Annotated in this window: 58 protein-coding genes; 2 read left to right on the top strand and 56 right to left on the bottom strand. The window is 39.5% G+C overall.

Translation table 11 applies throughout. From position 1 onward, the window contains the following. Nucleotides 1–175: 175 nt before the first annotated feature. The 3 genes from RYM16_RS03270 to tyrS form a co-directional block, all read right to left on the bottom strand. Nucleotides 176–418 carry a Zn-dependent protease with chaperone function gene (locus RYM16_RS03270; protein WP_296003775.1) on the bottom strand — a complete coding sequence of 81 codons (243 nt, stop codon included), beginning with the start codon at nucleotides 416–418 and terminating at the stop codon, nucleotides 176–178. After that, nucleotides 415–1,032, bottom strand: a complete 618-nt coding sequence (locus RYM16_RS03265; RefSeq protein WP_314982288.1) for a CoA pyrophosphatase — start codon at nucleotides 1,030–1,032, stop codon at nucleotides 415–417. Before RYM16_RS03265 ends, RYM16_RS03270 begins: the two co-directional genes overlap by 4 nt. Nucleotides 1,033–1,250: 218 nt before the next feature. After that, complete coding sequence (gene tyrS, locus RYM16_RS03260; protein WP_314982286.1) at nucleotides 1,251–2,459, bottom strand: tyrosine--tRNA ligase; 1,209 nt, start codon at nucleotides 2,457–2,459, stop codon at nucleotides 1,251–1,253. 159 nt (nucleotides 2,460–2,618) lie between these two features. Between tyrS and RYM16_RS03255 the strand changes: the two genes are divergently transcribed. Beyond that, nucleotides 2,619–4,709: a penicillin-binding protein 1A gene (locus RYM16_RS03255; RefSeq protein WP_314982284.1), complete on the top strand. Its 2,091-nt coding sequence runs from the start codon at nucleotides 2,619–2,621 to the stop codon at nucleotides 4,707–4,709. A gap of 121 nt (nucleotides 4,710–4,830) precedes the next feature. Here RYM16_RS03255 and RYM16_RS03250 read toward each other — a convergent pair whose 3' ends face one another. The 40 genes from RYM16_RS03250 to nth all read right to left on the bottom strand — a co-directional run bounded on the left by RYM16_RS03250 (nucleotide 4,831) and on the right by nth (nucleotide 44,153). Further along, nucleotides 4,831–7,269 carry an endonuclease MutS2 gene (locus RYM16_RS03250; RefSeq protein WP_314982282.1) on the bottom strand — a complete coding sequence of 813 codons (2,439 nt, stop codon included), beginning with the start codon at nucleotides 7,267–7,269 and terminating at the stop codon, nucleotides 4,831–4,833. Further along, nucleotides 7,223–9,646, bottom strand: coding sequence for a DUF3656 domain-containing protein (locus RYM16_RS03245; RefSeq protein WP_314982280.1), 2,424 nt, complete (start codon nucleotides 9,644–9,646; stop codon nucleotides 7,223–7,225). Before RYM16_RS03245 ends, RYM16_RS03250 begins: the two co-directional genes overlap by 47 nt. An 88-nt stretch (nucleotides 9,647–9,734) precedes the next feature. Next, nucleotides 9,735–12,179: a phenylalanine--tRNA ligase subunit beta gene (gene pheT / locus RYM16_RS03240; protein WP_314982278.1), complete on the bottom strand. Its 2,445-nt coding sequence runs from the start codon at nucleotides 12,177–12,179 to the stop codon at nucleotides 9,735–9,737. Between the two features lie 9 nt (nucleotides 12,180–12,188). Next, nucleotides 12,189–13,211 carry a phenylalanine--tRNA ligase subunit alpha gene (gene pheS / locus RYM16_RS03235; RefSeq protein WP_287525633.1) on the bottom strand — a complete coding sequence of 341 codons (1,023 nt, stop codon included), beginning with the start codon at nucleotides 13,209–13,211 and terminating at the stop codon, nucleotides 12,189–12,191. A 36-nt stretch (nucleotides 13,212–13,247) separates the two neighbouring features. After that, nucleotides 13,248–13,712, bottom strand: a complete 465-nt coding sequence (locus RYM16_RS03230) for a PaaI family thioesterase (RefSeq protein WP_314982276.1) — start codon at nucleotides 13,710–13,712, stop codon at nucleotides 13,248–13,250. 165 nt (nucleotides 13,713–13,877) lie between these two features. Next, a complete protein-coding gene (locus RYM16_RS03225; protein ID WP_009351697.1) occupies nucleotides 13,878–15,089 on the bottom strand; it encodes an ABC transporter permease in 1,212 nt (403 codons plus the stop codon). Next, a complete protein-coding gene (locus RYM16_RS03220; protein ID WP_009351652.1) occupies nucleotides 15,082–15,804 on the bottom strand; it encodes an ABC transporter ATP-binding protein in 723 nt (240 codons plus the stop codon). The genes RYM16_RS03225 and RYM16_RS03220 overlap by 8 nt, the downstream gene beginning before the upstream one ends. 12 nt (nucleotides 15,805–15,816) lie before the next feature. Continuing rightward, complete coding sequence (locus tag RYM16_RS03215) at nucleotides 15,817–16,899, bottom strand: efflux RND transporter periplasmic adaptor subunit (RefSeq protein WP_265138926.1); 1,083 nt, start codon at nucleotides 16,897–16,899, stop codon at nucleotides 15,817–15,819. Between the two features lie 176 nt (nucleotides 16,900–17,075). Continuing rightward, nucleotides 17,076–17,990 carry an ATP-dependent 6-phosphofructokinase gene (locus RYM16_RS03210; RefSeq protein ID WP_265139110.1) on the bottom strand — a complete coding sequence of 305 codons (915 nt, stop codon included), beginning with the start codon at nucleotides 17,988–17,990 and terminating at the stop codon, nucleotides 17,076–17,078. Then, complete coding sequence (locus RYM16_RS03205; protein ID WP_314982274.1) at nucleotides 17,962–18,849, bottom strand: shikimate kinase; 888 nt, start codon at nucleotides 18,847–18,849, stop codon at nucleotides 17,962–17,964. Before RYM16_RS03205 ends, RYM16_RS03210 begins: the two co-directional genes overlap by 29 nt. 125 nt (nucleotides 18,850–18,974) lie before the next feature. Continuing rightward, on the bottom strand, nucleotides 18,975–19,337 hold the full coding sequence (locus RYM16_RS03200) for a hypothetical protein (protein ID WP_314982272.1): 363 nt from the start codon (nucleotides 19,335–19,337) through the stop codon (nucleotides 18,975–18,977). A 25-nt stretch (nucleotides 19,338–19,362) separates the two neighbouring features. After that, entirely contained in the window at nucleotides 19,363–19,821 is a 459-nt protein-coding gene (locus RYM16_RS03195) for a fimbrial assembly protein (protein ID WP_314982270.1), read from the bottom strand. Nucleotides 19,822–19,942: 121 nt separating this feature from the next. Further along, a complete protein-coding gene (locus RYM16_RS03190; protein ID WP_314982268.1) occupies nucleotides 19,943–20,797 on the bottom strand; it encodes a hypothetical protein in 855 nt (284 codons plus the stop codon). Nucleotides 20,798–20,806: 9 nt separating this feature from the next. Continuing rightward, a complete protein-coding gene (locus tag RYM16_RS03185) occupies nucleotides 20,807–21,214 on the bottom strand; it encodes a hypothetical protein (RefSeq protein ID WP_009351685.1) in 408 nt (135 codons plus the stop codon). Next, nucleotides 21,195–21,770, bottom strand: a complete 576-nt coding sequence (locus tag RYM16_RS03180) for a hypothetical protein (protein WP_265138916.1) — start codon at nucleotides 21,768–21,770, stop codon at nucleotides 21,195–21,197. The genes RYM16_RS03185 and RYM16_RS03180 overlap by 20 nt, the downstream gene beginning before the upstream one ends. Beyond that, entirely contained in the window at nucleotides 21,767–22,081 is a 315-nt protein-coding gene (locus RYM16_RS03175; protein WP_314982266.1) for a hypothetical protein, read from the bottom strand. Before RYM16_RS03175 ends, RYM16_RS03180 begins: the two co-directional genes overlap by 4 nt. A gap of 49 nt (nucleotides 22,082–22,130) precedes the next feature. Further along, nucleotides 22,131–22,592, bottom strand: a complete 462-nt coding sequence (locus RYM16_RS03170; protein WP_314982265.1) for a hypothetical protein — start codon at nucleotides 22,590–22,592, stop codon at nucleotides 22,131–22,133. Then, complete coding sequence (locus tag RYM16_RS03165) at nucleotides 22,571–23,128, bottom strand: A24 family peptidase (protein WP_314982263.1); 558 nt, start codon at nucleotides 23,126–23,128, stop codon at nucleotides 22,571–22,573. The genes RYM16_RS03170 and RYM16_RS03165 overlap by 22 nt, the downstream gene beginning before the upstream one ends. 159 nt (nucleotides 23,129–23,287) lie before the next feature. Beyond that, a complete protein-coding gene (locus RYM16_RS03160; protein WP_314982262.1) occupies nucleotides 23,288–23,734 on the bottom strand; it encodes a prepilin-type N-terminal cleavage/methylation domain-containing protein in 447 nt (148 codons plus the stop codon). Nucleotides 23,735–23,796: 62 nt separating this feature from the next. Continuing rightward, on the bottom strand, nucleotides 23,797–24,972 hold the full coding sequence (locus tag RYM16_RS03155) for a type II secretion system F family protein (RefSeq protein WP_009351661.1): 1,176 nt from the start codon (nucleotides 24,970–24,972) through the stop codon (nucleotides 23,797–23,799). A gap of 8 nt (nucleotides 24,973–24,980) precedes the next feature. Next, complete coding sequence (locus RYM16_RS03150) at nucleotides 24,981–26,000, bottom strand: ATPase, T2SS/T4P/T4SS family (protein ID WP_314982260.1); 1,020 nt, start codon at nucleotides 25,998–26,000, stop codon at nucleotides 24,981–24,983. Further along, on the bottom strand, nucleotides 25,984–26,994 hold the full coding sequence (locus RYM16_RS03145; RefSeq protein WP_314982259.1) for a GspE/PulE family protein: 1,011 nt from the start codon (nucleotides 26,992–26,994) through the stop codon (nucleotides 25,984–25,986). Before RYM16_RS03145 ends, RYM16_RS03150 begins: the two co-directional genes overlap by 17 nt. Nucleotides 26,995–27,183: 189 nt before the next feature. After that, nucleotides 27,184–28,467 (bottom strand): phosphopyruvate hydratase, encoded by a 1,284-nt coding sequence (gene eno / locus RYM16_RS03140; protein WP_314982257.1) that lies wholly within the window; start codon nucleotides 28,465–28,467, stop codon nucleotides 27,184–27,186. Between the two features lie 94 nt (nucleotides 28,468–28,561). After that, nucleotides 28,562–30,088, bottom strand: a complete 1,527-nt coding sequence (gene gpmI, locus RYM16_RS03135) for a 2,3-bisphosphoglycerate-independent phosphoglycerate mutase (RefSeq protein WP_314982255.1) — start codon at nucleotides 30,086–30,088, stop codon at nucleotides 28,562–28,564. A 13-nt stretch (nucleotides 30,089–30,101) separates the two neighbouring features. Continuing rightward, nucleotides 30,102–30,872 (bottom strand): triose-phosphate isomerase, encoded by a 771-nt coding sequence (tpiA, locus tag RYM16_RS03130; RefSeq protein WP_314982253.1) that lies wholly within the window; start codon nucleotides 30,870–30,872, stop codon nucleotides 30,102–30,104. A gap of 1 nt (nucleotide 30,873) precedes the next feature. Continuing rightward, a complete protein-coding gene (locus tag RYM16_RS03125) occupies nucleotides 30,874–32,052 on the bottom strand; it encodes a phosphoglycerate kinase (protein WP_314982251.1) in 1,179 nt (392 codons plus the stop codon). A gap of 13 nt (nucleotides 32,053–32,065) precedes the next feature. Beyond that, a complete protein-coding gene (gene gap / locus RYM16_RS03120) occupies nucleotides 32,066–33,076 on the bottom strand; it encodes a type I glyceraldehyde-3-phosphate dehydrogenase (RefSeq protein ID WP_288187307.1) in 1,011 nt (336 codons plus the stop codon). A 67-nt stretch (nucleotides 33,077–33,143) separates the two neighbouring features. Continuing rightward, nucleotides 33,144–34,169 carry a sugar-binding domain-containing protein gene (locus RYM16_RS03115; RefSeq protein WP_314982249.1) on the bottom strand — a complete coding sequence of 342 codons (1,026 nt, stop codon included), beginning with the start codon at nucleotides 34,167–34,169 and terminating at the stop codon, nucleotides 33,144–33,146. Between the two features lie 207 nt (nucleotides 34,170–34,376). Then, nucleotides 34,377–35,003: a uracil phosphoribosyltransferase gene (upp, locus tag RYM16_RS03110; RefSeq protein ID WP_009351648.1), complete on the bottom strand. Its 627-nt coding sequence runs from the start codon at nucleotides 35,001–35,003 to the stop codon at nucleotides 34,377–34,379. Between the two features lie 186 nt (nucleotides 35,004–35,189). Then, nucleotides 35,190–36,422 carry a serine hydroxymethyltransferase gene (gene glyA / locus RYM16_RS03105; RefSeq protein WP_314982247.1) on the bottom strand — a complete coding sequence of 411 codons (1,233 nt, stop codon included), beginning with the start codon at nucleotides 36,420–36,422 and terminating at the stop codon, nucleotides 35,190–35,192. 45 nt (nucleotides 36,423–36,467) lie between these two features. After that, nucleotides 36,468–36,905 carry a ribose 5-phosphate isomerase B gene (gene rpiB / locus RYM16_RS03100; RefSeq protein ID WP_298707591.1) on the bottom strand — a complete coding sequence of 146 codons (438 nt, stop codon included), beginning with the start codon at nucleotides 36,903–36,905 and terminating at the stop codon, nucleotides 36,468–36,470. A gap of 11 nt (nucleotides 36,906–36,916) precedes the next feature. Further along, entirely contained in the window at nucleotides 36,917–37,363 is a 447-nt protein-coding gene (locus tag RYM16_RS03095; protein ID WP_314982245.1) for a low molecular weight protein arginine phosphatase, read from the bottom strand. 113 nt (nucleotides 37,364–37,476) lie between these two features. Next, nucleotides 37,477–38,508, bottom strand: a complete 1,032-nt coding sequence (locus RYM16_RS03090) for an L-threonylcarbamoyladenylate synthase (protein WP_265138895.1) — start codon at nucleotides 38,506–38,508, stop codon at nucleotides 37,477–37,479. Between the two features lies 1 nt (nucleotide 38,509). Next, nucleotides 38,510–39,379, bottom strand: coding sequence for a peptide chain release factor N(5)-glutamine methyltransferase (gene prmC / locus RYM16_RS03085; protein ID WP_265138893.1), 870 nt, complete (start codon nucleotides 39,377–39,379; stop codon nucleotides 38,510–38,512). Then, the gene (gene prfA / locus RYM16_RS03080; protein ID WP_314982243.1) at nucleotides 39,372–40,454 is read right to left on the bottom strand and encodes a peptide chain release factor 1; all 1,083 of its coding nucleotides are present in this window, start codon (nucleotides 40,452–40,454) and stop codon (nucleotides 39,372–39,374) included. Before prfA ends, prmC begins: the two co-directional genes overlap by 8 nt. A 2-nt stretch (nucleotides 40,455–40,456) precedes the next feature. Next, complete coding sequence (locus RYM16_RS03075; RefSeq protein WP_287521389.1) at nucleotides 40,457–41,362, bottom strand: DUF1385 domain-containing protein; 906 nt, start codon at nucleotides 41,360–41,362, stop codon at nucleotides 40,457–40,459. A 57-nt stretch (nucleotides 41,363–41,419) separates the two neighbouring features. Beyond that, on the bottom strand, nucleotides 41,420–41,617 hold the full coding sequence (rpmE, locus tag RYM16_RS03070; protein WP_004696185.1) for a 50S ribosomal protein L31: 198 nt from the start codon (nucleotides 41,615–41,617) through the stop codon (nucleotides 41,420–41,422). A gap of 79 nt (nucleotides 41,618–41,696) precedes the next feature. Beyond that, entirely contained in the window at nucleotides 41,697–41,966 is a 270-nt protein-coding gene (locus RYM16_RS03065; protein ID WP_005386267.1) for a YdbC family protein, read from the bottom strand. Nucleotides 41,967–42,076: 110 nt separating this feature from the next. Next, a complete protein-coding gene (locus RYM16_RS03060; RefSeq protein WP_314982241.1) occupies nucleotides 42,077–43,516 on the bottom strand; it encodes a hypothetical protein in 1,440 nt (479 codons plus the stop codon). 1 nt (nucleotide 43,517) lies between these two features. Further along, entirely contained in the window at nucleotides 43,518–44,153 is a 636-nt protein-coding gene (gene nth / locus RYM16_RS03055) for an endonuclease III (RefSeq protein WP_314982239.1), read from the bottom strand. A 123-nt stretch (nucleotides 44,154–44,276) separates the two neighbouring features. On the opposite strand from nth, the gene RYM16_RS03050 reads away from it, so the two are divergent. Beyond that, nucleotides 44,277–44,546: a DUF896 domain-containing protein gene (locus RYM16_RS03050; RefSeq protein ID WP_314982237.1), complete on the top strand. Its 270-nt coding sequence runs from the start codon at nucleotides 44,277–44,279 to the stop codon at nucleotides 44,544–44,546. 62 nt (nucleotides 44,547–44,608) lie between these two features. Here RYM16_RS03050 and RYM16_RS03045 read toward each other — a convergent pair whose 3' ends face one another. The 13 genes from RYM16_RS03045 to RYM16_RS02985 all read right to left on the bottom strand — a co-directional run. Then, nucleotides 44,609–45,856 (bottom strand): aminotransferase class I/II-fold pyridoxal phosphate-dependent enzyme, encoded by a 1,248-nt coding sequence (locus RYM16_RS03045; RefSeq protein ID WP_314982236.1) that lies wholly within the window; start codon nucleotides 45,854–45,856, stop codon nucleotides 44,609–44,611. 253 nt (nucleotides 45,857–46,109) lie between these two features. Further along, nucleotides 46,110–46,679, bottom strand: a complete 570-nt coding sequence (locus RYM16_RS03040) for an outer membrane beta-barrel protein (RefSeq protein WP_314982234.1) — start codon at nucleotides 46,677–46,679, stop codon at nucleotides 46,110–46,112. An 80-nt stretch (nucleotides 46,680–46,759) separates the two neighbouring features. After that, nucleotides 46,760–47,800 (bottom strand): cell division protein FtsZ, encoded by a 1,041-nt coding sequence (ftsZ, locus tag RYM16_RS03035; RefSeq protein WP_314982232.1) that lies wholly within the window; start codon nucleotides 47,798–47,800, stop codon nucleotides 46,760–46,762. A gap of 138 nt (nucleotides 47,801–47,938) precedes the next feature. Further along, entirely contained in the window at nucleotides 47,939–48,283 is a 345-nt protein-coding gene (locus RYM16_RS03030; protein WP_314982230.1) for a small basic family protein, read from the bottom strand. Next, nucleotides 48,280–48,975, bottom strand: a complete 696-nt coding sequence (locus RYM16_RS03025; RefSeq protein ID WP_314982228.1) for a DUF881 domain-containing protein — start codon at nucleotides 48,973–48,975, stop codon at nucleotides 48,280–48,282. Before RYM16_RS03025 ends, RYM16_RS03030 begins: the two co-directional genes overlap by 4 nt. Next, nucleotides 48,976–49,857, bottom strand: coding sequence for a cell division protein FtsQ/DivIB (locus RYM16_RS03020; RefSeq protein WP_105098332.1), 882 nt, complete (start codon nucleotides 49,855–49,857; stop codon nucleotides 48,976–48,978). A gap of 28 nt (nucleotides 49,858–49,885) precedes the next feature. Beyond that, nucleotides 49,886–50,818: a D-alanine--D-alanine ligase gene (locus RYM16_RS03015; protein WP_009351744.1), complete on the bottom strand. Its 933-nt coding sequence runs from the start codon at nucleotides 50,816–50,818 to the stop codon at nucleotides 49,886–49,888. Beyond that, nucleotides 50,815–52,197 carry a UDP-N-acetylmuramate--L-alanine ligase gene (gene murC, locus RYM16_RS03010; protein ID WP_314982226.1) on the bottom strand — a complete coding sequence of 461 codons (1,383 nt, stop codon included), beginning with the start codon at nucleotides 52,195–52,197 and terminating at the stop codon, nucleotides 50,815–50,817. The genes RYM16_RS03015 and murC overlap by 4 nt, the downstream gene beginning before the upstream one ends. A 14-nt stretch (nucleotides 52,198–52,211) precedes the next feature. After that, nucleotides 52,212–53,321 carry an undecaprenyldiphospho-muramoylpentapeptide beta-N-acetylglucosaminyltransferase gene (gene murG / locus RYM16_RS03005; protein ID WP_314982224.1) on the bottom strand — a complete coding sequence of 370 codons (1,110 nt, stop codon included), beginning with the start codon at nucleotides 53,319–53,321 and terminating at the stop codon, nucleotides 52,212–52,214. Next, on the bottom strand, nucleotides 53,321–54,691 hold the full coding sequence (gene murD, locus RYM16_RS03000) for a UDP-N-acetylmuramoyl-L-alanine--D-glutamate ligase (protein ID WP_314982221.1): 1,371 nt from the start codon (nucleotides 54,689–54,691) through the stop codon (nucleotides 53,321–53,323). Before murD ends, murG begins: the two co-directional genes overlap by 1 nt. An 83-nt stretch (nucleotides 54,692–54,774) precedes the next feature. Further along, nucleotides 54,775–55,761 (bottom strand): phospho-N-acetylmuramoyl-pentapeptide-transferase, encoded by a 987-nt coding sequence (gene mraY, locus RYM16_RS02995; protein WP_105082089.1) that lies wholly within the window; start codon nucleotides 55,759–55,761, stop codon nucleotides 54,775–54,777. A gap of 58 nt (nucleotides 55,762–55,819) precedes the next feature. Continuing rightward, complete coding sequence (gene murF / locus RYM16_RS02990; RefSeq protein WP_274204877.1) at nucleotides 55,820–57,178, bottom strand: UDP-N-acetylmuramoyl-tripeptide--D-alanyl-D-alanine ligase; 1,359 nt, start codon at nucleotides 57,176–57,178, stop codon at nucleotides 55,820–55,822. Nucleotide 57,179: 1 nt separating this feature from the next. Then, a partial coding sequence (locus RYM16_RS02985) for a glutamate ligase domain-containing protein (RefSeq protein WP_314982219.1) occupies nucleotides 57,180–57,660 on the bottom strand: 481 nt, incomplete at its 5' end.

Here is a 57,660-nt window from a genome sequence, read left to right as displayed (position 1 = left end):
GAAATCCAATACCGAGTGCAAATATATTCCCAAAAAAGAACAGTAAACGTCCTAATGGAACCTCCGGATCCAAATATTTAATATGTCTTATTCTCCCATAAATTAATAAAAATATAGATATTATTATACCTATAGGAATTGTATTGAACCCAATCCATTTTATTATTTCCATTTCTTATACTCCAAATACCATTTTCATCAGAATAATACTCAGAAGAAGAGATAAATTAACCCAAAATATACCGGTATCACTAAGGTTGAAATATAGTGTTAACAAATAACCACCACAAACAGCTATTAAACTTAATATAGCAAGTGTAATTTCATAATTTTCTAAACGACTATTTTCTTTATATCTCTTATATAAAACATACGCCACATATATAATCCAAAACCATGGAAAAAATTCAGGTTTCATTTAACCACCTTATATATATCTAAAAAGTTTTTCAGCACTCGACCAGTTAGTCCCCATATGGTGTATTGTTCATAGGGATAGAAATAGACTGAGTAGTTTTGTCTAATTTTCCAATCGATATTGTAGCCTTCTAGTAAATGGAATGGAAAATCTTTCAATGGTCTTGTAGCGATGTCTAGATGACCTACTGTAGGTTTCATATTTAAAAGATATTGTAAAGGTACGGTAAACACTTCTCCTACTTCATCAGGATTTGGTTTTAAATCGCTTGTATGTAATCGTACTGCTACAGCATATAATTTGACACCTATCGCAGATACGAGACAATCTAAATTACCAAGTAATTCAATTTGATTTAGATTAATTCCAAGTTCTTCAGAGCATTCACGCATGGCAGCATGAGCACTGCTTTTATCATTAGGTTCACAGTGGCCACCAGGAAAGCTAATTTCACCGGGTTGACGACGTAGCTTATTGCTGCGCACAGTAAAGACTATGTGATCTTCCCCATCGATTTCTAATAATGGTACAGCTACTGCCGCAGTTATAACATCAATGTCGGTAAGATCAGTATGTTCTCGTTTTTCTAGGAAATTAGATAGTTTCTTGTCCATATATGGTCCTCTTACTTTATAGTAAAATTTATACGATATGTGTATAAATGTTTTATGTATCAAATTTGTATTTTATATTTATCTTTTATATTCATTATACATTAACTTGTACGTCAATTTGGGAGTTACTATTAATAGATACAATAGGGGAAAAATCTTATAAAGAAAATAGACAGAAAAAACTGTGACGAGGTTCTACACCCCATCACAGTTTTATATTAGTTAAATTTAATTTTTACAAATTTACGTTTACCCACTTGAACGATCATGCCCTCTTCAAGGGTAAGGTTTTCTTCTGTATATTTTTCACCATTTACTTTGAAAGCACCTGCTTTAATAGAGCGACGTGCTTCACCATTAGAGGCAGTTAAACCAGCATCTGTACAGAATTGTGGCACAAAGATTGGTTCAGTTGGCGCATCCATAGCATACTCAGGAATGTCTGTAGGCAACGCGCGTTGTTGGAATACGCGTTTGAATTCTTCTTCCGCTTCGAAAGCAGCCTCTTCGCCATGGTATAAGCGTACGATGGTACGAGCCAATAACATTTTAGCATCACGTGGATGTAATTCACCACTTTCAAGACGTTTTTCCATGTCCTCTTGCTCTTCGATTGGCATATCTGTTACGAGCATGAAGTAGCGCAGCATCAATTCATCAGGAATGGACATTGCTTTACCGTACATTTCTTTTGGCTCTTCATCGATACCGATGTAGTTACCTAAAGACTTACTCATTTTTTGAACGCCATCAAGGCCTTCCAATAATGGCATTGTAATAACTACTTGTGGTTCTTGACCTTCTAACTCTTGTAAATGACGGCCCATTAACAAGTTGAAAGTTTGGTCCGTACCACCAAATTCTACATCAGCCTGTAATGCTACGGAGTCATGACCTTGCATCAATGGATACATGAATTCATGTACGCCGATAGGACGACCTTCTTTGAAACGCTTACTAAAATCATCGCGTTCCATCATACGTGCTACAGTGTAAGAACTTGCTAAACGTAGTACATCAGCAAAATTCATAGATTCTAGCCATTCACTATTGTCGCGGACGATTGTTTTTTCAGGATCTAACACTTTGAAAATTTGTGTTTTATACGTTTCAGCATTCTTCAATACTTCTTCTTTTGTAAGTGGTGGACGAGTTACACTTTTACCAGTCGGATCACCAATACGTGCTGTAAAACCGCCGATAACAATCACTACTTGATGGCCGAATTCTTGGAATAAGCGTAGCTTACGAAGCGGTACTGTATGACCTAAATGAATATCTGGCGCTGTTGGGTCCAAACCTAATTTTACAACTAAAGGTTTATTTTCCTTAATAGATTTTTCTATTTTCTTTATAAGATCTTGTTCATTAATTAAATCTGCTACGCCGTGTTTAATTTGGCGCACTTGTTCTTGAGCACTAATCATGATAATCCTCCTAGAAATACTATTTATCTAGTATACCATTATCTAAAAACTTTCACAATTATATATATAGTATTGGTTTTAAGCCATTTATGATATAATATTTATAACTGCGTAATAGAATTTACGTTATATTTACTAAAAGAAAAAAGAGGTGACTCTATGAGTAGTAACTCAAGTTCGAGATCCAATCGCCGGTCAAACGGCAATGGTTCTACACCGAAGAAAACGAGTCCTAAGCGTCTATTTTGGATTTGTGCTCTTCTCTTTGTACTCATCGTAGCCGGTGGTGGCTGTGGGTTCATAAGTGCCACGTTATCTAATCTACCAGATGTATCTAATGTACGACCTTCTGCATCGTCTCAAATTTATGACGTGCACGGCAATCTCATTACGACGGTTCATTCCTCAGAAAATCGATTGCCAATTCCATTGAAGGATGTGCCAAAAGATTTACAGAACGCCTTTGTAGCTACAGAGGACTCTCGTTTCTATACACATCATGGTATCGACCCAATTGGTATCTTGCGTGCTATATGGGTAAACATCGTACATAGCGGCGTATCTGAAGGTGGTTCCACAATCACTCAACAGTTAGCTCGTAATGCGTTCCTATCACAAGATAGAACATTTAAACGTAAAATTTCTGAAGCCTTATTAGCACTTAAAATTGAACAGCATTACACAAAGGATGAAATCCTTGAAATGTACATGAACCAAATTTACTTTGGTCAAGGTGCTTATGGTGTACAATCTGCATCTCACGTATACTTCGGTAAAGATGCCAGTCAATTGACACTTGCTCAAGCAGCTCTCATCGCTGGTTTACCTCAAAGTCCTAACTACTACTCCCCATTCAACGATTTGGAAGCTAGTAAAAAACGTCAAGCAGTCGTGTTAGGCCAAATGGTAAAATACGGTTACATTACACAAGAGCAAGCTGATGAAGCGCGCCAAGCAGATTTAGGCTTAGTGGCTAAACAAGAGCAAACCCACGAAAAATCTAATGCGTCTTACTTCATCAATTACGTAATTGCTCAAGTTTCTGAGAAATATGGCGATGATGCAATCTATAAAGATGGTTTGAAAATCTATACAACTCTCGATATGGATGCTCAAAATGCTGCAGTTGCAGCGATGCAAAACTTACCTGACTTCTATACTGATAAAAATGGTTTGCACCAACCGCAAGGTGCTATCGTAGCAATGAACCCTCACAATGGTTACATCGTAGCCATGGTAGGCGGTCGCGGTGATGACGCTTTCAACCGTGCTACACAAGCAGAACGTCAACCAGGTTCCGCTATGAAGCCATTTGTATATTTGGCAGCTATTCAATCTGGTAAAACTCCTGGTTCTATCGTAGATGATAGCCCTGTTACATTTGGTAACTGGAGCCCTAAAAACTATGAAAATGACTTCGAAGGTAATATTACATATCGCTATGCATTACAACATTCTCGTAACGTAGCAGCTGTAAAAATTGCTGATGAAGTAGGCATGTCTAAGATTATTAAACTTGCCAAAGAAATGGGTATCTCTACTCTAACTGATCAAGATTACAACTTGTCTACAGCACTTGGTGGTTTAACACATGGTGTTACCCCTCTTGAAATGGTACAAGCTTACGGCGTTCTCGCTAATGGCGGTATCAAAGTTCAACCTACGGCAATCCTTAAAATTGTTGATCGCAACGGCCAAGTGGTGGAGGAACACTCCATCCAAGAAAAACGCGTTGTAGACGAAAAAGATGTAGCAATCATTACAAATATGCTAGAATCCGTTATAAATGGCGGTACTGGTGGTAATGCCGCAATCGGTCGTCCTGCAGCAGGTAAAACTGGTACAACAGATGATTCCAAGGATGCTTGGTTCGTTGGTTACACACCTGATTTAGTAGCTGCCGTTTGGATTGGTGATGACTATGGCTCGGAAACATTACGAGGCATCACCGGTGGTGACACACCTGCTATTATGTGGGGCCAATTCATGGCAAATGCTCTTGCCAATACCCCTGCTTCTGATTTCCCTGTTCCTTCTAGTGCTCAATCAGCAATCGCTGAAGGTTATTTCAATCCTGTGAAAGTACAACCTAAAAAAGACGACAAAAAGGACGATAAAGCAGATAAAAAAGACGACAAAGATAAACAAAAAGATGAAAAAGTAAAAGAAGAAGATCAATCTTCTAAGGAAGAAGTATCTGAACCAAAATCTAATTCATCGAAAAACAAAAAATCTAAAAAAGACCGTTAATACTAATAGCGACGTCTAAAAAAGGTAGTAAGTTCTTTTGAACTTACTACCTTTTTTGTTCCATATTCAAATACCATTCTAAATATGATCTTATTATTATATTGTACAAGTGACTTATTTGTTACTTAAGCACTACGTTGGTAGCCCCTGCACCACCTTCATCATAGCCTGCTGTTTCAAAGTGGGCTACATGAGGCAAGGTACGCAAATATTGGTGAACCCCTTCACGCAATGCACCTGTTCCCTTACCATGAATGATACGCACTTGGTTTACGCCACCTAGCAAGGCTTGATCGATAAATCTACCGACAGATACAGTTGCTTCGTCTACTGTTTGACCAAGGATGTTAATTTCTGTACGCACCTCTTTTTGACGTTGTACAGCAGAACCGCCCATACGTTTTCGTGTTTTAGGCATAGCCGCTTTCTGTTCACGTTCTAGTTTATTGCCCTCTTCACGTGTGGTAGATTGCAATTCATTAACCTTAACTGTTGCAGTTAAGCCATTAATGTCTACATTTACACGATTACCTTTCATAGATAATACGGTACCTAAAGAACGCAAGGTCGTTACAAATACAACTTGACCTACCTTGACTTCCTCCGCAGTTAAGGTCTTACGATCATCATCAACTGGTGCATCTGGCACATGAACATTAGAGATGCCTTTACGCGCCGCATTGATAGCGGACTGACGTTTGTCCTTATTCGTTTCAGAGAATTGCGACTTCAATTGCTTGATAATCGCTTCCCCTTCAACACGTAAACTGCGCTTCATAGCTTCAGCATCAGCTTGAGCTTTGGCTAAGATTTGTTTGCGTTTTTCGTTAAACTGTTTCTTCTCCTTCTCTAACTGGCCACGCATACGACGTGTTTCATCGAGCTCTTTTTTTAAGGCTCTTTCACGTTCAGACGCTTTACGAAGTTGTTCATTCAAATCCGAAAGAACTTCTTCCATTTCATGGTTACCAAATTGAGATTTATACTCTGCAGCGCGCGTTACGATATCTTTTGGCAAGCCTAGACGGGCCGCAATGCTCAATGCATGGCTACTACCTGCTACACCGATATGAAGTCGATATGTTGGTTTTAAGGTGCGCTCATCAAACTCTACATGGCCATTTTCAATACCTTCCGTATGGTACGCATAATTTTTAAGCTCATTATAATGGGTACTTACCATCATAAGGGCACCTTTTTTACGGAAGAACTCAAGGATAGATACAGCAAGTGCACTACCTTCCTCTGGATCTGTACCAGATCCAAGCTCATCCAGCAATACCAAGTCATTTGGGCCACAATGTTTAATGATGGAAATAACTTGTGTCATATGAGCAGAGAACGTACTAAGGCTAGCCTCAATACTTTGTTCATCCCCAATATCGGCAAAGATATTTTGGAATATAGGCAACATTGAGCCGTGGTCTGCAGGAATAAATAGACCACATTGGTTCATTAAACTCAATAACCCTAATGTTTTAAGGGATACTGTTTTACCACCTGTATTAGAACCAGTAATCAATAAAATACGATACGATGTACCTAATTGAATATTTGTAGGCACTACCACATTCGGTGGGATTAATGGGTGCCGAGCTCTCATGAGATTGACAGTTCTATCAGTACTCAAGATGGCCGGTACACCCTTATAAGAAATAGCAAGGCTCGCCTTACCATATACAAATTCGATGTGGGATACCTTTTCACAAGCATCCATCAAATCATTACTATGTTGTTTTACAAGGGCTGATAATTCACGGTAAATGCGCAATACCTCTTGCTCTTCACCAATCAATGCCTCTTGTAATTCATTATTTAGATTCACCAAGCGCATCGGTTCAATATAGAGTGTTTGACCCGTTGCAGAACGGTCGTGGATAAGACCATCAAAATATTGGCGATATTCCTGTTTTACAGGGATTACATAGCGATTGTTACGCTGTGTAATAATCGTTTCTTGGAAATACTTCTGATTATCCTTGTCGTGTAAGATAGCTTGAATATCGTTTTTAATCTTTTCACGAGTTTTAATAATCGTATTTCTAAGGCTCGCCAACTTAGGAGATGCTGTATCAAGCAATTCCCCTTTTTCATCAAAGACGCGTTTAAAACGGTTTTCAGTACGATCTGTATTCGGCATATCCTGTACCCATAGGGATAGTAATGGATATTCCATATATTTTGTTCTAAAGAACTTTGTCATCCGCTTATAAGCACCAATAGTCAAGTAAATATCCCACAATGCTTCACGAGTAAGGACAAAGTCTTTACGACTCTTTTTACAGGATTCGCGAATATCTCGCGTACCACCTAATGGTTGTTCTACCTCAGTTTGCAAAGAACGCATGGCTTCTGCTGTTTCATCAAGGTTCTCTTGAATAGCTTTAGCATCCGTCATGGGTTCAATATGCATAGCTAATTCTTTAGCAATGGTAGAACTACAGTGTTGTTTTAATTGTTCTTTTATATGGTGAAAGTCTAATACATCTTCGTTAAACAATGTACTACCTCTTTTATAAAATACCTCTAAAATAGTGGCCCCTTGTAATAGGCGTATCATCTTTACCTACACTCTTAGGCGGAGCCTCTTTTGTTCCATTTTGAATGGATACATAATCTGCTACGATTGTACGCAAACGATGTGGATCCATATGTCGACCATCGATGCGCAAAATATGTAGCCCTTTTCGATGTAACTCTGGCACATAGGCACGCATGTCCATTTCATGACTATTCATGATGTGCATGCGGCAATACGGATCTGTACGCAATGGGAACACTTCCCCTTTACGGTCTTTCAATGCATAGTCCTCGGTTACACATGGCATAGGACAGTTTTCCTTCTTGCCAGTGCCCACAAAGCTTGCGATGGCACAATATTCAGAAATCATCATTTCCGTGTAACCATGTACCATTATCTCTAATGGCAATTTAGTAGATTTTTGCAAGTTAACAAGTTGTGCCAATGTTAACTCTAAGGATGGCGCTACGCTACTCATATGTAAATCTTCCCACACTTGTAATGCAGAGCCATTAAATATATTAAGACCTGTATCAGCCTCAATAGCACCTGTATACCCTAAATCACGAAGCCATAATAACGCTTGTGGCACATGAATAGAAATGCTATCTGGTTGAGCCTCAACTATAGCCTTAAGAGTATTCATGTACACCTCAACTTCATCGTCTTTTACGACGCGAGGCGTAGCAAATACACAAAGCACATTATGGTCTTTACAAAGGGTAGCTACCTTTTCGTAAATGCTGAGTTCATAAGGCTTGCGTTGTAAACGGTCACCACCGAAGATAATCTTCTTAGCACCACCTTCAATAGCAGCTTTCACAGCATCTAATTCATCAACGCGAGCACTCACCATAGGCTCTGTGTACTGAATCGTATCCTTAGCTACTAGGGATGACATATCTTGAGGTTCTACGGCAAGTTCTGCCCAAGCAGTTTCATGATCTGTAATTAACAGAGTTTCTAAAGACTCCACTGCATCGCGACGCAATGCATTCAAAACACTAGCAGGCCACATATATGGACCTTCTGGAATAGACATAGAAGCTAGAGTAAACAATGTATTACCTAATCTACCCACTTGATCTGTAACCTTCTCTAAACTAGTCGGTTTATTATTAGCATAAACAGGTTCAAACTCATTAGATACTGTGACCGTACGACCATCATTCAACACAAAGGTTAATTCTGTACAAGGTGTATCCTGATCCGTATTAATAGATAGATAACCATGTACCTCTAATTTAGCACTAAAATCTTGTAAGCCTCGTTGCTTTTGAGATTTTGGTGTAGATGCTAAGAATACTTGCCCTGCTGCAAAGCCTTCATCAGGTTTACCTACAAAATGCTTTTCATTTACTAAGGACCAATTCTGATCAATTTGGTAGTACGTAATACTACCAGAAGCTTGCATTACCTTTAAGAGTGAACCCTTTTCAATCGCTTCTGTTAGGTACAAATGAACTTGTCCCTTTTTGACCTCTGCTTTACCAATTAATTTGCCTTGATTATTTGGAGCTACAACAGTCATCATAGATTTCCCTACATGGTCTGTTAAGTAATCTGTAGAGAAGCCACGATTAAACCCAGACGCCAATGCATCGGCATCAGCAGCATCCATATGAGCCGTATCTAAAATATGACGATAGGTCCCAATGACTTGGCGCACATAGGAAACCTTTTTCATACGCCCTTCTACCTTAAAGGACGTAACACCAGCAGCTACGAGCTCATTCATATGCTCACTATAGTTAAGATCCTTTGGACTTAATAAATAGGCTTCGTGTTTAGGTAGCAAACTAGTACCAGAAGAATCCAATAGTTCATAAGGCAAACGGCAAGGTTGTGCGCAGGCACCACGGTTACCACTGCGACCACCGATAAAGGAACTCATCAAGCATTGACCAGAATAGCACACACATAAGGCACCATGTACAAAGACTTCGATTTCAGCTGTACAGTTTTTACAAATATGTTCAATTTCAGGAAGGCTCAATTCACGAGCCAATACAACACGGGTAAAACCGAGGCTTTCATAAAAACGAACAGCATCTAATGTAGCAGCCGTCATCTGCGTACTGCCATGCAAGTGAAGTTTAGGAGCCACTCGTTGTGCCAATTTAGCAACAGCTAAGTCTTGAACAATAATAGCATCTACACCAATTCGTTCTAAGTCCTTTAAATACGCCTCGAGAGCCGTTAGTTCAGAGTCACCTATGAGGATGTTTACTGTTACATATACAGACACATCTAGAATGTGAGCCAATCGAATAGCCTCAGCCAGCTCTTCAATGCCAAAGTTTGCTGCATGAGCACGGGCATTAAAGCCTTTACCACCAAGGTAAATCGCATCCGCTCCAGATTCCAAAGCGGCCATAAAGTTTTCCATCGTACCGGCAGGCGCCAATAATTCCATGGACAATCCTTTCTACCTAACTAAAGGTATAACTATAGTACTAAAAGGGTTTACCATACGGTAAACCCTTTCAATATACTGCTTGAGATTAACGTAATCTGCAGTTAATTTCTGCTAATGCATCGATAATAGCTTGAATGTTACCGTCAATATCTTCATCATTCAACGTACCTTCCATAGAGCGGAATTGCAAGTTGTACGCAAGACTGCGATAACCAGCTTCGATATGTTCACCTTCGTAAACGTCGAAGATAGATGCATTTTCTAAATATTCTCCACCATGTTTTTTAATGATAGATAAAATTTCATCGCTAGCCACAGACACAGGTGCTACGATAGCAAGGTCACGGCTAGTGCCTGGGAATTTACTGAAAGATGTATAGCGGAATGCTGGAATCGTCAAGGATAATACTGCTTCCAAATCGATTTCAAACATGTATACTTTTCCTGGTAAATCAAAGTTTTTGCTCACTTGTGGATGTAATTCACCATATTGCGCAATCAGTTTACCATCAACTACGTATTGAGCACTTACACCTGGGTGGAAATAAGGTTCAGTGCCGCGATTAATATCGTAACCTGTAACGCCAAGTTCCGCCAACAACGCATCTATAATGCCTTTTACATCATAGAAGTCGGTTGTACGTTCTGCTTGGTTCCAACCAGCTTGGTTGACCTTGCCCATCAAGATACCACAAGCCATAGGGCGCTCATGAGGTACTTCTGTTAAAGGCAACGCTTTAGGTTCATATACATTTGCTGTTTCAAATAACCAAAGATCCTTATTTTGTTGCGCAATATTGCGTTTGGCAGCTTCGATAACAGCTGGCACCAATGTAGTACGCATATAAGGGAACTCTTCGGAAATAGGATTCAAAATTGGAATGGCAGTATAACGTCTATCCCCTTCAGGAAGCATCATATTTGTAAGACCATCTTTATGCATAAAGCTAAAGGTAATGATTTGAGTCATACCAAGTTTAGCCAATGCATGTGTTACCTGTTTAGTAAGAGCTTTTTTAGGAGTCATACCACCAGAGGATAATACGGCTACAGGAATTGTAGGCGCAATATTATCGTAGTTATAAATACGAGCTACCTCTTCAGCAATATCAGGCATTACTGTTACGTCACCGCGCCATGTTGGAACGAGGGCAGATAATCTATCCCCTTCTTCTGTTACAACGAATTCAAGGGCAGTCAAAATACGAACCATTTCGTCTTTTTCAATATTAGTACCCAAATAATCATTGATTTGTTCCGCTGTGAAAGTTACAGTATGTTGTTCTACGGGGTTTTTATATACATCGATAACGCCTACATCAACTTTACAACTAGGACAGATTTGTTGTAATAATTGAGCTGCTCGATCGATAGCATAGGCAGTATATTTATGGTTTACACCGCGTTCAAAACGACCAGACGCTTCAGAGCGCATGCCAAGAGCTTTTGCAGTACGGCGAATGGATGGACCATTAAATACAGCAGCTTCAAACATAACTGTAGTCGTTTTATTCGTTACTTCGCTGTCAAAACCGCCCATAATACCAGCTACGCCTACAGGACGTTCTGCATCGGCAATGATAAGCATAGAATCATTTAATTCCCGTTCAGAACCATCGAGCGTTACAAGTACTTCGCCATTTTTGGCACGTCTTGCCACTAACTTATGACCTTTTACATGGTCATAGTCGTATGCGTGCATAGGTTGTCCTAGCTCTAACATAACGTAGTTTGTAACGTCTACTACATTATTGATAGGACGAATGCCACTGTTGCGCAAACGGTTTTGCATCCACAATGGAGATGGCTCTACCTTAACATCAGTTACTACGCGAGCAGTGAAACGAGTACAAAGATCATCTGCCTCAATCTCAACAGCTGCTTTGCCTTCGATAGACTCACCATTTTCGTTGACCATGATAACTGGGAATAGAGCTTTTTGATTTGTCATCATGCCGAATTCACGGGATAAACCAACCATAGAGAAGCAATCTGCACGGTTCGCAGTGAGTTCGAATTCATATACAGTATCGTTCATGCCCAACACGTCTTTTACATCAAGACCAATTGGAGTATTTTCAGGGAAAATGTAAATACCTTGCGCTTCCTCTGGTAACACTAAATCACTAGAGATACCGAATTCTGCTACGGAACAGAACATGCCTTCAGAAGCTACACCGCGCAATTTACCTTTTTTAATTTCTGTGCCATCTGCTAAGCGAGATTTATGGTACGCTACAGGCACAATTTGACCTACTGCAACATTAGTAGCAGCCGTTACGATTTGCTTAGTAACAGGCTCACCTTCTTCAGTAAGACATTCTACTTGGCATACTTGTAATTTATCTGCATCTGGATGTTTCGTAATTTCTACGATTTTACCAGTATAAATTTTCTTAATGCCATTATCCATAGGAATGACATCTTCTACAGGAATACCAGCTTGTGTTAATTCATCGGCCAATTCTTGAGCAGGACGATTCATATCCACAGGCACGTATTCATTCATCCACTGTAAGCTTGCTTTCATGAGTTCCTCCTAAAATTGTTCCAAGAATCGTACATCATCTTCAAAGAATAGACGTAAATCGTTAATACCGTATAACAGCATTGCAATACGTTCTACGCCCATACCAAAGGCAAAGCCTTTAACCTTTTCAGGATCGTACCCATTAATGCGCAATACGTCAGGATGAACCATGCCGCAGCCTAAGATTTCAAGCCAACCTGTATGAGAGCATACACGACAACCATCACCACCACACATTACACAAGAAATATCTACCTCTGCAGATGGTTCTGTGAATGGGAAGAAGCTCGTGCGGAAACGCACCTTAGTTTCATCACCATACATGTGACGCAAGAAGGACTCTAATGTACCTTTCAAGTCAGCAAATGTAATGTGCTCGTCGATGATGAGACCTTCCACTTGATGGAATACTGGGGAATGTGTCGCATCATAGTCCCAACGATAAACCTTACCAGGCGCAATCATACGAATTGGGCTGTTAGGCTCATGACGTTGCATAGTACGAGCTTGTACTGGAGATGTATGTGTACGTAACAAGAAGTTTTCTGTAATATAGAAGGAATCTTGCATATCGCGTGCTGGATGATCTTTAGGCAAGTTTAAGCACTCAAAGTTATAGTAATCTTGCTCTACTTCTGGACCTTCCTCAACGGTATAACCCATTTTCATAAAGAAGTCTTCAATCATTTCATTAACCTTTGTTAATGGATGAATATGGCCAGTTTTTGGCGCACGACCAGGCAATGTAATATCGATGCGCTCTTGCTCCAAACGAGCATTTAACTCTGCCGTTTCCATGCGAGTTTTTACAGCATCAATTTCAGCCTCTAATGCTTCACGAACAGCATTAACGAGAGCACCAGCCTTAGGACGTTCTTCTGGAGATAATTTACCAAGACCTTTTAATAAAGCCGTTACCTCACCTTTTTTACCTAAATATTTAACACGTATATCTTGCAACGCTTGTTGATCAGCAGCGCCTTTGATGGCATCAAGGGCTTCTGCCTTAATACGTTGTAATTCTTGTTCCATTCAAGCATCCTCCTATAGTTAAAAGTCTAAACTATATTATACCAAATCAGGGTTGTCTTCTTCAATAAAACGCCATGGTAAATCAGGTAATGGCTTCTCTTCTAATACAAAGAATGTGCCTCTTGCTAAGTGAACAAGTTCACCTAGTTCATTATAAATGCGTGCAGTAGCGACCATAGTCGTTTTGCCATTATGCTCTACATTCGCAACGCCGCGCAATACAGTACCACCCTTAACGGATTTCACATAGTTACCATTAAGATCAATAGTGCTAACAGATTTGCCCAATGTAAAACAAGCGGTCCCCATTACACTATCTGCTAAACCAATACAAACGGCACCATGTAAATCCCCTCGGAAATTACAATACTCTGTATCATTTGTTTGTAAGGTCATTTCTGCATGACCAGCTTCAACTGCTGTAATTTCAGAATCTTTTACCCAAGAAAATGGATTCTGATTTCGTAATTCGTTGAAATATTCTAATAATGTTGTAGCCATGTGTTTCTCCAATCAATATACTTACACATCCCATGGATATTTATATAAAACATACAAAAATAGTGCGTTACATCATACATATTGTATCATGCAACGCACCATATGCGAACAACTCTATCTAATTATCTAGTATGTTCTTTTGAAAATACTTTCACAAATCCAAAACTATTCGTAATGCAATGCATCGATTGGGTTAAGTTTAGCCGCTTTACGAGCTGGATAAATACCAAATACCAAACCGATTGCCACGGAGAAGGCAAAGGACATTACGATGGTTGGAATAGAAATAACAGTACTCATCCCCGAGGCCATACCAATTAACTTAGAAGACCCAACGCCGAGAATAATACCTATGATACCACCCATCAAACTGATTACAATAGCTTCGATAAGGAACTGTGTGACAATGACATTATAAGTTGCACCTAATGCTTTACGCACACCGATTTCTCGAGTCCGTTCAGTAACGGATACAAGCATGATATTCATAATACCGATGCCACCAACTACGAGAGAAATAGCCGCTACTGCACCTAGGAACAATGTCAATGTCCCCGTTGTTTCTTCCATAGTTTCCATAATGGAGTTCATATTTTGAATGTTAAAGTCATCAAGATTTGTATCTTTGATACCATGTCGTACACGTAATAAGTTTTCAATATCGGACTGCAAGCGATCGATACCATTTTCATCTTTGCCTACCACATATATCATTCGTAAATAATCAATGCCGTCTACCCGTTCCATAGCTGTTGTGTAAGGAATAATCACCATGTCATCTTGGTCATTACCCATAGCGCCACTACCTTTACTATTGAGTACCCCAATAATGCGGAATGGAATATTCTTAACACGTATCTCTTTACCTACAGGATCTTCATCACCAAATAGATTTTTAACAACTGTTTTACCAACTACAGCTACGCGCTCACGATTCTGTACATTTTTTTCAGATAAGAATCGACCAGACTTCATGGTCCAGTTATTAACATCTAAATAATTAGCATTAACACCAGATACTGAAGTAGTCCAGTTTTTATTTTGATAAATAACTACATATCCGCCATTTGTCATTGGACTTGCAGCTTTAACGCCATCTAGTTTTGCAATCGCTTCGTAGTCAGCTACCTTTAAGGATTTCATAGATCCTGGCGATGGTCGTACCCCTGGAGTACGCGGCGCACCTGGCATAACCATCAATAAATTTGAACCTAAGCTAGAAATGGAGTTTTGAATATCTTGCTTTACACCATTACCAATAGATACTAAAGCAATGACGGCAGCTACACCGATAATAATGCCTAGCATGGTTAAAATGGAACGCATTTTATTAGCAATGAGGGATGCCCATGCCATCAAGAAACTCTCTTTATACATGAGTCACCTCCTGTACAGGTGTCATATTATGATTCTGGGAGTCCTCTACAATTAACCCATCTCGTAATACTACGTTGCGACTTGCATACGTAGCAATCTCAGGCTCATGAGTAACGAGAATAATTGTACGGCCCTCGTCATAAAGCCCTCTGAAGATGTTCATAACGTCGATAGTAGACTTAGAATCAAGATTACCTGTCGGTTCATCGGCCATAATGATGGCTGGATTGTTTGCCAATGCACGAGCTATGGCTACACGTTGCCGCTGACCACCAGATAACTCGGATGGCAAGTGATCCATGCGGTCACCAAGACCAACAGACGCTAATAAGGCCGCAGCACGTTCATTACGTGTTTTTTTATCCATCCCTGCGTAAATCATAGGGAGCGCTACATTTTCTACAGCCGTTAATTTTGTTAATAAGTTGAAACTTTGGAATACAAAGCCTATTTGTTTATTTCGTACAAAGGCCAATTCATCATCAGATAAAGTAGCTACCTCATCTCCATTTAAACGATAGGAGCCTGTCGTTGGCCGATCTAAACAACCAAGAATGTTCATAAAGGTAGATTTACCTGAGCCAGAAGGACCCATGATAGATACGAATTCGCCTTTATTGACCTGTAAGTCGATACCATGCAATACAGGCACCGATAATTTACCATTTACATAGGTCTTCGTAATCCCTTGTATATCGATTACTGTTTGATTCATATTCACCTACTATTAGAATGGTCCACGGCTATTATTCTTAGGAGCAGTAACATCACCACTTACGATGATTTCATCACCTTCAGATAAACCTTTTAGAATTTGTACATTAGTATCCCCAGTTACGCCTGTAGAAACAGCTGTACGAACTGGTTGACCGTCTTTCATTACATATACGTATTCACCTTGTTTATCTGTACGTACTGCAGTAAGAGGAACTACTAAGGTATTTTTAATATCTTCACCAAAGATAGTAGCACGAGCCGTCATAGATGGTAAGAAATTACCTGCAATATTTTCAGGAATTTGAACCTTAACTGTATAGTACACTACGCTATTACTCGTAGCACCCATGTTGCCTTTTGTACCTTTTGCAATTTCAGATACGTAACCTGTGAAAGTTTCACCAGGCTTGGAGTCTACAGTAAATTCTACTTTAGCCCCTTGTTTAATACTACCAATATCTGTTTCGTCTACAGTAAGGTAAATTTCTAGATTATTTAGGTCCGCAATTGTGGCAATAATCATTTGGGTAGAAATACCAGTACTAATCGTTTGGCCAGCTTTTAGTGGCGTACCTACAACAGTACCCGACATAGGTGCAGTAATCGTAGCATCACTTAAATCGGCAGATACACGATTAAACGTAGATAAAGCACGTTCATAAGATGTTACGGCATCATCATAGGTTTGTTGTGCAATAGCATTTTGAGCAGCCAAAGCTTTGTAGCGATTCATATCGAGCTCAGCCTTAGATAACGCTGCGCGTGCATCATCAACAGAAGCCTGTAGTTGTCGCGTATCAATATAAGCGATAACTTGTCCCTCTGTAACGTGATCATTTTCTTTTACCAAAACTCTTTCAAGTTTACCTGCTACATTTGTAGATACGTCTACATAGTTTACAGGGTTAATAGTACCGGTCGCACTAATACTTGTTTTTACATCACCTTTTTCTACTTTACCAGTAGTATATAAATTTTGTGTTTGGCTAGCATTTTGGCTATCCATGTAGTAATACGTACCACCACCAAGAACACAAAGAGCAACGGCACCCGCTACTATGCGTTTACGATGCTTTTGGAAAAATTCTTTCATTATGATCTCCTTAAATAAAGATGAAGATATATGTAAAAGAGACAGTATTCTATATCAACACATATAGTATTTTTAAATTATACAGCACCAATTACTTTTATGCAATATAATTTCATTAACGATAAATTATGACATATATAGAAAATGGCCCCTAACAGGCCATTTTATTATATAAATTAACTACTCAATATTGATAATAGGGTGTAGTCTTTTTCATTAATAGGGAAATCTAAGAGTTCTGCCTCTTGATAAGAAATGGGACGGATATGACCATCTATATAGCCCAATAATCGATTATCCACGCCATTCATCAATAGATTAAGACAAGCTTCACTCATACGGGCTGCTAAAATTGCATCGAATGCAGATGGCCCACCACCGCGTTGTAAATATCCCAATACAGTCAAGCTCGGGTCAAACTCCGTATGTTCCTTAATAAAGGCTTTTACGTCACCACTATTATAAGCACCTTCCGCTACGAGAATCACACTATATTCTTTACCACGGATTTGTGTTTCCTTTAAATGTCGACATACATCATGTAAAGGCATAGGATTTTCAGGAAGCAATACGATTTCTGCACCACAGGCTAGACCAGCTTTAAGTGCAATATGACCAGCTTTACGCCCCATTACCTCTACAATGGCTACCCGTTCATGCGAGTTAGATGTATCGCGAATACGACCAACCGCATCAACTACAGTGTTTAAAGCTGTATCAAAACCTAATGTATATTGAGTGCCCCCCATATCATTATCAATGGTACAAGGAATAGTCATGGTAGACATACCGAGTTTTGCCAAACTTGTAGCGCCACGCATAGAACCATCGCCACCAATAACGATGAGATGATCTATATCATGAGCTTTTAAAATATCATAGGCCTTTTTCTGAACCTCTTCATTTTGAAACTCAGGAAAGCGAGCCGTTTTTAGCATCGTCCCACCTTGTGTAATAATGCCACCTACATCACGGTTAGATAAAGGAAATATTTTTTCCTCAATGATTCCTAAATAGCCTCGTTCAATGCCAAATACTTCAAAACCTTCATGTATGGCTTTTCTAGTTAGGGCTCTTATGGCGGCGTTCATTCCAGGTGCGTCTCCGCCGCTTGTTAGTATTGCGATTCTTCTCATATCCATTACCCCCTTGTGGTGTACGTTGATTGGATATAGTCTCAGTCTTTCGATTCTTGTTTCCTACATTAGACGCCTTTTGATTGCGGCGTTTATCATAACGGACTTTTTTAGATGATACCTTATTAGAATCTCCCTTATTGGCCATTCCTATACTAGAGCTAGCTTTAGGGGATATAAATTTGGTATCCTCTGTTCTCCTACGTTGATGATTATTAAATTGTGTTTCTCTAGATGCTACTGTGGCATCTACTTCGTCTGTTTCATTGGGTTGACGTCTTGCTTTAAATTGCACATCTGAGGCCTCTAATTCGTCCTCAATACGCTGCATGAAATCATAGGTCCGACCATTTGTTGTGTCCAGTACAAAATCGCACTGCTTATACACTGGCTTCCAAGACTGTATCATAGCGTGTACAAAGGCATTAACATTAGTATAATCCATGGTAGGCCGCTTCCCAATACGGCGATTGACACGACTCACTATACGGAATTGTGCTGCTCGAATACCAATGATATAGGAATATTTTTTCAATACCTTTAATGTGCGATGTTCAATAGGGAAATTGCCGCCTACAGAAATAACGGCTTCATGATACAAGCATACCTTTTTTAGTACATCCATTTCAGCACGGCGGAATGCTTTTTCCCCTATCTTTTTGAATATTTCAGCAATGGGCAACCCAAAACGACTTTCTAATACGCGATCGGTATCTACAAATTGCCATCCCTTGCGTTCTGCAAGATTTCGGCCGAAGTGACTTTTACCACTTCCCATAAATCCGATGAGCATAATATTGCGTTTAATTATCATTTATTATGTGCCCCTTATTATTTCATATCCTTCATTGTACTATAAAATGGCTCAAAAACAAAGACAGACTATAGACATAATATCTATAATCTGTCCCTATAAAGAACGCAATATTTCTACTGCGTCTATATCCTTGATTTCACAGCACAATGTACGTAAACTACATTGCCTTTGCGCTCTATATCTTCTATTTCTATATGTCGTGAAGGCTCTCTTTCATCAACAGTATTAATCCAGTTTATGAGTCGCTCCGTACTACCTAGTAATGTTAATTCTAATATGCCTTCATGCTCATCAGTACTGACACTCATTAATGGTTCTCCTTGTAAGGAATCAAAGATACTTGTATGGCTGTTTTGGGAATTCTTGTTCTCCCTGAAAGTCTCTAATAATTTAGCTTCCTTAGATACTATATAATCTGACTCCGCATTCATTTGTATAACAAAAGTCTCTTGCTGTTCTTGTAGGTAACTAGCTTTTTGACTCAAATATACATGTCCATATACGGAAAGACTAGTTACTATCCCCCACAGGACTGCGGTCATTAGTATCTTGTTGATTGGTTGAGTGGTGCTCTCTCTTAGATCCGTCCATATGGAATGTATAAATCCCTTTATCTGCTTTAACTGTTCCATGACACTCCATTCCCGATAGTCTCTGCTGCAAAATAGCTATAAATTTACGACATTCATCATCGCTAACACCGATACCATCAATACTTACATGACCATTTTTTATACTTAGACGCTGTAAACTAATATGTTGTTCTATAGCCGTATCAAGAATATATAGGACTATACTATTTTGATAGATATTAACTTTATTACTATCAGATGTATTCTTGAGAATTTTATGTTTAATAGCTATTAACTCGCTATATTTCCCCTCAACCACACGATACTGATTATTTGCTCGTAAATTTAGATATTCTATCTTTTGCTGATCATATATATCGTAACTAGTCCAGCACATATATATAGATACTAAACCTACTATAAAATATATAAGACTTATACCATACAGATAGTACCGATATGTATGCCATAGACTATGCCATCGTAAAGAACGAGGCATTAAATTTATACATTTATCTTTACCATCCCAAGCCAATCCACTTAAGCCCCCTTGCGGCCATACCAATTGCCATATCCCAATCTAATTGGCCCTTTTTGCAACGATTGCGACCACGACCTAAGAACAATAACGGAATGTATTCGTTTTCACCATACATAGAAATTATTTCTTCCATATCATTTCGCTCTTCATCAGATAAGGTATCTAAACCGTACATGCGTATACCTTGAATTTCATCGATACCAAATGTTTGCAATCTAGCTTCTAACTTTTCCATTGCTTCCGATACATCACTGCCGGTAATAGGAATAATACATTCCTCAATACATATATCATTCCACCATAGCCATAGATGCATAGCCCCTTCTTCAACAACACCAGTTACCGTCCCACTACGCCGCATCAAGCAGTAACAAATAGGAATGGGCCAAAAATCGATAACATCTACTGGCGCATACGTATCTCGTATGCCTTGTTTTAACAGCTCGAGAGAATGACGATCTACGGCTACCATAAACATATGATAACTATGTCTTGGATATTCTCGACGACACGCATCCATTTGGAAACTATCTCCATTAAAGTTAAAGTAATCCTCTACATTCCACTTAATAAATTCCTTCATATCAAAATCGTGAGGATCATAAGGTGCTACACGCATTTGCGTATCTATATTAGCTACAATGCTATAGGCCCCTTCGTCTAAATCATAGGTTTCTATAAATCTAGTAACGTCTTCATCAATAGGTCCACTCCGTTTCATCTCTAATGCATCGGTAATGACCATTGTTTTATTTTCAATATGAGCTGTAACACATACAATACGCTCATCCGTAATACAAACACCAGAATGAATTTTCTTTTTCCGTTTCATAGCCTCACCTCAATAAGGTTTTACCTTTACCACATGCATACGTTTATCTTGATCTACTGTGACATACATATGAACGCGGCTCACTATTTCCCGATTTTTTAATTTCCCATAACTCATAACATGACGAGGATTATCCATCGAACGATCCGGTTCAATGGTAATTTCTACATCCCCCTCATCTGACACTATTAGTTTTTGTTGAAAGTCCCAAGTATTACCTGCCTTACAATACCCTACAAACCAATGAGCCCCTCTTTGAGCTGCATAATGAGCCTCTTCTAAATGGAGTTCATCGACGGCATTGCTTTCACAAATTTGACTAATACGAAGCCCCATAAAGGCTAAGAGCAATAATAAGGACATCGTAAGTATAGCTACATATGTAATAAAGCCCGCATTATGGGCTCCTCCGTTCATGGCTTGTCTCCTCATTATCTTTATACCAATCATAAACAGTACTCTGCCCTATAGCGACCTCATACAGAGCTAATCCACCATATCCGCTAGTATAGAGCTTATTATTAGTAAAGCGATTGTTAATGTACCATCGCAGATGAACTGTTTTATTATTATCTAGACTAAATGGGTGTTCCTGCGTATACCCTACATTACGCTTGTCTCTTGTTCCTATGATGCGACTACCACTTACGGGTTGTAGGCTACCATCCGTGAGTTTTCTGTAAAGAGCATGTCTTTGTACGGTCAAGGTCGTACGCTTTGTATCATGAATATATAAGCTTATATTCTTATCTTCTACGGTAACCTCTACAGGATTCCATATCATTTGAGCTACCACCATACGCCGTGTATAACGACCATCCTCCATCATCGCTACGCTATCTAGTAATTTGGCGTCCCACATAACCGCATAGAATACAATGCCTAAGAGCAAGGTAAGGACGATAACAGAAATCGTCATACTAATAAGGGTCGAGTACAATATAAAGCCTTCATGATTACCTTTACTATTCATCGTATTTCCTCCAAATCAATGGATAGTGAATAGACAACCGTTTCATTATCTATGGCCTCTACCGTTAAACGTTGTAGTGAAATGCCCTGCACTACTACGGGCTCCACATATGTTTTATACGTAATAGCCTCACTAGGGCTCATAATAAATTGTGACTTATGTACGCCGGTTTGAAGTGTTCCCGTTTCATAATATGCTGCTTTACCTTCCTCTACATACGTTATAGTATCTTGCAATATATGGTCCCAATAATAAGCCTTATATATCGTTATCGTCGCCATCCAGAACACAGATAATACAATAGGTAACATAAACATAATAATAGCTGACGAGATTAAAGCATCGCCATACATAAACCCTTCAGTGTACTTCTTCCCATCTGATACGCCCCGTTTGTACCGATACCCATATGCGATTTTTCTCACCACTTTCACGATCTGTCAGAACAATTTCTGTTCCGTCATAAGGTAAACCAAGAGCTGAAAAAGAAATAATAGTCATAGATCTTGTATTCTCAATATTAGGAGGCAATGATATGTTTACCGTATGATGATTGGCGTCTTCTTCAATAGTGTAACTATCCTTATTTAATATAAAGAGCATTCTACCTTTCCCATTTGACTTATGTCCAAGCATGGACCAAAGCTGAACCTTTTTTAGCATATACACAACCTCTTGAGTAGCTCCATTTAGAGTATACCGACTAGGTGTTGTCACAATGGGTAAGGCAATAGATATGAGAAGTAATACTAAACTTATGGTAATCATCCACTCAGCTAGTAAGGAGCCTAACTGGCCATCTATAGGTTGTGCCTTAGCCATTGGTATATTACCTCCATATATAGACCACCATGCAAGGCGCACCAACCTCCAAAGCATAGAAAGGGACCAAATGGAATGTATCGATTACGATAACCTGTTAGTAAGAGATAGAGAGAACCAACACAAAATGATACGTAAAAGAAACATACAATCTCCCATGGCGTAAGCCATGTGGCAATGGCAGAAAACCATTTTACATCACCAAGTCCAAAGCCTTTATGACTCATTAGACGAAATCCATATGTAATAGCCCCTACACTCATAACACTTAATAGGGTTATTAATATAGATTTATCGTTTATATAGCTATATATAATTCCACCTATTACAAGGGCCATAGCCCCTTCATAGGGCAATATATAGTAATGCATATCGATGGTAGCACCTGCTATGATGATGAGTGAAAACGCAGCATACAAAGCAACGTGAATAAAGGATATTGCCTTCAATGATAATAGAATAGGTAACACTACAGATGCTATATATACGATGAGTCCTATTACATAACTAGTCCCTTTCATACCTTGTCCTTCCATATATTAAGCACCTTTAATCGATGCCAATACCAGGCAATCAATATGTATGTGCCTAATAAACACTATATGTCGATTAAATTAAATACTATATGTCGATTAAATTAAACACTATGTACCTAATAAACACTATATGCGAATTAAATAATATATACCTATCGATTAAGGTACACTAGGTGCTGTTACAACTACAGCTTTTGCAGTACCACCGCTAACAGCTTCATAAGTAATGGTATATTCTTTACCTTTTGCTGTCTTAACATGTTCAGTCAAATACCCTTCTTTATAAAGGTTTTCAACTGTTGGTGGTGTATCTACATTCTTGTCGATCATGTAGAGCTGGGTGGCATTTTTTATAATTTGAATATCTGCCGTTTCTTTTGCAGATCGAGCTCTATCTGCGGCAGATAAGAACTGTGGCATAGCAATGGCTGCTAAAATAGCGATAACCGCAACGACAACCATTAATTCTACAAGGGTGAAACCACCTTTTCTCGACTTGTTAAGTCCTTCTCGAACACGACATATATGTAATCGCTCTACTATCCATTGTCCACACATTTCTAAGCGATGATTAACCCCATGAACCATATGTATAACGGAACTCATAATATCCTCCTTTTACATTATGTAATACAATTCGATTCTATTTAATACTGGTAAAATGATGTCTATTGTCCTCCTAGTTTGGCGATAGACGTAAATAAGGGATACATAACAGAAACGACTAATACGGCTACACCAATGCCCATGACAGTTAATAGTACAGGTTCTAATAATCGCTCTAATCGAGCAATATATTTTGAAAGTATAGACTCATAGTAGTGACCACAATGATTTAACATCTTTACTAACTCACCGCTTTCTTCCCCAATAGAAACCATTTGCCATATAAAATCATTCCCTATATGACCATTGCGTAAACTTTCTTCAAAAGAATGGCCAGTTAATAGTTTTGCCTCCACCTGCTCACTACATTTAGTGCCATATAGATTGCCCCATAAGGGACGAGTAATGTTCATGGTATGAATAATCGAAATCCCCGAGTCGAGCAACAGAGCCCACACCTTCAACATGCTCGTATAGTACACACAAGTACTCCATTGGTATCGGTGAGCCAACTGCCAAAGCCAACGATGTACTTTACATCTCATGCTATGCTGCTTATAAGCAAATACTATTGAACCTATTACAACACTATGTATACCTATCACCATCAAAGGATGTTCCTTTAACCCTTGTCCTAATGCAAAGAGGGCTCGCGTCATCAATGGTAATGTAATATGCATGGTAGTAAAAACCTTTTCAAAGGATGGAATGATAAACAGGATGGTAACGAGAAAGAATACGTTCATCATGAGAAGAAGAAATATAGGATAAGAAATAGCACTCATAACCTTTTGTCGGAGTTGTCGTTCCCAATCGTAGTGACGTGAAATGTATTGTAAGCTTTCACCTAAAGTGCCTGCAGCCTCTCCACTTTCTAGTAGTGCTAAGGCTATAGCAGGACAACCTTCACTACGTAATGCTTGCGATAAGGTTTGGCCTCTCTCAATCGATTCATACAAGGCCGTATATAGCAAACCTCGTTTTCCCTGACAGAGTAACTGTAAAGCCCTTCGTAAAGGCACACCAGACTCTATCAGTAATCCTAGTTGATAGGTTACATCGACCACCATAGCATGATTCCATTTATGTTTTTTCTTTTCTACTTGTAAAGATATTTTATAAATCTTGTATCCATCGCGTTTTAGCCGTGTTGCAATCTCCTGTTCTGAATCGCCCCACATCACCCCTTTTTCTGTTTCATTATTCTCATTTTTTACGACATATTCATAAGCCTCCATGTATTCACCTACAATAATTGTTGATCTAATAGCGTATGTAGTTGTTGTTGAGAGCCATATTGTGCCTTCACATCTCTCACAGCCATTTCTAGTGTTTTCATAGGTAATTGTGTTTCTTGAATGGAAATAATTTGAGGTTCCTTACGAGTGCGAATTAAATTTGCTACTGCATGGGTATTTAGTAAAATATCACGAATCGTAATGAACTTCTTATTCCACCTAAGTAGTCGCTGACATATAACGGCACGTAACACTTGAGATATTTGACTACGTACCTCTTCTTGTTGCTCTCCTGGGAAAAGAGATATCATACGATGAACAGCCATTACAGCCCTTTGTGTATGCATAGTAGCCATCACAAGATGCCCCGTCTCTGCCGCATGAAGTGCAGCCTCCAAGGTTTTGCGATCACGAAGTTCTCCTACCATAATGACATCTGGGTCCTCCCGCAAGGCATCTCGAATACCGTCAGACATAGACTTAATATCGGCACCTAATTGCCTTTGATGAATTAAAGATCTTTTAGGCTTAAATTCAAACTCGATAGGGTCTTCTAAGGTTATGATATGACGCTCCATTGTCTGATTAATATAATCAATACAACAAGCTAAGGTGAAGCTTTTACCACTGCCCGTAGGACCACAGACGAGCAATAAACCATCATGGGCCTCACATAATTTTTGTAGCAGTTGCCCTTCACTGTTATCATCTAGTGAAAGTTGTTGATGACAGAGTAAGCGCAAGGTACCACATATGGTTTGATTAGCCCGATATAGATGAACGCGAATGCGCACACCACAACAAGAGCATGCTTCATCAATGGATTGCCATTCGTAGGAGGCTATACCACATCGCCGTAAAATATCTTCGATTAAGTCTGTCGTACACACAAAGCTAGTAGCCTTCAATCCATCACCATGTCGCAAGTATATAGGCTGTCCACATTGTAGATGAATATCTGTTGATGATAACTGTATTGCTTGTTCTACAATAGTTTCTAAACTTTCACTATTACAGCATGAGTCCACAACGATGCACCTCCTCAATAGATGTAACATGCTGAGATACGGCCTCACGGGCAGAATCCTCTAATGATAGTAATAGATGTGTTTCTAATTGGTCCCAACAGGCCGAATTAGCTGGAATCTCTAAAAATTCAAAGAGTGCTGTCCGCCCATGGTACACTGTACCATCGAATTTTCTAACTAACCGTTGTGCAATAGCCCCCATTAAGGTAGCTCGAATTAAATATGGTTCTACCCCCATATCCATGAGCCGCGTTACTACGCCCATAGCAGTATTTGTGTGAATGGTAGACAATACGCGATGTCCCGTTAAAGCAGCTTTAACAGCGAGCTCCGCAGTCTCCTTATCCCTAATCTCACCAATCATAATCGTATCGGGATCTTGGCGTAGTACAGATCTAAGGCCTTTTGCAAAGGTAAAGCCAATCTTCTCATTGATACCAATTTGGATGGCCCCTTTGATTTCAGCCTCTACGGGGTCCTCTAGACATATGAGCTTTGTTTCCTTTAAATTTAACATGCGGAGCATGGCATATAGAGTAGCCGTCTTGCCACTGCCCGTAGGCCCACAGATGAGCAATAAGCCATAAGGACGTTTTAGTAATTGCTCGATGTGTTCAAAAATATCTGTACGCATGCCTAAAGCTTTAAGGTCTTTATGACTGCCCTCATTACCCATAAGGCGACAGACTAAAGTCTCGCCGTATAAGCTGGGCAAAGTAGATACACGCATTGTTATGGCTTTATCTTTATGACTCCAAGCCCAACGTCCGTCTTGAGGCAATCTTTTCTCGCTAATATCTAATGAACTACAAACCTTGATGCGATTAATAATAAGCTCCGCATCTTCATTAGATACTGTCATGTAATTTTGTAACAGTCCATCTTGTCGTAGTCGAACATGCACACCACTTTTAACTGGATCAAAGTGAATATCGCTCACATGATGTTCTAAGGCATACAAAATAATATCGTCTAATGTCACGTCTACATACATGGTCACCTCCAATAACCTTGCGGTATGTTTTTACCTCACACTAGCGTATGGCGTTATAGGTTTCGACATCACCCCCAAAATTCCTTTTTTATTTTTAAAAATCCACGAAGCGAAAACTTTTCTATTTTTGAGCATACAAAAAAGGCGCCCCAAAGGGCGCCCTTATTGGACTATTAGATATAACATATCTTATTTTAAGTTGTAGAATACGTCATTACCTTTATATTGAGCTGTTTCGTATAACATTTCTTCAATGCGAAGCAATTGGTTATATTTTGCTACACGTTCGGAGCGAGCTGGTGCACCAGTCTTAATTTGACCAGCATTTACAGCTACAGCAATATCAGCGATGAATGTATCTTCTGTTTCGCCAGAGCGATGAGATACTACGCAAGTGTAACCAGCGCGTTTAGCAAGTTCCATAGCATCGAAAGCTTCAGTGAGGGTACCAATTTGGTTAACTTTTACAAGAATAGAGTTACCTACACCAAGCTCAATACCACGAGCTAAGCGTTTTGTGTTAGTTACGAATAAATCGTCACCAACGAGTTGTACGCGGTCGCCAAGACGATTTGTTAATACTTTCCAGCCTTCCCAATCTTCTTCAGCAAGACCATCTTCGATGGATACGATTGGGTATTTGCCTACTAGGTACTCATAGAAGTCTACCATTTCAGCAGCTGTTTTAACTTTGCCTTCACCAGCAAGATTGTATTTACCATCTTCGTAGAATTCAGAAGATGCAGAGTCAAGAGCTAATTTGAAGTCTTTACCAGGCTCATAACCAGCTGCTTTAATAGCTTCACAGATTACTTCCAATGCTTCTTCGTTGGATGCTAAGTTAGGAGCAAAACCACCTTCATCGCCTACGGCAGTGCTAAGACCTTTGCTATGAAGTACGGATTTCAATGTATGATATACTTCTGCACAGCTGCGAAGAGCTTCAGCGAAAGATTCAGCGCCTACAGGCATGATCATGAATTCTTGAATGTCTACGTTGTTATCCGCATGTGCACCGCCGTTCAAAATGTTCATCATAGGAACTGGCAACTCTTTTGCGTTGAAACCGCCAAGGTATGCAAATAATGGCAAATCCAAAGATTCAGCTGCCGCACGAGCTACTGCCATGGATACACCAAGGATTGCGTTAGCACCAAGGTTAGACTTATTATCTGTGCCGTCTAATTTCAACATTAAGTTATCGATAGCCACTTGTTCTGTAGCATCATAGCCGATAAGTGCAGGACCGATTTTAGCATTTACATTGTCGATAGCTTTCAAAACGCCTTTACCAAGGTAACGGGATTTATCGCCATCTCGTAATTCTACGGCTTCAAACATACCAGTAGAAGCACCAGACGGAACGGCTGCTGTAGCAATAGTGCCATCTTCTAAACATACTTCAACTTCAACAGTTGGATTGCCGCGGGAATCTAAAATCTCTCTTGCAATGACTTGTTCAATTACTGCCATTTTATCACCTCATAAATCTAATGTGGGGGTCTTCAAAACCTTCCACCACTATGTATCGATTGTGTCTAACTATAGTGAAAGTTAGACCTTAATTTTATGCTTTATGTACTAAACTATGACCTGTCATAGCACTTGGTAGTTCTATGCCAGCCAAGTCTAATAATGTAGGAGCAATATCACATAATTTACCAGCTTCTAAGGTAGCTGTTTTAAGTGTGTCGCTCATTAAAATTAAAGGAACTAGGTTCGTTGTATGCGCCGTATGCACTTTACCAGTTTCATGGTTAACCATGAGCTCTGCATTACCATGATCTGCAGTAATCAGCAGATGACCATTTTTACTGCGAATGGCATCTACAATGCGACTTAAGCAAGTATCAACAGCTTGAATCGCTTTAACAGCTGCTTCAAAGCTACCTGTATGACCGACCATATCTGGATTTGCAAAGTTCAAGATAATCATATCATATGTTTCATCTTGAATAGCTTGTACAACCTTATCTGTTACTTCATAAGCGCTCATCTCAGGCTGTAAATCATAGGTAGCCACTTGAGGTGATTTCACGAGAACACGATCCTCACCTTTAAATGGTTCCTCTTTACCGCCGTTGAAGAAATACGTCACATGAGCATATTTCTCTGTTTCAGCAATGCGCAGTTGACGATAACCACCAGCACTTAGTACTTCGCCTAATGTTTCAGATAAAGTATCTTTATCGTATACGATATGTACTGGCAAACCATCTTCATACTTGGTCATAGTCGCCATATACAAGGATAGTTGTTCCCGTTTAAAGCCATCAAAGTCAGGCAACACTAAGGCTTTCGTAAGTTCACGGCCCCGGTCTGGACGGAAATTACAGAAGATAACTGCATCTCCATCTTTGATAGTCCCTTCAGCATCAATGACTGTAGGAAGAACGAACTCATCTGCCGCATCTTTATCATAAGACTGTTGTACCGCTTCACAAGCAGAACTTGCCGTTTCACCTTGACCACGTACGATGGCATTGTATGCTAATTCAACACGATCCCAACGATTATCGCGGTCCATCGCATAGTAGCGACCACTTACAGTAGCAATCTTGCCACAGTTTAACTCATCCATATACGCTTCTAAGTCTTTTAAATAGCCTTGTGCACATTGAGGTGCTACATCACGACCATCGAGCAAGGCATGTACATAAACGTGCTCGATACCATTGTCATGAGCCCCTTTAATGACTGCCTTAATATGATCTAAGGAGCAATGCACATTACCATCAGAAACTAGGCCGATAAGATGTAAGCTTTGTTTCTTAGCAACTTCGTATAATTCCTTCATAACAGGGCGATTATAAAACTCGCCAGACTCAACGTCTTTTGTTATACGAGTCAAATCTTGATATACAATGCGACCAGAGCCAAGGTTTAAATGGCCTACTTCAGAGTTCCCCATTTGACCTTCTGGAAGGCCTACCGCAAGCCCTGATGCTTCCAATTTTGTATGTGGATACGTATCCCATAATTGATTAAAACAGAGCGGCTTCGCCTGTACTACAGCATTGGTTGTATCTGATTGATCTCCCATGCCAAAGCCATCTAAGATGACTAGCATTACGGGAGCCTCTAATTTAGCCATTTCTAACCTCATATTAAGCGCTTACTTGATTCGCCGCTTTAATAATATCAATAAATTCATCAACTACTAGGGATGCACCGCCTACAAGAGCACCGTCAATATTTGGTTCTCCTAGAATTTCTAGTGCATTTTCAGATTTAACGCTACCGCCATACTGGATACGCAAGGCATCAGCGGCGTCATCATCATATAAAGAACGAATGTAATCGCGAATGGCTTTACACACCTCTTCAGCTTGTTCAGCTGTTGCGGTCTTGCCAGTACCGATAGCCCAAATTGGTTCGTACGCAATAATGAGTTGACTCACTTGTTCTTTAGGAATATCAGCCAATGCCCCTTTTAGTTGAGACGTAATCCAATCAAGAGTTTGGCCTGCTTCACGTTGTTCTAAACTTTCACCAACACAGACAATAGGGTTTAAATTATGATGGAATGCACTCTTAATTTTGGCATTTACCGTCTCATCTGTTTCGCCATAATATTCGCGGCGCTCAGAATGACCGATAATGACATAATTAACGCCTACCTCTGTAAGCATAAGTGGTGAAATTTCACCAGTGAACGCACCAGCATCATGATAATCCATAGTTTGTGCGCCTACCTCAATCGCTGTGTTACGCGTCAGCACTACAGCACGCTCAATAGCTGTGAAAGGCGGGCAAACAACTACATCACAGGATAATTCCATATCTTGTAACACGCTGTTAAACGCTTCGATCAGAATTGATCCAGACGCAATGGTGCCATTCATTTTCCAATTTCCTGCAATAATAGGTTTTCTCATATTATGCCTCAGACAATGCAGCAATACCTGGTAGGATTTTGCCTTCTAGGAATTCTAAAGATGCACCACCACCTGTGGAGATATGGCTAATTTTATCTGCTAAGCCACTTTTTTCAATGGCTGCTACAGAGTCGCCACCGCCAACGATAGTCATCGCATCAGATTCAGCTACAGCTTTCGCTACTGCATTCGTACCAGCTGCAAAGTTTTCCATTTCAAATACGCCCATAGGACCATTCCAAATAATAGTCTTCATTGGCGCCAATGCTTCTACATAGAGTTCACGAGTTTTAGGGCCAATATCTAACACCATCCAGCCGTCTTCGATTTGATCGACGTCAACGATTTTAGTATTTGCATCGTTGCTGAAAGCATCTGCTACTACAGCATCGATAGGTGTTAACAATTTAGCACCTGCTACGCGAGCTTCCATAACAAGGTCTGTAGCGATAGCTTCTTGACCTTCTTCAAATAAGGAGCTACCAATATTACATCCTTGTGCTTTAATAAAAGCATTAGCCATGCCGCCACCGATGATCATTACATCAACTTTAGGCAACAAGTTAGAAATAACAGAAATTTTATCTGTTACTTTTGCACCACCAATGATTGCTGCCATAGGTGTTTTAGGATGTACAACAGCTGCACTTAATGCATCGATTTCTTTTTTGAGCAAGAAACCTGCAGCCATAGGGATATAATCAGCAATGCCAACTACAGATGCCGCATTACGGTGAGATACACCAAACGCATCGTTGATGGCTACGTCCGCAAGAGATGCCAATTGTTTAGCAAACTCAGGATCGTTTTTAGTTTCTTCGTTGTGATAACGCAAGTTTTCAAGCATCAATATATCGCCAGGTTGTAATGCTTTCACAGCTTCTTCAACCTTAGGGCCAATGCAGTCATCTACGAATGCTACAGATTTGTTGATAAGTTCAGATAAATGCTTAGCACATGGGGCTAAAGACATTTCTGGTTTGCGTTCCCCTTTTGGACGACCAAAGTGAGAAGCAAGGATAACCTTTGCACCTTGTTCTACTAAATAGTTAATAGTAGGTAAAGCACTACGAATACGAGTGTCATCAGTGATGACACCGTCTTTCATAGGAACATTAAAATCAACACGAACAAAAACTGTTTTATTAGCTACTTGTAAACCTTCGATTGTTTGTTTCATCAAAGCCTCCCGATTATAAGCCTTTGCTTGCTACGAATGCTGCCATGTCGATAAGACGTTCGGAGTAACCCCATTCGTTGTCATACCAAGAAACGATTTTAACCATGTTGCCGTCCATAACCATAGTTAAATCAGCGTCAACAATGGAGCTACGAGGATCAGAACCGAAGTCACAAGATACTAATGGCACATCGGATACGCCAAGAATACCTTTTAATTCGCCAGCTGCTGCTTTGCGGAATGCTTCATTAATTTCTTCTTTAGTAGCTGGTTTTTCAAGTTCGCAAACGAGGTCTGTAGCAGATACGTCTGGAGTAGGAACGCGCAATGCGAAACCATCAAGTTTACCTTTCAATTGAGGCAATACCAAAGCTACGGCTTTAGCTGCACCAGTAGTTGTAGGGATGATGGACATAGCTGCTGCACGAGCACGGCGAGGGTCTTTATGACGTGCATCAAGAATTTTTTGGTCATTTGTATAGGAATGAATTGTAGTCATCATACCGCGTTTGATACCGAATTCATCGCACAATACTTTAGCGAATGGAGCCAAGCAGTTAGTTGTGCAAGATGCGTTGGAAATGATGTGGTGTTTTGCAGGATCGTACATGTCTTGGTTAACACCCATAACCATTGTTAAGTCTTCGTTTTTACCAGGTGCAGAAATCAATACTTTTTTAACTGTAGGTTGTTCTAAATGAACTTTTGCTTCTTCTGCATCGCGGTATTTACCTGTACATTCAATTACGATTTCTACGCCTTCTTCAGACCAAGGCAATTTGGATGCATCGCGGTCGTGGAATACGCGGATTTTTTTACCATCAACATAAATGTTGTCTTCATCAAATGTTACTTCGTTAGGAATTGTACCATGTACAGAGTCGTATTTTAATAATAATGCAGTACCTTCATTATCACCAGTTGCATTAATCGCCACAACTTCTACGTCAGGATTATTAATCGCTGCGCGAACTACACATTTACCGATACGACCAAAACCGTTAATACCAACTTTTACTGCCATTGTTAGATCCTCCTAATAACAAAAATTCTAACCAAATTCAAACTAAAATTTATAACTACTCATTCGCCTATAAGGCAGAAATTTGTAACAATTGACGCATGCCTTCAGCCGCTTGCTCATCAATGATAAGTATGCCCTTTTGACAAGCTCGCATCACGCCTATAATTGCGCTCGCCTTTTCTTGTCCACCAGCTACAGCAATGACATTAGGCACCTTTGCCACATCGGGCAAGGATAAACCAATATTATTAGTGGAATAAATCAACTTGCCATCCATATCACAATATTGCCCTAATGCTTCGCCTACAGCATGATTGTCTACCAATTGCTTACGCACATCATCAGCAATATGGCGCTGATCTGCCATGCGCATGGCCGTACCAATACCAAATAACAATACGTCAGTCCTACTGATGAGGTCTCCAATTTCCTTGATTTGCGGTTCACATGTCATGAGCATATGTAATGAATCTTGTGAAAGCCCATCTGGTAAGTGAAGCATCTTGTAAGTTCCACGAAGTCGTTCAGCTAGTACAGAAGCGATGACATTAGCTTGGTATTCCACTACTGCACCAACACCACCACGAGCTGGCACTACAGTAGGATTAAATGGTAAAATTGGCATTTCTTCTGCTACCGCTGCCATGGTGCTGCCACCACTAATAGCCACTACTGAATCAGGCTCTAATAACTCCTGTAACAGTTTTGCCGCTGCGAAGCCAAGCTTTTTAACCATCAACGTTCCTTCTGTCGGTGTAATGATAACCCTATCGATGTGAAGTGCTTCCGTCAATCGGTTTTCTAGTTCGTTAATACGATCTAGTTCGTTTAAAAAATTTCGTAACTTCGGAACAATTGCATGTCCCTCGTCAGTGAGAAAAATCCCTGGTTTATAAATGTCTACTAGGCCATTTGCACGCATCAGTTCAATATGACTTCGTACGGTTCGCTCTGGAAGATCCGTCGCTGTAGCTAATGTCCTGCGACCTATAGGCTCTTCATAAACAAGGTGGTTTAGTATCTTGTATCGCTCCTTTAATACGCTTACGATTTCAGGAACAATACGTTCACATATCATTAGAAACTCGTTCATCGGGTCCCTCCTTTACCCGTTGGGATTATATGAATCGTTTTTCGTCCCATGTGAACAAAATTCGTCCCACCTAAAATAAAAAAATACCTTTACACATTTATTTTATACCCTATGTGAATTTTATTCAACCCTAAATAGCAGAAAACGACATACTTTTGAGGCAATAATAGTAATTTTATACCTAAAAGTATGTCGTTTATTTTAATTTTATTTTGTACCGAAGATACGGTCACCAGCATCGCCTAAACCAGGTAAAATGTAACCATGATCATTTAGTTTTTCATCAAGGGCAGCTACGTAAATAGGTACATCAGGATGCTCCTTATTTACTACCTCAACGCCTTCTGGAGCTGCTACAAGGCACATCAATTTAATGTGTTGTGCACCTTTTTCTTTTAATAATGTAATAGCTGCTGCTGCGCTACCACCAGTTGCAAGCATTGGATCAGTTACGATGAAATCGCGTTCGCTTACATCAGTTGGTAATTTGCAATAGTATTCTACTGGTTTCAAAGTTTCAGGATCGCGGTATAAACCAATATGTCCAACCTTTGCAGTTGGAATCAAGCTAAGCATACCGTTTACCATGCCAAGGCCGGCACGAAGAATTGGGATGATACCCAATTTTTTACCTGCAATGCGTTTGCCAGTCATTTTCATTAATGGTGTTTCTACCTCTACATCCTCAAGTGGTAAGTTGCGTGTAATCTCATACCCCATCAACATAGTAATTTCATCAAGTAATTGTCTGAAGTCTTTAGAGCCTGTTTGTACATCACGCATCAATGTAACTTTGTGTTGAATCAACGGATGTGTCATAACATTAACTTTCATGACTGTCCTCCTATAAAACAATATACGTATCTCTTTGTAGCAATTTAACTATCATATTAACTCTATCATAGAATGAAAAATCATGCCATAAAAATATTAAAAGGGATGTGCCAAGGCACACCCCTTTATGTTAATTATAGACTTGTAAGGCTATAAATATGTAATTGATGTCAGTAATCTAATAGATTAATACAATGGATACGCTTCACAAAGTGCTGCTACGCGTTTGCTAGCATCTTCATGAACTGCTTTATCTTCAGGATTTTTAAGAACTGCTGCGATAATATCAGCAATTTCTTCCATATCTTTCACTTGCAAACCACGAGTTGTAAGCGCTGGCGTACCAAGACGGATACCACTTGTTACAAATGGGCTAGCTGGATCGAATGGAATTGTATTTTTATTACATGTAATACCTACTTCATCAAGTAAATGTTCTGCTTCTTTACCTGTTAAGCCAGTACTGCGAACGTCTACGAGCATAACGTGAGTATCTGTACCACCAGAAACAATTGTTAAGCCTTTATCTTGCAATGCCGCAGCCAATGCTTTTGCATTGTCGATAATTTGTTGCGCATAGACTTTGAATTCAGGTTGCAAAGCTTCGCCTAACGCTACAGCTTTAGCAGCGATAACATGCATCAATGGACCACCTTGGATACCAGGGAAGATGGATTTATCGATTGCTTTAGCATATTTTTCCTTGCAAAGAATCAAACCACCACGAGGACCACGCAATGTTTTATGAGTTGTTGTAGTTACGATATCAGCATATTCTACAGGGTTTGGATGTAAGCCCGCTGCTACAAGACCTGCAAAGTGAGCCATATCTACCATGAAGATAGCATCTACTTCATGAGCTACTTCAGCCATTTTCTTGAAGTCGATTTGACGGCTATAAGCACTACCACCAGCGATGATCAACTTAGGTTTTGCTTCTAATACAATTTTACGGAACTCATCATAGTCGATTTGTTGTGTTTCAGCATCTACACCGTATGGTACTACATTGAAGTATGTACCAGATACGTTAACTGGAGAACCATGAGTCAAATGACCACCGTGGGACAAATTCATACCTACAATAGTGTCGCCAGGTTGCAATAATGCAAAGTACACACCAAAGTTGGCTTGGGAACCAGAGTGAGGTTGTACATTGGCATGTTCAGCGCCAAACAAGCGTTTTGCACGTTCGATAGCCAATGTTTCGATAACGTCAACGTTTTCACAACCGCCATAATAGCGTTTGCCAGGATACCCTTCCGCATATTTATTAGTTAATACGCTACCTTGAGCTTCCATTACTGCTTGAGAAACAAAGTTTTCAGAAGCGATCATTTCTAATTTATCGCGTTGACGTGCCAATTCTTGATTGATAACAGCTTGAATATTAGGGTCTTGTTTTTCTAAGAAACTCATGAGTATCCTCCTTGTACAAAACAAATATCTATAGGTAATGATGTATTATTTCTCTAATGCTTTAATTTTCTCTACACGGCGTTCGTGGCGACCACCTTCAAATTCCGTTGCCATCCAAATGGTAACAATATCTTTAGCAAGGCCTGGGCCAATAACGCGTTCCCCCATTGTGAGGATATTCGCATTATTATGTTCACGACATGCGTGTGCAGAGAATGTATCATGACAAAGAGCAGCTCGAATGCCCGCTATCTTATTTGCTGCAATACCGATACCGATGCCAGTACCACAGATTAGAATGCCTCGATCTGCTTCACCAGATACGACTGCATTTGCTACAGGTACTGCAATATCAGGATAATCGCAAGACTCCGCTGTATGACAGCCAAAATCTTCTACTTCATGTCCCAATGCACTTAATACTTCTTTAACGGATGCTTTTAAATTCAATCCGCCATGATCACAACCGATTGCAACCTTCATAATATCATCTCCTACGCTTTCTGAGGGGCTGATTTAAGGCCTGCCTCAACTAAATGATAAATTTGCTCCGCACATTGATTATATACGGTTTGATCAGATCCATAGGGGTCAGTAACATCACCATCTTGCCCACCCCACTCGGAAATCGTTTTGATTTTACCTTCCTCAAAGGGGAATTGGCGAAGTAGTACAGATTTGTGATCTTTCGTCATACCGATGATTAGATCTGCTGCATTTACGAGCTCCATAGTTAATGGTCTCGATTCATGATCGGAAATATCAGCAATGGGACGGACAGCTACAACGGCTTGTTCAGTTGGCTTTGCTCCATAAGCGGCAAATAGACCAGCCGATACAGTCGTTACATCCTTATGTTGCTGTGCTGCAAGGGCCCGTGTAATTCCTTCTGCCATAGGACTACGGCAAGTATTACCGGTACATACAAATAAAATATTCATAATAACATCCTTACTTAATCACATTTTGTGATTACTTTATACATTATAGCAAAAATATCCAATATGTAAAGACATATTTCTATTATCAGTGGACATTTATAATGTTAGAAAATTTACTTATAAATGATATGATGACCGGATGCTTTTTCCATTCGGTTCATGATGGCAACGCCAAAACCGTCATCATTCACACCTTCTGCTAAGATTAGGGTAACACGATTTTCGTTAAAATGTAATAGGCTTTTATAAAAGTCATGGCCTAATGCTAGTGCGTCTCCATGATGTCCAAAACAATGGCACATGAAATGCGAATCGTCTTTAATAAGCTCATAGGTCTCATGACTTACTAAACAGCCAATAGGCCCTTCTATACCTTTAGAAAGTTCATTAAACGTATTAGCTACAGATTCTGGAGTACCAACGACAACAGTCATAGGTGCATCAGGAGCATAATGTGTATACTTCATACCAGGCGCCTTAGGTTTAGTTTCATCACTCACTAAGGCTGTGTCGTACTCTACAGTGGAAACAACAGTTTCTAGCTGTGCCTTTGTAATCCCACCTGGACGTAAAATAATAACTTTATCATCATGCACTTCTACTACAGTAGACTCTACACCAATTGTGCAAGGACCAGCATCTAAAATATAAGAAATGCGACCATTCATATCGTTATATACATCTTGAGCCGTAGTTGGACTAGGACGGCCTGAAATATTAGCACTTGGCGCTGCTATAGGTATACCTGCACGTTGTAACAACACGCGACATCCATCATGATCAGGACAGCGAAGTGCTACACGAGGTAATCCACCTGTTGCACGGTCTGGCACTAAATCAGACTTAGGTAGTGTAATCGTTAAAGGTCCTGGCCAAAAATTATCCATCAAGGCTTGAGCCGTTGTAGAAACTTCAGTGACTAATGGTTTAATACTTTCACTATTGGGAATATGCAAAATCAACGGATTATCTGATGGACGGCCTTTGGCAGCATAGATTTTATCCATCGCCTCTGGATCAAGACCATTGGCACCCAAACCGTATACAGTTTCTGTCGGTATAGATACCAATTCACCATTGCGTAATGCACGAGCTAACATATCTATATCTTGTTCAGATGGATTTGTAATAATTTTAGTATCCATATTAGCCCTCATACACAGCTGTAACTACGCGATTATGTCCACCTAGATCAGCTATAAATTGAATATTTGAATATTGACCGGTTGCTTCTAATAGTTTTCTTACCGCCTCAGCTTGGTCATAGCCCACTTCAAAGGCTACGCGACCATTAGTTTCTAAATAAGCACCACATTCTCTGGCGAGAATACGATAGAATACAAGTCCATCCTCTCCACCAAATAACGCAATATGAGGCTCATTTAACACATCTTGAGACAACATCTTTGCATCACCAGTACGAATATATGGCGGATTAGAAACGATGAGGTCAAATTTCTCATCCGTTCCACGCAAAGCTGAAAACATATCAGATTCTTTAAATTCAACTCGTTCAGTTAAGTTAAAGGAGTCTGCATTCTCTCTAGCTAGTGGCAAAGCATCTGTAGAGATGTCTAACCCTACACCTACTGCATTTGGCAAATAATGTAATAAACTTAGCAATATCGTCCCTGGACCAGTACATACATCAAGAATACGCATAGTGCAATCTTCAGAATACGTATCTAGTACATGTTCAATCAATGTTTCCGTATCAGGTCGCGGAATTAAAACTTTATCGTTCACCTTAAAGGTAAGGCCCATAAAGTCCTTTTGCCCCGTAATAGATGCTACACTATATCCCTTAGCTCTTTGTTGTACAAGCGGTCTAAAGGCATCTAGCTCCTCTTGAATTAGAGGTTGGTCATAGTGAGTATATAGATAAATACGATCTTTACCTAAAACGTGAGAAAGCAGTACTTCCCCATCAAGTCGAGGTGTATCCATCTCCTTGCTTTGAAAGTACTGCTCTGTCCACTGGAGAATACGACCGATTGTCCAAATCTCCTTATGCATTTGTATTAGCCTCCTGCATTTTTGCCGCTTGGTCAGCAGCATTTAAGGCTTGAATTATTTCATCAAGATCGCCATTTAATACAGCATCTAGTTTATAAAGTGTTAAGTTAATGCGGTGATCTGTTACGCGACCTTGTGGGTAGTTGTACGTACGAATACGTTCACTACGGTCACCAGTGCCAACTTGACTCTTACGATCTGCTGCCATACTAGCTTGCGCCTCTTGTTCGGCTTGGTCTTGTAATTTAGCACGTAATACGCGCATCGCTTTATCTTTATTTTTAAGCTGAGAACGTTGGTCTTGGCACGCTACAACAATACCAGTTGGTAAGTGAGTAATACGAACGGCAGACTCAGTTTTATTGATGTGCTGACCGCCTGCACCACTGGCACGGTAAGTGTCGATTTTTAAATCTTTTTCATTAACTTCAATATCGACATCTTCCATCTCTGGTAATACAGCTACTGTAACTGTAGACGTATGTACACGACCTTGTGTTTCTGTAGTAGGTACACGTTGTACACGATGTACACCAGATTCAAACTTCATCTTAGAGTATACATTCTCGCCTTCTACAGAGAAAACAACCTCTTTAAAGCCACCTAGTTCAGGTTCATTCGCATCGATAATTTCACAACGCCACCCTTGGCTTTCCGCATATTTTGTGTACATACGGAACAAATCGCCTGCGAATAAGGCTGCTTCGTCACCGCCAGCACCACCGCGAATCTCAATGATAATATTCTTATCGTCATTAGGATCCTTAGGCAATAATAGGATTTGTAACTTTTCTTCTAATTCCTCTTTTTGAGGTTTTAACTCTTTTAATTCCTCTTGAGCCATTTCGCGGAATTCTTCATCCAAAGATTTATCTTCGATAACTTCCATAGCTTCATCAAGGCCAGCTAATACTTTTTTATAAGTACGGAATGTTTCAACTGTTTCAGATAATTGGGAATGTTGACGTGTCAATTTACGCCATTCATCTTGGCGAGCAATGATTTCAGGGTCACTGATGCGCTGCTCAAGGTCCATAAATTTATCTTCAATAACTTGTAATTTATCTACTAACATGTTTATTCCTCTTCATATGCATCACTCTCAGGAGGACGAACCTCTTCAAGAGCACGTATAGCTACTTCAATTTGATCATCTTCTGGTTCACGTGTGGTCATGTATTGTAATACAAGACCGGGTTTAATGATGGCTTTCACAAAGGAATGCTCACTGCGTCCAGCAAGACGAATGACCTCGTACGCAATACCTGCTACTACGGGCATAAGCAGTACGCGGCTCAGAATACGTTCTAGTAAATTAGGCCAACCTAAAAAAGCAAATACAAAGATACTCACTACCATAACGATAAGTAAGAAGTTTGTACCACATCGGGCATGTAACCGACTTTGTTTACGAACGTTTTCTACGGTAAGAGGCAAATCTAATTCATAAGTATGAATTGTTTTATGCTCTGCCCCATGATATTGGAAAACTCGTTGAATATCCTTCGTAAGACCAATCCCCCAAATGTAGAGCAAGAATAGCACTAAACGAATGACACCTTCAATGAGATTTAATACTACATGATTATCCTGTACACCAGGAATAAATTTTACGATAAATGTTGGCAAAGCCAAAAATACAGCTATCGCAAAGACTGTGGAAATAACCATGGTAATGGCAATTTCACTATTAGACATTTCCTCCTCTTCATCACCAGCTGCCTTGGCGGAAAAGGACAATGCCTTCATGCCAATCACTAGAGATTCATAGAGAGCTACACAGCCACGAAGAAATGGTTTTTTCAAAATTGGATATGTGTCAGCAATAGATTTTGTAGCCTCTTTTTGAACTACAATAGTGCCTGCTGGCTCACGTACAGCTGTTGCCGTATAGCCAGGGCCTCTCATCATGACACCTTCGATCACAGCTTGTCCACCGACAAACTTTTTAATACGTTCTGTGTTCACAAGAGCTCCTCTCATAAACAAATAGAGGCAGAGCCCATAGCCCTGCCAATAGATGCTACATTACATGACAAATTATTTGCCGTAACGTTTGTTAAATTGTTCAATACGACCACGAGCTTGAGCTGCGCGTTGTTGACCAGTGAAGAACGGATGGCATTTGGAGCAAACGTCTACACGAAGGTCTTCTTTTACAGAGCCAGTTTTGAATGTGTTGCCACAACCGCAAGTTACTGTAGCTTCTTTATAGTCTGGATGAATACCTTGTTTCATTCTATACACCTCTTTCCGACAATCAATATTATTCTTATAGATTATAGCATGACACTTGTACAAATGCAAGTTGCCAATACTATTCCTTGGATGCTTGTTTTTCTTCAATAGACTCAGCTAGGATAGTCTCCAAGTCGCTTTCGTTGAGAATATCGCGCAACGCAATAAGCTCTTCTAAAGACAAAGTAATACCCTTTTTCATGCTTGTATATTCACTATCCCAAGCGCGAAGATCAAACTTAGGATTATATTTGCCCCAGCTAGTACATGTTAATTGTTTTTTCCAACCATCTTTATCTTCAGACAAAGTACCGATAACTTTGAAGATTTCAAAATTGATAACTGCCATGGTGCCTCCTTTCTTACACATGCGTGTAGTATGTTTCATACCTACTATATTTAGTAGTTCATATTTTTTAGGATACGATATATTTTAAACTAAAAGCTTAAGTTTTACAATTAGTTTTTATAGTCGCTATAATCTTCAATATCAATAGATGTTGTAGGAGGCATAACTTGAGCTCCTAATGTATCTACTGTTTCCTTCCAGTTCTCTGTTGCTGCTGTGACAGCGTTAATATACGCTTCATCTGCGGCTTGAACAGATTCAATTAATTGGGCTTCGTCTTTTACATCTAATACGCGACGACGTACACTGCTAAGCATATAGCCGAAGGATTCTTCTGTTTGCACGAGCATAGAGATTTCTTGAATTAATGTTTGACCAATTGTACTGCAGAAGTACGCATACCACATATAAGCAAGTTCTGCGTCTGGGAACATCCAGTATACATCATCTGTAGGTGCTTCTGTTGTAATATCTACGTCTACATGATCTGTATAACGTTTGAAAGTAAGGAAGTAAGCGCCGCTTTCAACAAGAGCATTACGACCTAATTCAGATACACGACTATCGATACAGTAAATGCCATCTTGACCTAATGCCACATCAGTTTGACCACCTGGCAATAAGATAGAACGTAAGGATAAACCATAATTTAATACGGAAAATACTGGTAATTGAGCAAATACACCATGAGGTAATGGAATATAATTAATCGCTTTCCACTCATCCCCTACACGTTCACGAAGGCCAACGCGCATCTTTTTAACTTCATATTTACCATATACAATTTCGTAAGCCCCTAATGGAGTCCACTCACGGATGGCTTCCACTCGTTTTTGGTTCAAGAAGAATTGTAAGGCCATATTGTTTAAGCCCAATTGATTTTGTACCATCGTTGCAGGTAAGAACAATTGTGCAGTCCCTTCTGGTACCAAGTTATGCAAACCATTCGCCACTTCCTCTACAATATCTTCAGAAGATTGGAACATGCCAACCGTACCTGTAAAGATATGGTCAAAGTAGCTGCGATGAGGCCAATGATTAATGATTTGAGCCATCGGATATAGACGAGATAAGATACTATAGCATACTGGAGATGCCGTGTAGAGAACAACCTTTTTATCTTCATAAGATTGAAGAATTTCCTCTACCATGCCAGTATATTCTTCTACATAAGCGTAAAGAACGAGCTCTCCCGTTTTACTATGGGCTTCAATGCTTTCACGAACAGGAGTTTCCCAAATAGTGCCTACATCTAGGCCATCTAAGATACCTGTATCACTGATAAAATCAAAGAGTTCCACCCTAAAGGATGGTCCATATAACGCTTGAAACGTATTTAAATCGTATGGTACAGGACCAAAGGATTCAACAGTAGATTTTTCTGCCAATCCAGATAGCTCCTCTGGTGTTACACCCCACTCACGGGAACTAGCGTTGCTAGAAATCAATTGATCTAATACATTAAAACGCATTAATTCATTTACAATATCGATGCCTTCAATACCATGAGTGGCACAAAGGGTAATAAATTCTTCATTATTTGCTTTCATATTAAACCTTTCCTGCAGAAGGACATAGATGATTTAAGAAACAGTCTTCACATAAAGGCTTACGAGCCTTACATAATTTACGACCATGGTAAATTAACCAGTGATGTGCAGCAGCCCAATCCTCTTTTGGAATGGCCTTTTGCAATTTTAGTTCCATCTCTTCTGGGGTCTTTGCAATACCTAGTTTTAATCGATTTGATACGCGGAATACATGAGTATCTACCGCAATGGCTGGTGTACCAAACAGTACTGACACAACCACATTTGCCGTCTTACGACCTACGCCTGGTAATTCAACGAGTTGATCAAACTCAGGAGGTACCTCGCCATGATATTGTTCTACCAAAATTTGGCAGGTAGCAATTAAGTTTTTTGCTTTGGACTTATAAAGACCGCAATCTTTAATAAGAGTTTCTAGTTTTGTAACCCCTATTTCAAGCATTTTAGCAGGATGATTTAATTCAGGAAACAATCGTTTCGTAACGATATTTACCCGTTCATCCGTACATTGAGCGGACAAGACAACAGCTACTAATAATTCAAATTCATTTGTATACTCAAGGGCAGGTTTTGCATCAAAATAATGCTCTTGTAATAATTTTAACTGCTCTGCCTTTATTGCTTTTGTTACACGCATACAGCTCTCCTTTCTCACTTGTGAAAGTACAGACGCGTACAACTTATATCTTACCATACGTATTCATTTAGTTCTATGTTATAATAAATCATGTTATTCTAATATAGAATACAGGAGGTCAATATGAGTAATATTAACGATACATTAAAACGTATAAATGAACTAGCAGCAAAGAAAAAATCTGGGCAACAACTCACACCAGAGGAATTAGTAGAAAAAAAAGAACTTTATGAAATTTACTTAAATTTTATTCGAGGCCAAATTACAGATACATTGGACCGTGTTGAATTCGTAGATCCTGAAACAGGTGAACGAACAGCTCCTAAACAAGCGCTCGAAAACTTGGCTAAACAAGCTGACAAAGACATAAAAGAACATAAAGATATTCACTAATATAAGAAAAAGCCACTTGATACGAGTATCAAGTGGCTTTTTGTATAAGTTTTAATTATCTATTATAATTTGCCGAGTCGTTTCATAACATTATAAATTTTTTCAGCTAGTCCTGTCATTTGGAATTTAGGAATACCACAGGCAGCCACACGAATACCCTTAGCTAAAGCAATAACATAAACATGTTCTTTCTTCAATTCTTCGCAGATAGCATTAGCAGAATCTGTAGGAATTGTAATGAAGAAACCACCGCGGTAAGGCAACATAGGAAGGCCTACTTGTGCGGCTTCTTCTTTGAAGATGTCAGCACGATCGCGAATCAATTGGTAATAGCTATTACGCTCCTCTTCATAGGTTTTAAATTTAACAGGATCTGCCACAATATTTGCCATTGTACGCATTGCAGGACGACAAATATTAGACCATGTTGCACGGCTAGTATTTTTGTTGATTTCTAAGAATTCATCAGCGATTTCTTCATCATCAGAAATACCGATCATAGCACCTACACGTTGACCGTACATAGTAAAGCCTTTAGACAAGCTATAGCACACACATGTAAGGATAGCTTTTGGCAAGTGCCCAAATTTGCTAAAGAATCCACGTACTTCCTCTCTATCACCAGAGAAGTCTAGATACGCCACATCAATACCAATGATGACATTATTACGACCAATCGCAACAAGTTCTTTCAAGAAATTAAGGATGGAGTCCCAATCTTTGTCTTCAATAGAGTAACCAGTTGGGTTATTACCAGGTGTATTGAACAGGATTACTACATTTGTTTGTCTTGCTGCTAATTCGTTTACACGATTTTTGAATGCTTCATGATTAAAGTTATTTTGCTCATCAAATAAAGAGTACGTTACAAGTGTACGACCAATGTCGCTACAAATTACTTTATAAGCACCCCAGTACCAGTCAGCAGTTAACACTTCATCACCAGGCTCAGTATAGTTATGAATTAAGTGATGGATACCGCCAGTGCCACCAGCTGTAGCGATGCTACGGATGTGACCTTCTGGACGAGAATTACCAAAACATTCTTTCTCAGCAGCTGCTAAAAACTCTGGAACACCTGCAATTGGAGCATAGCCAATATGTTCAGTGTCAGAAAGACCCAAATATTCTTCTTTAACGGTTTTGAGGAAAACTAATTTGCCATCTTCATCATGAATAGCACCTAAAGTACCGTTTATAACGTTCTCGCGACCATTTTCTTTAGCATCAGCTAATGCTTGTCCAGCAGTAACAAAGATCACGTCTTTTAATTTTTTCCCTTTTGCATGCTTTGCAGCAACACTTGTCATAACTTACACCATCCTATCTAAAATGAATATTACACATTTATAATACCTAAACTGCTTTAATTATACAACGTGTATTCATGAAATATATTGTATACATAAGAAATTTTACTAATTACAAGCAATTTAATCATTAAACAAGCTTTGTATAGAATATACTAAATATCCTATACAAAACTCTTATAATAAAAAATATACAAAAAACAGTAAATATATAACAAAAAAAGGACCACTCATAAGAGTGGTCCCAATTTCCTTAGAAGGAGTAGCCTACACCAGCGTGTAAACCTTTTGCAGTTTTATCGTTACTATCTACGCTATATTTATCATAGCCATAATATAGGTTTAAGTCGATATCAGGACGTACTTCGTATTGAGCACCTACTTGGTAAGTTTGCTTAATATCGTTGCCCCAACCAGCTTTAGCAAAGCCGTTTACTTTTTCTGTTAAAGGTACATGACCGATAACACCAGCTTGGAAGCCCAATTCAGTGTCATTTGTACGAATTGCAGTACCTGCACCATAAACGTTTACGTTTGGATGCACTTTGTAAACTAATGCTAATTGATGATCTTTGATATCACCATTTTTTGCATTTACTTTATCGTAAGAATATTGTACTGCCGTTTTATCGGAAAGATCATGTTGCAAAGAAACACCAAAACCATCGTTGCTATTACCGCCACCTTTGGATACATGTTGTTTAAATGCATAATCAGCTTGTACCTTAGTGGAACCATCGCTAATTTTTGTTACAGGTGCTGCAGCAAATGCGCTACCTGCTACAACTGTTGCTGCTAGAGTTAATAATACTAATTTCTTCATTTGTACCTCCTATACACATACCTACTAGTATGTCTTACTAAGTTACTATTTACAGATGTTATAGTTATACACTCTATAAATTAGCGTTTCATGAATACAGGGATATCAGGGATACCACTGTTAGAATTTGTAGTGGATGTTGGACGAGATGTAGTCGTTGTTTTACCGAATTCTGGCACACTTTTTGCACTAGAATTGAAGCCAGTTGCAACAACTGTAATTTGTACTTTATCGCCCAAGCTTTCATCGATAACAGAACCAAAGATAATATTAGCATCAGGATCTGCTGCATCAGAAATAATTTCAGCTGCTTCATTAACTTCAAAGATGCTCAAATCAGAGCTACCAGAAATATTAAGCAAGATGCCTTTTGCACCATCGATGGAAGTTTCCAACAATGGGCTATTAATAGCCATTTTTGCAGCATCAGCAGCGCGGTTTTCACCTTCGCCAACACCAATACCCATCAAGGCTTCGCCTTGTTCTGTCATGATAGTTTTAACATCAGCAAAGTCAAGGTTAATCAAACCAGGAATTTGAATCAAGTCGGAAATACCTTTGATACCTTGGCGAAGAACATCATCGGCTTTACTGAATGCATCAGTAATAGTACATTTTTTATCAACAACTTGTAGTAGTTTGTCATTAGGGATAACGATAATTGTATCAACTTTTTGAGTCAAGAACTCAATACCTTTTTCTGCTGCAGCACGACGGCGTTTACCTTCGAACGCAAAAGGTTTAGTTACTACGCCTACAGTTAATGCACCAACTTCTTTAGCACATTCTGCAACGATTGGAGCAGCACCAGTACCAGTACCACCACCCATACCTGCAGTTACGAATACCATATCAGCACCTTCAAGAGCTTTGATGATTTCTTCGCGACTTTCTTGAGCAGCTTCTTCACCAACTTGTGGATTAGCACCCGCACCAAGACCTTTAGTTACTTTTTCACCAATTTGAATTGTTACATCTGCTTTAGACAATTCAAGCACTTGGTTTTCCGTATTAACTGCTAAGAATTGAACACCTTTAATTTGGTTATCTACCATGCGATTAACAGCGTTATTACCACCGCCACCAACACCGATAACTTTAATATTTGCAAAATCAGACATTGAACTTCCTCCTCTTATCGTTATTTATCGTATCAATATACGTCCCAATGTATCGATTTATATACTGACTATCTTATAACAATTACATTTATTTTACACTAAAATTTAAAAACTTTCCACTATATAGAATGTGATTTATTAGAACCGCTTAGTCATAATAATCTTGCGTATAGCACCTACATTAATAAATACTCGCAACCCAAACCCAATGAGAGCTACATAATATAGATTAATACCAATTAGGTCGCCTACATATACAAGAATAACAGCTAAAACTACATTTGAAAAGAACCCAATCACAAAATTACTAAGATCAAAAATCCGTTCCAATGCAGCTCGACTACCGCCAAACACTGCATCCAACGCTGCCAGAACCGCTACAGATGTATAGTTCGCATAACTGATAGGAATATGAATTGGTGCTATCCAACCTAATGTAGCCCCTACAATGAGCCCAGCGATGGCAAAGATATAAATATTCATTCTTTACCTCCTAACTCATTAGGCTTCATATGTTCTTCTCGGAAGGTTCCTGTGAAAGCTGGAATAGCTATCTCATGCTCTTCCTTGATAGTTACTTTAATTCCCCAATGTTTAAGCGAATCTACTACGCCACCACGCATAGTAAGCGCAGAGTTTAACGTTTTAGGATCACCAATAGCTTTTACAACGAAGGGAGCTCCAAAGACTTTCCCATTAACTGTAATAGTAGGACCGGAACAACGTATTTCTGATGTACCAATCAACCGTTGATCATTGATAGCTATCGCCTCAGCCCCACCAGCGCGTAACTCATTAACGATACGCAAAATATCTTCGTCATGAATTACATACAAGTTAGGATTTTCACCACTTTGAATTGGTTTTAAACTATCTTCAATCAACACGCTAACTCCAGAACCTTTAACATTTGTTAAGGCCGCTCTCATCATGAGCTGTTCATCAACTTTAACGTCTGTAGTAGTACCATTTTGTTTAAGCGTTTCTATTTGCTTCAATAAAGCATCCCGCTCGCTTTGGGCTTCACGTAGTTGAACGGCTAAATCACCAGCCCGTTGCAAGCGAATGTTTTCTTCTATATTATCTTGTGTCATCTTATATTGAGTTACAACCATGAACCCTAATATACAACTGACTAAGGCTATTGCCCACCGTTCGTGTCTCACGACAATCATCTACCTTTTATCTTCAACATGACCTTGTTTATCTTGTTTTGTATCATCTTTCTTAGTAGATGAAGTTTCCGTAGTCGGTGCCCCATTTTGATGTTTCTTTCCTTCAGGAATTACATCAGTCTTAATGTACGGTGATGAAATATTAACATCTATATATTGCACATTACCATGAGTTTTCTTAATATCTTGTAACATCGACTGTGTTAGCTCTGCCTTTTTAGGTAAGTCTTTACCATCACCTAAGCGAATCTGTACACCAGATACAGTATAAGCCATAATCGCATCAGGATCACCAATATTGACCTCTGCAATATTCTTGAACGTATTTTCATCAAGAGAATTCAAATACTCAAGAGCCGCTAGAATCGGCTTATCTACAACTGTATCGCCTAATAAAATATTTCCAGCTTTCACACCAGAAATCATTGGTACAGATGTATCTTGTATAGCTGGTTCTGATGCGATAACTTGACCTTTACTATCAATAGTTAAGTATCCGAACTGGGCCGGTACTACAGCAACGGCCTTACGTTCTACAATGTGAACCTCCATAGTCAGTGGCAATTGATATCGTATTTGGGCCTCTTCAACCCGCAAATCCTTTGCCAATCTAGATTTTAATTTTTCTGTACTAATTTGCAAAATATTGACAGGTTCATGTATATCACCTGCCACCATTACATCTTGTACAGTTACCTTATCCGAACCCGTAATCTTTAAGGATCCAAAAGGAATAGGTAGTGTAAACAACCCCACCAACACGAGAGTAACTGCACCACCGATTTTTAACACTCGTTTTCTAAATACAGCCCGTTCGTCTCGAACAGGTGTAGAAGACTGCATCTCCCCAGAGTTGGATGGATGGTTTTGCTTATCATCCATAGATAACTCCTTCTGTTCTATTTAGCCTTTAAAATTTCCCTATACTAGCTGTTAATAGAATTTTTTCACATAATGTAGGGAAATCAATTCCCATTTCATTAGCTGCTTTTGGTACTAAAGACGTTGCCGTCATACCAGGAACGGTATTGTACTCAAGAACATACATTTTATCTGCATGATCTGTCATAATATCTACACGAATAACCCCACTGCCTTGCACCTCGCGATACACAAGTTCCCCAATGCGTTGCATTTCAGCAGTCATTTCGTCGCTAATAGGTGCTGGTACCAAGTATTCTGTAGCACCTACAGTGTATTTGCTCTTGTAGTCATATTCGCCAGAATGTGGACGAATTTCAATGACTGACAATGCTTTACCATCCAAAACAGCCACCGTAAACTCGCGACCATCAAGGAATTGTTCTACTACGAGAATTGGATCATATTTAAGAGCCTCTGTTACTGCTGCTTCTAATTGTGATTCCTCACGAACGATTGTAACGCCAATGCTGGAGCCTTGCGTAGCAGACTTAACAACTACAGGAATAGTAAATTCTTTACGAATATGATCGATAATTGCCTCGGCAGATTCAAGATTACCATTATAGGATTCAGATCTTGCAGTTGGAATATTAGCGCCTTTAAATACGTCTTTACTTACTTTTTTATTCATGCCCACAGCATGAGCCATGATGCCGGAGCCAGTATATGGGATTTCTGCCATTTCTAAAAGGCCTTGCAAAGCACCATCTTCACCATAGCGACCATGAATAGCATTAAATACGACTTCACCGCCTAAGGAATCGATATCTTTCAATACTGTACGAGGATTAAGTTCTAATGTTTGAGCCTTATACCCTTTGCTCACAAGTGCTTCTGCAATAGCAGCGCCTGTGCGACGAGATACTTCAGCTTCTTCGGAAGGACCACCCATCAATACGATTATTTGTTTATCTTTCATTGTAAGCCTTCCTCCAATATCGCTAATAATTTTGGGCCATATTGATTGATAGAACCAGCGCCCATTGTAATAACCAAGTCATTTGGTCTTACTACTTTTGCCAATACTTCAGGTAAATCATCAACAGATGGTACATAATTTACGTCTTGACCGGTAGCCTTTTTGATGGCATTTGGAATCGTAGTCCCATCAATACCAGGGATCGGATCTTCACCAGAACTATAAATGTCTGTCATGTACACTTCGTCAGCGCTTGTGAAAGCAGTAGCAAACTCATCCTTCAACAAACTTGTCCGTGAGAATCGATGTGGTTGGAATACACAGATGACACGATGTTTCTCAAGTTCTTTTGCTGCTTTCAAAGTAGCTTTAATTTCTGTAGGATGATGAGCATAATCATCTACAACCCACACGCCAGCTACATGACCTTTCGTTTCAAAACGGCGTTTTGCGCCTATAAATTTGCCTAAGCCTTTGGTAATAACACGTGCTTCTACGCCACAACAATCATGAGCCACAATAAATGCCGCTAAAGAATTCAATACGTTGTGGTCACCAGGTACACGCAAACGAACGCGATCAATATTAACACCTTTATGATATACATCGTATACCAACGTAGAATCTACATAGTGAATATTTTTAGCTACATAATCATTACTATCATCTAAGCCATAAGTAATAAAGTTGCGTTTTACGCGATTCATAACATAGCGAATACTTTCATTATCACCACATACGATGGCCTTGCCATTTTCTGGAAGTGTTTCTACAAACTCACAGAATGCATTAAGCAAATTATCCATCGTTTTGTAGTGATCCATATGATCATCTTCAATATTAGTAATAACGATAGTATGTGGACGCAACTTCAAGAAAGACCCGTCACTTTCATCCGCCTCTACAACGGAGAAGTGGCCTTTACCAAGACAGCTGCTGCCTTTAAGGTAATCTACTTCACCACCGATAATTACCGTGGGATCTGCATCGGCTTCTACTAAGATTTGGCCAATCATAGATGTAGTAGAAGTCTTACCGTGTGCCCCTGCTACTGCGATGCCATCCGTTACATCAAGCACTGCTTTTACAATATCAGAGCGATGCAAAATGGTAATTCCTTGTTCTTTCGCAGCGACGATTTCAGGATTATCCTCACGAATCGCTGTAGAACGAACTACTGCATCTACACCATTTACATATTCTTTATTATGACCAATATGAACCGTAGCACCCATTTCTCTAAACTTAGAAATAACTGCAGATTCAGCTACATCTGAACCAGATACGTCATAACCTTTTTGAATTAAAATATTCGCTATAGCACGCATGCCAGATCCACCGATACCAATGAGGTGAATCTTGTGAATACCATCTAACATAAAAGCTCTCCTTGTTACTTTGCAATAGATAATGCAAGTTTTGCAATATCATGAGCTGCATTTGGTTTGCCCAACTGCAATGCTCGTTCTCCCATTTGTGCCAACAAATCACGGTTGTCCATAAACATCTCAATTTCACCTATTAAGTCGTGAGCACTCAACATTTTATCAACGATCATATGAGCCGCCCCTTCTTGCACAAATATACGCGCATTATAGGTTTGATGGTCTTCCGCTGCATATGGATACGGCACCAATACAGATGGAATACCACGAACTGCTAATTCAGCAAGACCTATAGCACCAGATCTAAACACCGCTAAATCAGCGGCAGCTAAAGCCTTCGGCATATCATGTAAATACGGCAAAATTAAAGATGATTGACCCAAGCCTTCCCCATCGGTAATACCCAATTGAGATAGTACAGATTCATACTCTCCACTACCTGTAATATGGATTAATTTAATCCCTTCTTTACCTTGGAAGTGCTTATGTACATCAATCATGGCATTATTGATGGTTCGCGCCCCCCGAGAACCACCCGCTATGAGGACTGTGAAAGTATCATCACTTAAATTGAAATAATTGCGCCCCGCTGTTCTTGAGTCAACTAACACCTCAGGACGAACTGGATTACCAGTATACACTACGCGTTTTGCTTTAGAAAAAGATGCTGCTGCATCCTTATAGCCCATCGCTACAACATCAACAAAACGACTCAAAATTTTATTAGTAATGCCTGCAATGACATTCTGCTCTTGAATTAAGGTTGGAATGTTATGTAATGCAGCTGCCATGAGAATAGGCCCACATACATAACCACCCGTACCAATTACCACATCAGGTCTAAATTTACAAATAATGGCATTAGCTTTAACTATGCCTAACGCAGTTTTACCTAATGTGACTAATGTACCCAATGATAATTGACGTTGCAAACCTTGTACGGGAATCGTAGTAAACTCAATCCCCTCTTTAGGAACTAATGTAGCTTCTAAGCCTTGCTTTGTCCCTACATATAAAACCTTTGCATCAGGGTGTTGTTTCATGATTTCCTTATATATAGTTATTGCTGGATATATATGTCCACCAGTGCCACCACCAGAAATAATGATTTTTTTCATTAATGGTGTCCCCCTTCTTGCAACATCTGAACACAAGCTTTAAAGTCGTCACCGCGTTCTTCGAAACAACTGTACCAGTCAAAGCTTGCACAAGCTGGAGATAATAATACAATATCACCAGACTCAGCTAATTTATAACCTTGTTCTACAGCGTCTTTCATAGATAAAGCGCGGTAAATAGGTTCTACACCAGCCTCTATTGCAGCCGCTTCAAATCGTTCTGCTGCTTCCCCCATGAAAATGACAGCTTTTGTATTTTCTTTAACAAGCTGCATAAACTCTTCTAAAGGTGTCATTTTATCATGACCACCAGCCAGCAGAATAACTGGTTTATCAAAAGATTCCAAAGCTTTAACTACAGAATCAACATTGGTCGCCTTAGAGTCATTATAGAATGTAATCCCATCGATTGTTTTAACCCGTTCCAACCGATGTTCTACACCGTGAAATTCGCTAATAATGCGATGGATTTCCACTATAGGTACACCTAATGCATAGGTTAAAGCAATAACCGTTAAGATATTTTCGATATTGTGACTACCTGGAATATGAATATCTTCATCGCCAATAACAGCTGTCGCTACGCCGTTCTTTACTACATAACATTGACCATTAGCATAATATGCTCCATTCTCGACAGTTTGTTTTTGACTAATTTGTAGAATGTGACTAGGCGCACGATTCTCCATATCAGCTACTACAGAATCATCAATGTTGAGAACTAAGTAGTCGGATTTCAATTGGTTTTCAAAGATCCGTTCCTTAGCTGCGATATAGTTTTCCATCGTCTTATGACGCGCTAAATGATCTGGCGTAATATTGAGCATAATAGCCCCAATAGGTCTAAAATGCTTAATTGTCTCTAATTGATAGCTAGATAGCTCGGCTACTAAAAAACCGCCTACCGGCATCGAATAGGCCACTTCACTAAGAGAGTCGCCAATGTTCCCACCAACGCGAACTGGTTTCCCAGAACCTTCTAGCACTTTAGTTAATAAGGTTGTAGTCGTAGTCTTACCATTTGTACCTGTAACGGCTACGATAGGTGATTTAGATACTTCGTAAGCTAACTCTACTTCGCTAACCACATCAATGCCGCGAGCTTGAGCTGCTTTTACAATGGGAATATCTAAAGAAATACCTGGAGAAATAACAATGCGATCCACGCCATCTAGCAAGGATTCATCTTGACGACCTGTAATAATTTCTACCCCAGCAGAAACTAAACGTCCTTCCTCCGTAGCAGGCAACGTTACAGGCTTATAATCATTTAACACAACATGAGCACCCACTTGGGCTAATACCCAGGATGCGCCTATACCGCTGGCACCAGCACCAAGTACAAGTATATGTTTATCTCCGTATTCCATCTGTATCACCTAAATTATCTACAAAATAATGTATTCCTATCCTATAAGCATACCATTATTTACGGGTTCCGTTAAGTATTATCTTATAAAGTTATGGTCGCTAATACTACACCAATAACGGCTAATACAGCACCAGCAAACCAGAAGCGGTTAACTACGGTTTGTTCTGCCCATCCAGACAATTCGAAATGATGATGAATAGGGCTCATTTTAAATACACGTACACCGCGTGTCTTAAAGGAAATAACTTGGATAATAACAGATAATGCTTCCATAACAAAAATGCCACCGATTACTACAAGTAACAATTCTGTTTTAGTTAAAATAGCCATGGCTGCAAAGGCACCACCTAAAGCCAAAGAGCCTGTATCACCCATGAATACTTTAGCTGGATTTACATTATATACCAAGAAGCCAAGACATACAGCGGCCACAATAGCACCAAAGTAAGCAACGCTTTCAGCACCAATAGAGTTCGTCATAGATGCAGCCATAAGACCAATAACGGAGAAGGCAATCGCCGCCACTGCGGATGTACCGCTTGCAAGACCATCAAGGCCATCGGTAAGATTTACAGCATTTGTAGCACCTACGATAATTAAGAACGCCAATACATAATAACCCCAACCTAATTGAAGTTGTACATCTGCTACAGGAATCCACAATGTAGTAGGAACAACCATAATTTCAGTAATGCAGTAACAGAATACAGCTGCCAAAATAAATTGGCCCAATAATTTTTGCTTAGCTGTTAAACCAAGATTACGTTTTTTAACGGCTTTTACAAAATCGTCAAAGAAACCTAATAAACTATGACCTAATGTTAGGAATAATAACATCCCTGTGCCTACATTCCAAGGTGCAAAAATAGCGACACCAAGAACTAAAGCAATCATCATGAAAGCACCACCCATTGTCGGTGTACCAGCTTTTGCTTGATGGCTTTCAGGACCTTCTTCACGAATACTTTGTTGTGCGTGCAAAGAACGCAACATAGGAATACCGATTTTACCAAGCACGACTGTAATGATAAAGGTCACTACAAAGGCTAACAGAATATGATATATCATATGAATCCTCTACTTATTAATAAACAGATGACGGCTAGATACAACTAGCCGTTATCTTTTATTCTCGATCTTTTAATTCTTCAACAACGCGCTCCATTCGCAAACCACGGGAACCTTTTACAAGGATAACATCCCCTTTTTCACGAATATCGCTATAGGCATTGGCCATTTCTAAATGGCTATTACAACGGAATGTAGTTAAGCCTGCTTTTTTTGCTTCTTTAGCTATAAAAGCAGCTGCATCACCGAAGGTGAATACTACACTATAACCCTCTTCAGCCAATAATTGACCTATTTCACGATGTGCGTCCTCAGAGAAATCGCCAAGTTCAAGCATATCTCCAAGCATGGCAATCTTACGTTTTCCTTCTAATTGCCCCAAAGCTTTAATTGCTTCAGCCATAGAGGAAGGATTTGCATTATATGCGTCATTCAAGATAACGATATCTTCAAATGGTACGATTTCTTGGCGCATAGGAGTGCCTGTAAACTCGCTTAAGCCTTTACGAATTGTATTGGATTTAATCCCCAACACACGGCCTGCTACGATGGCTGCCAATGCATCATATACATTGTGTTCACCAATCATAGGCAAGAAAATATCGAAGACTTCGTCATAACATTTGCAAGTAAACTTGATACCGTCCTTTTTATAACGCAAATGACTGCCAATACATGTAGCATTACGTTCTATACCATACGTAATAGTCTTACCTTTAGCCAGGCTATCCATAGCCTTAACATATGGATCATCTTCATTGAGAATCGCCACACTATTTTCTGGCAAACAACGAATTAACTCACCTTTTGCTTCTGCAATGGCTTCACGAGAGCCCAATAGCTCGATATGGCTCGTGCCAACATTCGTAATAATACCCATAGTTGGTTCAGCGATTAATGCGAGTTCTTCAATTTGACCAAGACCACGCATCCCCATTTCTACTACACAAGCTTCATGTTCTGCAGTTAAACGCAACAATGTTTTTGGCAAGCCAATTTCATTATTAAAGTTTTTCTCTGTTTTTAATACGTTAAATTCTGTACCTAGTACAGCTGCTACCATTTCCTTTGTCGTAGTTTTACCAGAGGAACCAGTAATAGCTACTACAGGAATATCAAAACGGCGACGATGGTAACGTGCCAAGTTTTGGTATGCTACCAAGGTATTTTCTACCTCAATACAAACAATACCTTCTACGGCACGACCTGTTTCTACAATAGCACCTGTAGCACCCTTTTCAATGGCCGTATTGATAAAATCATGACCGTCAAAGGTATCGCCTTTTAAGGCTACAAATAAAAATCCTGATTCAATGGTTCTTGTATCAGTAGACACATCTAAAAACTTAATATTGTCGGTATGTGCACTCGTCCCCGCAGTGGCTTCAACCACTTGAGACAATGTAAATTCTGCCATATTAGATCTCCTTGAGGGCTGCTCGCGCCTCTTCACGATCATCGAAATGAATCGTTTTATCCTTTAAGATTTGGTAATCCTCATGCCCCTTACCTGCAATCAGTACAATATCCCCAGGTTTTGCATTTTGTATTGCATGTTGAATCGCTTCCCGACGATCAACAATAACTTCATAATGAGAGCCTTCATGAAGGCCTTCTTTAACGCCTGCTTCAACATCTTTTACAATTTGTACAGGATCCTCTGTACGTGGATTGTCAGACGTTACATACACAACATCACCATATTGTGCAGCAATGCGGCCCATAATAGGACGTTTAGTAGCGTCTCGGTCACCACCACAGCCAAAGACTACGATAATGCGATTTTCTTGAATAGCCTTTGCAGTTTGTAAAATATTTTCTAAACCATCCGGTGTATGTGCATAGTCTACAACAACTGCAAATGGTTGACCTTCTTCGATTAGCTCAAAGCGACCAGGT

Source organism: uncultured Veillonella sp., from assembly GCF_963524655.1.
GTDB lineage: Bacteria > Bacillota > Negativicutes > Veillonellales > Veillonellaceae > Veillonella.
This window is presented reverse-complemented; position numbering and strand designations above follow the sequence as displayed.

What these genes read in the sequence shown, in the direction of transcription:
- prfA (WP_314982243.1), bottom strand. Translation starts at nt 40,454, where the DNA reads ATGTTAGTAGATAAATTACAAGTTATTGAAGATAAATTTATGGACCTT.
- RYM16_RS03060 (WP_314982241.1), bottom strand. Translation starts at nt 43,516, where the DNA reads ATGAAAGCAAATAATGAAGAATTTATTACCCTTTGTGCCACTCATGGT.
- glyA (WP_314982247.1), bottom strand. Translation starts at nt 36,422, where the DNA reads ATGAGTTTCTTAGAAAAACAAGACCCTAATATTCAAGCTGTTATCAAT.
- tpiA (WP_314982253.1), bottom strand. Translation starts at nt 30,872, where the DNA reads ATGAGAAAACCTATTATTGCAGGAAATTGGAAAATGAATGGCACCATT.
- murG (WP_314982224.1), bottom strand. Translation starts at nt 53,321, where the DNA reads ATGAAAAAAATCATTATTTCTGGTGGTGGCACTGGTGGACATATATAT.
- RYM16_RS03230 (WP_314982276.1), bottom strand. Translation starts at nt 13,712, where the DNA reads ATGGCTACAACATTATTAGAATATTTCAACGAATTACGAAATCAGAAT.
- RYM16_RS03220 (WP_009351652.1), bottom strand. Translation starts at nt 15,804, where the DNA reads ATGAATCAAACAGTAATCGATATACAAGGGATTACGAAGACCTATGTA.
- ftsZ (WP_314982232.1), bottom strand. Translation starts at nt 47,800, where the DNA reads ATGTCTGATTTTGCAAATATTAAAGTTATCGGTGTTGGTGGCGGTGGT.
- RYM16_RS03155 (WP_009351661.1), bottom strand. Translation starts at nt 24,972, where the DNA reads ATGGAGGCTTATGAATATGTCGTAAAAAATGAGAATAATGAAACAGAA.
- gap (WP_288187307.1), bottom strand. Translation starts at nt 33,076, where the DNA reads ATGGCAGTAAAAGTTGGTATTAACGGTTTTGGTCGTATCGGTAAATGT.
- rpiB (WP_298707591.1), bottom strand. Translation starts at nt 36,905, where the DNA reads ATGAAGGTTGCAATCGGTTGTGATCATGGCGGATTGAATTTAAAAGCA.
- gpmI (WP_314982255.1), bottom strand. Translation starts at nt 30,088, where the DNA reads ATGGCTAAATTAGAGGCTCCCGTAATGCTAGTCATCTTAGATGGCTTT.
- RYM16_RS03215 (WP_265138926.1), bottom strand. Translation starts at nt 16,899, where the DNA reads ATGAAAGAATTTTTCCAAAAGCATCGTAAACGCATAGTAGCGGGTGCC.
- RYM16_RS03225 (WP_009351697.1), bottom strand. Translation starts at nt 15,089, where the DNA reads ATGTATAAAGAGAGTTTCTTGATGGCATGGGCATCCCTCATTGCTAAT.
- RYM16_RS03180 (WP_265138916.1), bottom strand. Translation starts at nt 21,770, where the DNA reads ATGAATAGTAAAGGTAATCATGAAGGCTTTATATTGTACTCGACCCTT.
- RYM16_RS03270 (WP_296003775.1), bottom strand. Translation starts at nt 418, where the DNA reads ATGAAACCTGAATTTTTTCCATGGTTTTGGATTATATATGTGGCGTAT.
- RYM16_RS03040 (WP_314982234.1), bottom strand. Translation starts at nt 46,679, where the DNA reads ATGAAGAAATTAGTATTATTAACTCTAGCAGCAACAGTTGTAGCAGGT.
- RYM16_RS03160 (WP_314982262.1), bottom strand. Translation starts at nt 23,734, where the DNA reads ATGAGTTCCGTTATACATATGGTTCATGGGGTTAATCATCGCTTAGAA.
- tyrS (WP_314982286.1), bottom strand. Translation starts at nt 2,459, where the DNA reads ATGATTAGTGCTCAAGAACAAGTGCGCCAAATTAAACACGGCGTAGCA.
- prmC (WP_265138893.1), bottom strand. Translation starts at nt 39,379, where the DNA reads ATGCATAAGGAGATTTGGACAATCGGTCGTATTCTCCAGTGGACAGAG.
- RYM16_RS03165 (WP_314982263.1), bottom strand. Translation starts at nt 23,128, where the DNA reads ATGGAAGGACAAGGTATGAAAGGGACTAGTTATGTAATAGGACTCATC.
- RYM16_RS03255 (WP_314982284.1), top strand. Translation starts at nt 2,619, where the DNA reads ATGAGTAGTAACTCAAGTTCGAGATCCAATCGCCGGTCAAACGGCAAT.
- RYM16_RS03265 (WP_314982288.1), bottom strand. Translation starts at nt 1,032, where the DNA reads ATGGACAAGAAACTATCTAATTTCCTAGAAAAACGAGAACATACTGAT.
- murF (WP_274204877.1), bottom strand. Translation starts at nt 57,178, where the DNA reads ATGGCAGAATTTACATTGTCTCAAGTGGTTGAAGCCACTGCGGGGACG.
- RYM16_RS03250 (WP_314982282.1), bottom strand. Translation starts at nt 7,269, where the DNA reads ATGATACGCCTATTACAAGGGGCCACTATTTTAGAGGTATTTTATAAA.
- RYM16_RS03185 (WP_009351685.1), bottom strand. Translation starts at nt 21,214, where the DNA reads ATGAACGGAGGAGCCCATAATGCGGGCTTTATTACATATGTAGCTATA.
- RYM16_RS03030 (WP_314982230.1), bottom strand. Translation starts at nt 48,283, where the DNA reads ATGAATATTTATATCTTTGCCATCGCTGGGCTCATTGTAGGGGCTACA.
- RYM16_RS03210 (WP_265139110.1), bottom strand. Translation starts at nt 17,990, where the DNA reads ATGAACGCCGCCATAAGAGCCCTAACTAGAAAAGCCATACATGAAGGT.
- RYM16_RS03045 (WP_314982236.1), bottom strand. Translation starts at nt 45,856, where the DNA reads ATGACAAGTGTTGCTGCAAAGCATGCAAAAGGGAAAAAATTAAAAGAC.
- RYM16_RS03020 (WP_105098332.1), bottom strand. Translation starts at nt 49,857, where the DNA reads ATGGATGATAAGCAAAACCATCCATCCAACTCTGGGGAGATGCAGTCT.
- pheT (WP_314982278.1), bottom strand. Translation starts at nt 12,179, where the DNA reads ATGAAAGCAAGCTTACAGTGGATGAATGAATACGTGCCTGTGGATATG.
- RYM16_RS03145 (WP_314982259.1), bottom strand. Translation starts at nt 26,994, where the DNA reads ATGTATGTAGACGTGACATTAGACGATATTATTTTGTATGCCTTAGAA.
- RYM16_RS03170 (WP_314982265.1), bottom strand. Translation starts at nt 22,592, where the DNA reads ATGGCTAAGGCACAACCTATAGATGGCCAGTTAGGCTCCTTACTAGCT.
- RYM16_RS03065 (WP_005386267.1), bottom strand. Translation starts at nt 41,966, where the DNA reads ATGGCAGTTATCAATTTTGAAATCTTCAAAGTTATCGGTACTTTGTCT.
- RYM16_RS03125 (WP_314982251.1), bottom strand. Translation starts at nt 32,052, where the DNA reads ATGAAACAAACAATCGAAGGTTTACAAGTAGCTAATAAAACAGTTTTT.
- RYM16_RS03175 (WP_314982266.1), bottom strand. Translation starts at nt 22,081, where the DNA reads ATGTTACCTATTGTATTATCTGTGTTCTGGATGGCGACGATAACGATA.
- RYM16_RS03015 (WP_009351744.1), bottom strand. Translation starts at nt 50,818, where the DNA reads ATGAAAGATAAACAAATAATCGTATTGATGGGTGGTCCTTCCGAAGAA.
- RYM16_RS03025 (WP_314982228.1), bottom strand. Translation starts at nt 48,975, where the DNA reads ATGATTGTCGTGAGACACGAACGGTGGGCAATAGCCTTAGTCAGTTGT.
- RYM16_RS03205 (WP_314982274.1), bottom strand. Translation starts at nt 18,849, where the DNA reads ATGATAATTAAACGCAATATTATGCTCATCGGATTTATGGGAAGTGGT.
- RYM16_RS03095 (WP_314982245.1), bottom strand. Translation starts at nt 37,363, where the DNA reads ATGAATATTTTATTTGTATGTACCGGTAATACTTGCCGTAGTCCTATG.
- RYM16_RS03245 (WP_314982280.1), bottom strand. Translation starts at nt 9,646, where the DNA reads ATGGAATTATTGGCGCCTGCCGGTACGATGGAAAACTTTATGGCCGCT.
- RYM16_RS03115 (WP_314982249.1), bottom strand. Translation starts at nt 34,169, where the DNA reads ATGAACGAGTTTCTAATGATATGTGAACGTATTGTTCCTGAAATCGTA.
- rpmE (WP_004696185.1), bottom strand. Translation starts at nt 41,617, where the DNA reads ATGAAACAAGGTATTCATCCAGACTATAAAGAAGCTACAGTAACTTGC.
- RYM16_RS03050 (WP_314982237.1), top strand. Translation starts at nt 44,277, where the DNA reads ATGAGTAATATTAACGATACATTAAAACGTATAAATGAACTAGCAGCA.
- RYM16_RS03190 (WP_314982268.1), bottom strand. Translation starts at nt 20,797, where the DNA reads ATGAAACGGAAAAAGAAAATTCATTCTGGTGTTTGTATTACGGATGAG.
- RYM16_RS03090 (WP_265138895.1), bottom strand. Translation starts at nt 38,508, where the DNA reads ATGGATACTAAAATTATTACAAATCCATCTGAACAAGATATAGATATG.
- murC (WP_314982226.1), bottom strand. Translation starts at nt 52,197, where the DNA reads ATGTTAGATGGTATTCACAAGATTCACCTCATTGGTATCGGTGGATCT.
- pheS (WP_287525633.1), bottom strand. Translation starts at nt 13,211, where the DNA reads ATGGAACAAGAATTACAACGTATTAAGGCAGAAGCCCTTGATGCCATC.
- murD (WP_314982221.1), bottom strand. Translation starts at nt 54,691, where the DNA reads ATGGAATACGGAGATAAACATATACTTGTACTTGGTGCTGGTGCCAGC.
- RYM16_RS03195 (WP_314982270.1), bottom strand. Translation starts at nt 19,821, where the DNA reads ATGTGCTGGACTAGTTACGATATATATGATCAGCAAAAGATAGAATAT.
- upp (WP_009351648.1), bottom strand. Translation starts at nt 35,003, where the DNA reads ATGAAAGTTAATGTTATGACACATCCGTTGATTCAACACAAAGTTACA.
- eno (WP_314982257.1), bottom strand. Translation starts at nt 28,467, where the DNA reads ATGGCAGTAATTGAACAAGTCATTGCAAGAGAGATTTTAGATTCCCGC.
- mraY (WP_105082089.1), bottom strand. Translation starts at nt 55,761, where the DNA reads ATGATATATCATATTCTGTTAGCCTTTGTAGTGACCTTTATCATTACA.
- nth (WP_314982239.1), bottom strand. Translation starts at nt 44,153, where the DNA reads ATGCGTGTAACAAAAGCAATAAAGGCAGAGCAGTTAAAATTATTACAA.
- RYM16_RS03075 (WP_287521389.1), bottom strand. Translation starts at nt 41,362, where the DNA reads ATGAGAGGAGCTCTTGTGAACACAGAACGTATTAAAAAGTTTGTCGGT.